This window comes from Nocardioides sp. NPDC051685 (genome assembly GCF_044453405.1).
Taxonomy (GTDB): Bacteria; Actinomycetota; Actinomycetes; order Propionibacteriales; family Nocardioidaceae; genus Nocardioides.
In genome coordinates this window covers 789378-842481 of record NZ_JBITCR010000002.1, presented here as the reverse complement: position 1 = coordinate 842481, position 53104 = coordinate 789378, and the positions used below count along the sequence as shown (strand labels likewise).

At 70.2% G+C, this 53104-nt stretch carries 64 protein-coding genes (2 of these 64 only partly in view); 37 read left to right on the top strand and 27 right to left on the bottom strand.

The annotated features are described in order from the left end of the window. On the top strand, positions 1-809 hold the 3' portion of the coding sequence (locus ACIA03_RS09135) for a universal stress protein (protein ID WP_396981408.1). The gene continues 76 nt to the left of window position 1, outside the view; the window shows 809 of its 885 coding nt (coding positions 77-885); its start codon lies off the left edge, out of view; its stop codon occupies positions 807-809. Here ACIA03_RS09135 and ACIA03_RS09130 read toward each other — a convergent pair. The 5 genes from ACIA03_RS09130 to ACIA03_RS09110 form a co-directional block, all read right to left on the bottom strand. After that, entirely contained in the window at positions 767-1966 is a 1200-nt protein-coding gene (locus tag ACIA03_RS09130; RefSeq protein ID WP_396981406.1) for an NAD(P)/FAD-dependent oxidoreductase, read from the bottom strand. The genes ACIA03_RS09135 and ACIA03_RS09130 overlap by 43 nt on opposite strands. A gap of 2 nt (positions 1967-1968) precedes the next feature. Then, entirely contained in the window at positions 1969-2163 is a 195-nt protein-coding gene (locus tag ACIA03_RS09125) for a ferredoxin (RefSeq protein ID WP_396981404.1), read from the bottom strand. Continuing rightward, positions 2160-3584, bottom strand: a complete 1425-nt coding sequence (locus ACIA03_RS09120; protein ID WP_396981402.1) for a fatty acid desaturase — start codon at positions 3582-3584, stop codon at positions 2160-2162. The genes ACIA03_RS09125 and ACIA03_RS09120 overlap by 4 nt, the downstream gene beginning before the upstream one ends. A gap of 86 nt (positions 3585-3670) precedes the next feature. Continuing rightward, positions 3671-4888 (bottom strand): PucR family transcriptional regulator, encoded by a 1218-nt coding sequence (locus tag ACIA03_RS09115; RefSeq protein WP_396981400.1) that lies wholly within the window; start codon positions 4886-4888, stop codon positions 3671-3673. A 75-nt stretch (positions 4889-4963) separates the two neighbouring features. Beyond that, on the bottom strand, positions 4964-5479 hold the full coding sequence (locus ACIA03_RS09110; RefSeq protein WP_396981397.1) for a GNAT family N-acetyltransferase: 516 nt from the start codon (positions 5477-5479) through the stop codon (positions 4964-4966). An 89-nt stretch (positions 5480-5568) separates the two neighbouring features. Between ACIA03_RS09110 and ACIA03_RS09105 the strand changes: the two genes are divergently transcribed. The 3 genes from ACIA03_RS09105 to ACIA03_RS09095 are packed head-to-tail and all read left to right on the top strand — an operon-like array spanning position 5569 to position 8792. Beyond that, positions 5569-5862, top strand: coding sequence for a type II toxin-antitoxin system RelE/ParE family toxin (locus ACIA03_RS09105; protein ID WP_396981395.1), 294 nt, complete (start codon positions 5569-5571; stop codon positions 5860-5862). Between the two features lie 23 nt (positions 5863-5885). After that, positions 5886-6962 (top strand): ImmA/IrrE family metallo-endopeptidase, encoded by a 1077-nt coding sequence (locus tag ACIA03_RS09100; protein ID WP_396981393.1) that lies wholly within the window; start codon positions 5886-5888, stop codon positions 6960-6962. An 18-nt stretch (positions 6963-6980) separates the two neighbouring features. Next, entirely contained in the window at positions 6981-8792 is a 1812-nt protein-coding gene (locus ACIA03_RS09095; protein WP_396981391.1) for an ATP-binding cassette domain-containing protein, read from the top strand. 4 nt (positions 8793-8796) lie between these two features. Here the strand turns inward: ACIA03_RS09095 and ACIA03_RS09090 are convergent, their stop codons facing one another. The 4 genes from ACIA03_RS09090 to ACIA03_RS09075 are packed head-to-tail and all read right to left on the bottom strand — an operon-like array spanning position 8797 to position 10993. Next, a complete protein-coding gene (locus tag ACIA03_RS09090; protein ID WP_396981389.1) occupies positions 8797-9234 on the bottom strand; it encodes a DoxX family protein in 438 nt (145 codons plus the stop codon). 30 nt (positions 9235-9264) lie between these two features. Next, positions 9265-9891: an alpha/beta hydrolase gene (locus tag ACIA03_RS09085; protein ID WP_396981387.1), complete on the bottom strand. Its 627-nt coding sequence runs from the start codon at positions 9889-9891 to the stop codon at positions 9265-9267. Further along, positions 9888-10397 carry a VOC family protein gene (locus ACIA03_RS09080; RefSeq protein ID WP_396981385.1) on the bottom strand — a complete coding sequence of 170 codons (510 nt, stop codon included), beginning with the start codon at positions 10395-10397 and terminating at the stop codon, positions 9888-9890. The genes ACIA03_RS09085 and ACIA03_RS09080 overlap by 4 nt, the downstream gene beginning before the upstream one ends. Positions 10398-10417: 20 nt before the next feature. Then, positions 10418-10993 carry an NADPH-dependent F420 reductase gene (locus ACIA03_RS09075; RefSeq protein ID WP_396981383.1) on the bottom strand — a complete coding sequence of 192 codons (576 nt, stop codon included), beginning with the start codon at positions 10991-10993 and terminating at the stop codon, positions 10418-10420. Positions 10994-11100: 107 nt separating this feature from the next. Here ACIA03_RS09075 and ACIA03_RS09070 point away from each other — a divergent pair, with 107 nt between their 5' ends. From ACIA03_RS09070 to ACIA03_RS09055, 4 genes are all read left to right on the top strand, one after another. Beyond that, on the top strand, positions 11101-11592 hold the full coding sequence (locus ACIA03_RS09070; RefSeq protein ID WP_396981381.1) for a MarR family winged helix-turn-helix transcriptional regulator: 492 nt from the start codon (positions 11101-11103) through the stop codon (positions 11590-11592). A gap of 83 nt (positions 11593-11675) precedes the next feature. Continuing rightward, positions 11676-12425: an ArsR/SmtB family transcription factor gene (locus ACIA03_RS09065; protein ID WP_396981379.1), complete on the top strand. Its 750-nt coding sequence runs from the start codon at positions 11676-11678 to the stop codon at positions 12423-12425. Between the two features lie 35 nt (positions 12426-12460). Next, the gene (locus tag ACIA03_RS09060; RefSeq protein ID WP_396981376.1) at positions 12461-12829 is read left to right on the top strand and encodes a VOC family protein; all 369 of its coding nucleotides are present in this window, start codon (positions 12461-12463) and stop codon (positions 12827-12829) included. Beyond that, positions 12826-13101 carry a DUF1905 domain-containing protein gene (locus tag ACIA03_RS09055; RefSeq protein WP_396981374.1) on the top strand — a complete coding sequence of 92 codons (276 nt, stop codon included), beginning with the start codon at positions 12826-12828 and terminating at the stop codon, positions 13099-13101. Before ACIA03_RS09060 ends, ACIA03_RS09055 begins: the two co-directional genes overlap by 4 nt. Here the strand turns inward: ACIA03_RS09055 and ACIA03_RS09050 are convergent. After that, positions 13085-13696, bottom strand: a complete 612-nt coding sequence (locus ACIA03_RS09050) for a TetR/AcrR family transcriptional regulator (RefSeq protein WP_396981372.1) — start codon at positions 13694-13696, stop codon at positions 13085-13087. The two genes, ACIA03_RS09055 and ACIA03_RS09050, sit on opposite strands and share 17 nt — an antisense overlap. A 62-nt stretch (positions 13697-13758) precedes the next feature. Here ACIA03_RS09050 and ACIA03_RS09045 point away from each other — a divergent pair, with 62 nt between their 5' ends. Beyond that, on the top strand, positions 13759-15039 hold the full coding sequence (locus tag ACIA03_RS09045; protein WP_396981370.1) for an oxygenase MpaB family protein: 1281 nt from the start codon (positions 13759-13761) through the stop codon (positions 15037-15039). Between the two features lie 5 nt (positions 15040-15044). On the opposite strand, the gene ACIA03_RS09040 is transcribed toward ACIA03_RS09045, so the two are convergent. The 3 genes from ACIA03_RS09040 to ACIA03_RS09030 all read right to left on the bottom strand — a co-directional run bounded on the left by ACIA03_RS09040 (position 15045) and on the right by ACIA03_RS09030 (position 17549). Beyond that, positions 15045-15626 carry a TetR/AcrR family transcriptional regulator gene (locus tag ACIA03_RS09040; RefSeq protein WP_396981368.1) on the bottom strand — a complete coding sequence of 194 codons (582 nt, stop codon included), beginning with the start codon at positions 15624-15626 and terminating at the stop codon, positions 15045-15047. Positions 15627-15693: 67 nt separating this feature from the next. Continuing rightward, positions 15694-16143: a hypothetical protein gene (locus ACIA03_RS09035; RefSeq protein ID WP_396981366.1), complete on the bottom strand. Its 450-nt coding sequence runs from the start codon at positions 16141-16143 to the stop codon at positions 15694-15696. Then, positions 16140-17549 carry an MFS transporter gene (locus ACIA03_RS09030; RefSeq protein WP_396981364.1) on the bottom strand — a complete coding sequence of 470 codons (1410 nt, stop codon included), beginning with the start codon at positions 17547-17549 and terminating at the stop codon, positions 16140-16142. The genes ACIA03_RS09035 and ACIA03_RS09030 overlap by 4 nt, the downstream gene beginning before the upstream one ends. A gap of 155 nt (positions 17550-17704) precedes the next feature. Between ACIA03_RS09030 and ACIA03_RS09025 the strand changes: the two genes are divergently transcribed. After that, positions 17705-17917 (top strand): dodecin, encoded by a 213-nt coding sequence (locus ACIA03_RS09025; RefSeq protein WP_396981362.1) that lies wholly within the window; start codon positions 17705-17707, stop codon positions 17915-17917. Positions 17918-17920: 3 nt separating this feature from the next. Here ACIA03_RS09025 and ACIA03_RS09020 read toward each other — a convergent pair whose 3' ends face one another. Then, positions 17921-18760, bottom strand: a complete 840-nt coding sequence (locus tag ACIA03_RS09020) for a helix-turn-helix domain-containing protein (RefSeq protein ID WP_396981360.1) — start codon at positions 18758-18760, stop codon at positions 17921-17923. 71 nt (positions 18761-18831) lie between these two features. Here ACIA03_RS09020 and ACIA03_RS09015 point away from each other — a divergent pair, with 71 nt between their 5' ends. Next, positions 18832-19638, top strand: a complete 807-nt coding sequence (locus ACIA03_RS09015; protein ID WP_396981358.1) for an alpha/beta fold hydrolase — start codon at positions 18832-18834, stop codon at positions 19636-19638. Between the two features lie 11 nt (positions 19639-19649). Here the strand turns inward: ACIA03_RS09015 and ACIA03_RS09010 are convergent, their stop codons facing one another. Next, positions 19650-20147: an Lrp/AsnC family transcriptional regulator gene (locus ACIA03_RS09010; RefSeq protein WP_396981356.1), complete on the bottom strand. Its 498-nt coding sequence runs from the start codon at positions 20145-20147 to the stop codon at positions 19650-19652. Between the two features lie 115 nt (positions 20148-20262). Here ACIA03_RS09010 and ACIA03_RS09005 point away from each other — a divergent pair, with 115 nt between their 5' ends. After that, complete coding sequence (locus ACIA03_RS09005) at positions 20263-21483, top strand: trans-sulfuration enzyme family protein (protein ID WP_396981354.1); 1221 nt, start codon at positions 20263-20265, stop codon at positions 21481-21483. Positions 21484-21853: 370 nt separating this feature from the next. Here ACIA03_RS09005 and ACIA03_RS09000 read toward each other — a convergent pair whose 3' ends face one another. From ACIA03_RS09000 to ACIA03_RS08990, 3 genes are all read right to left on the bottom strand, one after another. Further along, on the bottom strand, positions 21854-22417 hold the full coding sequence (locus tag ACIA03_RS09000; RefSeq protein WP_396981352.1) for a PGN_0703 family putative restriction endonuclease: 564 nt from the start codon (positions 22415-22417) through the stop codon (positions 21854-21856). A gap of 182 nt (positions 22418-22599) precedes the next feature. After that, on the bottom strand, positions 22600-23604 hold the full coding sequence (locus ACIA03_RS08995; RefSeq protein ID WP_396981350.1) for a 5'-3' exonuclease H3TH domain-containing protein: 1005 nt from the start codon (positions 23602-23604) through the stop codon (positions 22600-22602). 165 nt (positions 23605-23769) lie between these two features. Further along, positions 23770-24732 (bottom strand): ABC transporter substrate-binding protein, encoded by a 963-nt coding sequence (locus ACIA03_RS08990; RefSeq protein ID WP_396981348.1) that lies wholly within the window; start codon positions 24730-24732, stop codon positions 23770-23772. A gap of 106 nt (positions 24733-24838) precedes the next feature. Between ACIA03_RS08990 and ACIA03_RS08985 the strand changes: the two genes are divergently transcribed. Genes ACIA03_RS08985 through ACIA03_RS08975 form a run of 3 tightly spaced genes read left to right on the top strand, consistent with a single transcriptional unit; the run spans position 24839 to position 27707 of the window. Continuing rightward, positions 24839-25852 carry a FecCD family ABC transporter permease gene (locus tag ACIA03_RS08985; protein WP_396981346.1) on the top strand — a complete coding sequence of 338 codons (1014 nt, stop codon included), beginning with the start codon at positions 24839-24841 and terminating at the stop codon, positions 25850-25852. Further along, on the top strand, positions 25849-26943 hold the full coding sequence (locus ACIA03_RS08980; protein WP_396981344.1) for a FecCD family ABC transporter permease: 1095 nt from the start codon (positions 25849-25851) through the stop codon (positions 26941-26943). Before ACIA03_RS08985 ends, ACIA03_RS08980 begins: the two co-directional genes overlap by 4 nt. Beyond that, complete coding sequence (locus ACIA03_RS08975) at positions 26940-27707, top strand: ABC transporter ATP-binding protein (protein WP_396981342.1); 768 nt, start codon at positions 26940-26942, stop codon at positions 27705-27707. The genes ACIA03_RS08980 and ACIA03_RS08975 overlap by 4 nt, the downstream gene beginning before the upstream one ends. 24 nt (positions 27708-27731) lie before the next feature. Here the strand turns inward: ACIA03_RS08975 and zwf are convergent, their stop codons facing one another. Both zwf and ACIA03_RS08965 read right to left on the bottom strand, forming a co-directional pair. After that, positions 27732-29174 carry a glucose-6-phosphate dehydrogenase gene (zwf, locus tag ACIA03_RS08970; protein ID WP_396981340.1) on the bottom strand — a complete coding sequence of 481 codons (1443 nt, stop codon included), beginning with the start codon at positions 29172-29174 and terminating at the stop codon, positions 27732-27734. A 46-nt stretch (positions 29175-29220) separates the two neighbouring features. Beyond that, complete coding sequence (locus ACIA03_RS08965; RefSeq protein WP_396981338.1) at positions 29221-30045, bottom strand: HAD hydrolase family protein; 825 nt, start codon at positions 30043-30045, stop codon at positions 29221-29223. A 187-nt stretch (positions 30046-30232) separates the two neighbouring features. Here ACIA03_RS08965 and ACIA03_RS08960 point away from each other — a divergent pair, with 187 nt between their 5' ends. Beyond that, complete coding sequence (locus tag ACIA03_RS08960) at positions 30233-30748, top strand: hypothetical protein (RefSeq protein ID WP_396981336.1); 516 nt, start codon at positions 30233-30235, stop codon at positions 30746-30748. Here ACIA03_RS08960 and ACIA03_RS08955 read toward each other — a convergent pair. Next, on the bottom strand, positions 30745-30981 hold the full coding sequence (locus ACIA03_RS08955; RefSeq protein ID WP_396981334.1) for an HAD family hydrolase: 237 nt from the start codon (positions 30979-30981) through the stop codon (positions 30745-30747). The two genes, ACIA03_RS08960 and ACIA03_RS08955, sit on opposite strands and share 4 nt — an antisense overlap. Before the next feature lie 38 nt (positions 30982-31019). Then, on the bottom strand, positions 31020-31403 hold the full coding sequence (locus ACIA03_RS08950; RefSeq protein ID WP_396981332.1) for a hypothetical protein: 384 nt from the start codon (positions 31401-31403) through the stop codon (positions 31020-31022). A 131-nt stretch (positions 31404-31534) separates the two neighbouring features. On the opposite strand from ACIA03_RS08950, the gene ACIA03_RS08945 reads away from it, so the two are divergent. Beyond that, on the top strand, positions 31535-32464 hold the full coding sequence (locus ACIA03_RS08945) for a creatininase family protein (protein ID WP_396981330.1): 930 nt from the start codon (positions 31535-31537) through the stop codon (positions 32462-32464). Positions 32465-32556: 92 nt separating this feature from the next. Here the strand turns inward: ACIA03_RS08945 and ACIA03_RS08940 are convergent, their stop codons facing one another. Beyond that, positions 32557-32997: an SRPBCC family protein gene (locus ACIA03_RS08940; protein WP_396981328.1), complete on the bottom strand. Its 441-nt coding sequence runs from the start codon at positions 32995-32997 to the stop codon at positions 32557-32559. 90 nt (positions 32998-33087) lie between these two features. Here ACIA03_RS08940 and ACIA03_RS08935 point away from each other — a divergent pair, with 90 nt between their 5' ends. Then, positions 33088-33567: a MerR family transcriptional regulator gene (locus ACIA03_RS08935; protein ID WP_396981326.1), complete on the top strand. Its 480-nt coding sequence runs from the start codon at positions 33088-33090 to the stop codon at positions 33565-33567. Between the two features lie 160 nt (positions 33568-33727). On the opposite strand, the gene ACIA03_RS08930 is transcribed toward ACIA03_RS08935, so the two are convergent. Continuing rightward, complete coding sequence (locus ACIA03_RS08930) at positions 33728-34060, bottom strand: hypothetical protein (RefSeq protein WP_141793738.1); 333 nt, start codon at positions 34058-34060, stop codon at positions 33728-33730. Positions 34061-34247: 187 nt separating this feature from the next. Here ACIA03_RS08930 and ACIA03_RS08925 point away from each other — a divergent pair, with 187 nt between their 5' ends. The 6 genes from ACIA03_RS08925 to ACIA03_RS08900 all read left to right on the top strand — a co-directional run bounded on the left by ACIA03_RS08925 (position 34248) and on the right by ACIA03_RS08900 (position 39427). After that, the gene (locus ACIA03_RS08925; protein ID WP_396981324.1) at positions 34248-35321 is read left to right on the top strand and encodes a class I SAM-dependent methyltransferase; all 1074 of its coding nucleotides are present in this window, start codon (positions 34248-34250) and stop codon (positions 35319-35321) included. Between the two features lie 31 nt (positions 35322-35352). Continuing rightward, a complete protein-coding gene (locus tag ACIA03_RS08920; protein WP_396981322.1) occupies positions 35353-35877 on the top strand; it encodes a 2'-5' RNA ligase family protein in 525 nt (174 codons plus the stop codon). 323 nt (positions 35878-36200) lie between these two features. Further along, on the top strand, positions 36201-36572 hold the full coding sequence (locus ACIA03_RS08915; protein WP_396981320.1) for a hypothetical protein: 372 nt from the start codon (positions 36201-36203) through the stop codon (positions 36570-36572). Positions 36573-36868: 296 nt separating this feature from the next. Next, positions 36869-37504 (top strand): DUF1326 domain-containing protein, encoded by a 636-nt coding sequence (locus ACIA03_RS08910; protein ID WP_396981318.1) that lies wholly within the window; start codon positions 36869-36871, stop codon positions 37502-37504. Positions 37505-37522: 18 nt separating this feature from the next. Further along, positions 37523-38314 carry a DUF2182 domain-containing protein gene (locus tag ACIA03_RS08905; protein ID WP_396981316.1) on the top strand — a complete coding sequence of 264 codons (792 nt, stop codon included), beginning with the start codon at positions 37523-37525 and terminating at the stop codon, positions 38312-38314. A 393-nt stretch (positions 38315-38707) separates the two neighbouring features. Continuing rightward, positions 38708-39427 carry a sulfite exporter TauE/SafE family protein gene (locus ACIA03_RS08900; RefSeq protein WP_396981314.1) on the top strand — a complete coding sequence of 240 codons (720 nt, stop codon included), beginning with the start codon at positions 38708-38710 and terminating at the stop codon, positions 39425-39427. On the opposite strand, the gene ACIA03_RS08895 is transcribed toward ACIA03_RS08900, so the two are convergent. Both ACIA03_RS08895 and ACIA03_RS08890 read right to left on the bottom strand, forming a co-directional pair. Continuing rightward, complete coding sequence (locus ACIA03_RS08895) at positions 39387-40145, bottom strand: nucleotidyltransferase domain-containing protein (RefSeq protein ID WP_396981312.1); 759 nt, start codon at positions 40143-40145, stop codon at positions 39387-39389. The two genes, ACIA03_RS08900 and ACIA03_RS08895, sit on opposite strands and share 41 nt — an antisense overlap. 22 nt (positions 40146-40167) lie before the next feature. Next, a complete protein-coding gene (locus tag ACIA03_RS08890; RefSeq protein ID WP_396981310.1) occupies positions 40168-40371 on the bottom strand; it encodes a hypothetical protein in 204 nt (67 codons plus the stop codon). A gap of 165 nt (positions 40372-40536) precedes the next feature. Here ACIA03_RS08890 and ACIA03_RS08885 point away from each other — a divergent pair, with 165 nt between their 5' ends. From ACIA03_RS08885 to ACIA03_RS08875, 3 genes are read left to right on the top strand one after another with little or no spacing between them, the layout of a single operon-like run. After that, the gene (locus ACIA03_RS08885) at positions 40537-41190 is read left to right on the top strand and encodes a TetR/AcrR family transcriptional regulator (RefSeq protein WP_396981308.1); all 654 of its coding nucleotides are present in this window, start codon (positions 40537-40539) and stop codon (positions 41188-41190) included. Next, entirely contained in the window at positions 41187-42422 is a 1236-nt protein-coding gene (locus ACIA03_RS08880; protein WP_396981306.1) for an NADH:flavin oxidoreductase/NADH oxidase family protein, read from the top strand. The genes ACIA03_RS08885 and ACIA03_RS08880 overlap by 4 nt, the downstream gene beginning before the upstream one ends. An 18-nt stretch (positions 42423-42440) precedes the next feature. Then, on the top strand, positions 42441-43100 hold the full coding sequence (locus ACIA03_RS08875) for an enoyl-CoA hydratase-related protein (protein WP_396981304.1): 660 nt from the start codon (positions 42441-42443) through the stop codon (positions 43098-43100). Between the two features lie 17 nt (positions 43101-43117). Here the strand turns inward: ACIA03_RS08875 and ACIA03_RS08870 are convergent, their stop codons facing one another. Next, on the bottom strand, positions 43118-43762 hold the full coding sequence (locus ACIA03_RS08870; protein WP_396981302.1) for a TetR/AcrR family transcriptional regulator: 645 nt from the start codon (positions 43760-43762) through the stop codon (positions 43118-43120). A 37-nt stretch (positions 43763-43799) separates the two neighbouring features. On the opposite strand from ACIA03_RS08870, the gene ACIA03_RS08865 reads away from it, so the two are divergent. From ACIA03_RS08865 to ACIA03_RS08820, 10 genes are all read left to right on the top strand, one after another. After that, complete coding sequence (locus tag ACIA03_RS08865) at positions 43800-44600, top strand: alpha/beta fold hydrolase (protein ID WP_396981301.1); 801 nt, start codon at positions 43800-43802, stop codon at positions 44598-44600. 141 nt (positions 44601-44741) lie between these two features. Then, complete coding sequence (locus ACIA03_RS08860) at positions 44742-45566, top strand: amidohydrolase family protein (protein ID WP_396981299.1); 825 nt, start codon at positions 44742-44744, stop codon at positions 45564-45566. A gap of 91 nt (positions 45567-45657) precedes the next feature. Continuing rightward, complete coding sequence (locus tag ACIA03_RS08855; RefSeq protein ID WP_396981297.1) at positions 45658-46194, top strand: MSMEG_0572/Sll0783 family nitrogen starvation response protein; 537 nt, start codon at positions 45658-45660, stop codon at positions 46192-46194. Between the two features lie 10 nt (positions 46195-46204). Continuing rightward, a complete protein-coding gene (locus ACIA03_RS08850; protein ID WP_396981295.1) occupies positions 46205-47284 on the top strand; it encodes an MSMEG_0568 family radical SAM protein in 1080 nt (359 codons plus the stop codon). Continuing rightward, positions 47281-48699, top strand: a complete 1419-nt coding sequence (locus ACIA03_RS08845) for an MSMEG_0567/sll0787 family protein (RefSeq protein ID WP_396981293.1) — start codon at positions 47281-47283, stop codon at positions 48697-48699. Before ACIA03_RS08850 ends, ACIA03_RS08845 begins: the two co-directional genes overlap by 4 nt. Then, positions 48696-49610, top strand: a complete 915-nt coding sequence (locus ACIA03_RS08840) for a carbon-nitrogen hydrolase family protein (RefSeq protein WP_396981292.1) — start codon at positions 48696-48698, stop codon at positions 49608-49610. The genes ACIA03_RS08845 and ACIA03_RS08840 overlap by 4 nt, the downstream gene beginning before the upstream one ends. Beyond that, positions 49603-49920, top strand: a complete 318-nt coding sequence (locus ACIA03_RS08835; protein ID WP_396981290.1) for an MSMEG_0570 family nitrogen starvation response protein — start codon at positions 49603-49605, stop codon at positions 49918-49920. The genes ACIA03_RS08840 and ACIA03_RS08835 overlap by 8 nt, the downstream gene beginning before the upstream one ends. After that, positions 49917-51236, top strand: coding sequence for an MSMEG_0569 family flavin-dependent oxidoreductase (locus tag ACIA03_RS08830; RefSeq protein WP_396981288.1), 1320 nt, complete (start codon positions 49917-49919; stop codon positions 51234-51236). Before ACIA03_RS08835 ends, ACIA03_RS08830 begins: the two co-directional genes overlap by 4 nt. Before the next feature lie 19 nt (positions 51237-51255). Then, positions 51256-52110: a carbon-nitrogen hydrolase family protein gene (locus ACIA03_RS08825; RefSeq protein WP_396981286.1), complete on the top strand. Its 855-nt coding sequence runs from the start codon at positions 51256-51258 to the stop codon at positions 52108-52110. Continuing rightward, a protein-coding gene (locus ACIA03_RS08820) for an MSMEG_0565 family glycosyltransferase (protein ID WP_396981284.1) crosses the window boundary here: on the top strand, positions 52107-53104 show its 5' portion. 109 nt of this gene lie beyond the right edge of the window; 998 of the gene's 1107 nt are visible here — the first part of the coding sequence; the start codon lies at positions 52107-52109; its stop codon lies beyond the right edge, outside the window. Before ACIA03_RS08825 ends, ACIA03_RS08820 begins: the two co-directional genes overlap by 4 nt.

The following is a 53104-nucleotide window of genomic DNA, read 5'->3' as shown; positions in this document are numbered from 1 at the left end:
CGTGGGCGGTCGAGCAGGCGTTCCGGGACGGGCGCGACGTATGCCTGCTCCATGTGGTGCCCGCCACCACCCTGGACACGCCGCCCGGGTTCCGGGCGGGGGCGCCCTCGGAGCCCGACCAGGACTACGGGGCGGACGTGCTGGCGAGCGCGAGGCGCTACGCCGACCGTCGCCTCGACGAGCTCTCCAGAGCATCGGGGTTCCTCGGTCACCGGCGCCCGGAGGTGAGTGCCGAGCTGGAGGTGGGATCGGTGGCGCACGTGCTGGACGCGGCCTCCGGCCATGCATCGCTGCTGGTGCTCGGGTCCCGGGGGAGAGGGCCGATCCGCAGCCGGATCCTCGGCTCGGTCAGCAGGTCCACCGTCAAGGACGCGCGGTGTCCGGTCGTCGTGCTGCGCCCGGGCGGCGGAGGTGTCGGCCGCGGGGTGCTCGTCGGTATCGACGGGACCGCCGACTCCATCCCTGCCCTGGAGTTCGCCTTCGACCAGGCTGCCCAGCGCAACCTGCCCGTCAGCGTCCTGTACTGCTACCGGGCCGGTGGCCCGGAGAGGCCGGACGGCGACCGGGTGCTGGTCGCGGAGAGCGTGGCGGGACTCAAGGAGCGCTATCCCGATCTCCATCCGCACCTGCGGATCCAGGGCGGGGGCCTCGCGCACGCGCTCGCCGAGCAGGCCGAGACGATGCACCTGGTCGTGGTCGTGAACGGAGCGGTGGCCGACTACCTCCTGGATCACGCGCACAGTGTGGTCGCCGTCGTCCCGTCGACCTACTCGCGAGCCGGCACGACCCCTCCGGCCACGGCGGTGTGAGCGCGGACGTCACCTGGAGCCCGGGCGGCCAGGGACCGGCGTAGCCGGGCGATCGGGCCAGGCTGGTCGATGCCGACCGCGCCCACCTCGCTGCCGTCTCGCCGGTAGACGATGAGGCCGGCCTCGCTCTCCTCCTCGTCGGCCGCCGTGGTCTCGCCGACGACCTGGATCCGGTGACCGTGCCAGGTCGACCAGGCGAACGGTACGGACGCGAAGACCTCGGTGGCGCCGGCGGCGTTCGCGCCGGCGACCCGACCCTGCTCGCCCGCCGCGGTCCAGTGCTCGCCACGCTCGCCGTCGACGCACGCCACGTCGCCTGCGGCCCAGACCCCGGGCGCGCTGGTGGCGAGGCTGCGGTCGCAGAGAACCCCGCCCGAGCGCGGGTCCAGGGCGACGTTGCTGCCGGCGAGCCACGCCGTCGCCGGGTGGGCGCCGATGCCCAGGACCACGGCATCGGCCGCCAGGGTCTCACCGGTGCTCAGCTCGACCTCGTCGATGCCGCGTTCCGAGGCGCGTACGCCCGACACGGTCGTCCTGGTCAGCAGCCGGACACCGGCATCGGCGTGCAGCTGCATCAGCCGCCCGGCCGCGAGCGGACCGACCGCGCGCGCCAGCGGGCGGCTGCTCGCCTCGACGACGGTGACCTCGATGCCGCGGGCACGGGCGGCCGAGGCGATCTCGGAGCCGATGAACCCGGCACCGAGGATCACGACCCGGCGCGAGCGGGTCAGGGAGTCGCGTACGGCGAGCGCGTCGTCGTAGCGACGCAGCACGTGCACGCCGGGGAGCCCGGTCAGCCCCGGGAGGGTCGTCGCGGCGCTGCCGGTGGCGATCACGAGCGCGTCGTAGCCGAGCTCTCCGGCGCTGGTGGTCACCGTCCGGCGCTCGGTGTCGAGGCCGTGGACCCGGACCCCGGACAGGTGGCGCACCTGCAGCTGCTCGATCACCTCGCTCGACCGCAGCACCGGTACGCCGGGGTGCTCCTCGCTGGTGAGCGCCGCCTTCGACAGCGGCGGTCGGTCATAGGGCGGGTGCGGCTCGTCGCCGACGATCGTGATCGGACCGGACCAGCCGGCTCCGCGCGCACCTTCGACCGCGCGGAGCCCGGCCAGCCCGGCGCCGACGACCAGCAGATGACGGTCGTGGAGCGTGGACATGGTCACCCCTTGAGGCGGAGTGCGGAGACCGGGCAGGAGTCGATGGCGGCTCGGACGTACCCACGGTCGGACTCCGGCACCTCGGCGGTCAGGACGTCGACCAGTCCGTCGTCGCCGACCTGGAAGTAGTTGTCGGCCTGGGCCTCGCACATCCCGATGCCCTCGCAGACCGTCTTGTCCGCTTCGATGGCGCTCATCGCGCTGCCTCCTTCAGGTCGTGGTCCTTCAGCGCGATGAAGTCGACCTTCTCGCGTACGCCGCAGTCCGGGCAGCACCAGTCGTCGGGGATGTCTCGCCAGGCGGTGCCGGCCGCGAAGCCCTCCAGCTCGTTGCCGACCGCGACCTCGTAGACGTAGCCGCAGCCCGGGCAGCGGCCGGCGGCGACCTCGTCGTCGAAGGTCTGCCGGGTGACGTCACCGAGCTCCTCGATCGTCGCCTCGGTGGTCGGCGGCGGGAAGGTGGCGAGCAGCGTGTCGAGCCGGCCGGGACGTACGTTGGCCAGCCGGACGTCGCCGTCGAAGTGCGCGACCACGCGCTTGTCCATCACCCGGCGCCACAGCGGCGGGACCAGGGCCAGCACGATCATCCCGGCGTAGCCGGTCGGCAGGGCCGGGGACTCCCGGTAGTCACGCAGGGTCTGGTAGCGCCGGGTCGGGTTGGCGTGGTGGTCGCTGTGCCGCTGCAGGTGGTAGAGGAGCACGTTGGTGGCGATGTTGTTGGAGTTCCACGAGTGCATCGGCAGCACCCGCTCGTAGCGCCCCGACGTGGTCTTCTGCCGCAGCATCCCGTAGTGCTCCAGGTAGTTCACGACCTCCAGCAGGGAGAACCCGATGACGGCCTGGAGGACGAGGTAGGGCAGGATCCCGACGCCCAGCCAGAGCGTCATCGCGGTCCACAGCGCCACGCTCATCAGCCAGGCGTTGAGGACGTCGTTGCCGAGGTGGAACGGGTGGGTGCCCTTGCGCCGGTAGCGCTTGGCCTCCAGGCTCCACGCGCTCTTGAGCGACCCGGACACCGTGCGGAACCAGAAGCCGTAGAGGTTCTCGCCCATCCGCGAGGACGCCGGGTCCTCGGGTGTCGCGACCCGCACGTGATGGCCGCGGTTGTGCTCGATGTAGAAGTGTCCGTAGAAGCTCTGCGCGAGGGCGATCTTGGAGAGCCAGCGCTCGTGGCTCTCCTTCTTGTGGCCGAGCTCGTGGGCGGTGTTGATGCCGATCCCGCCGATGAACCCGATCGTGAGAGCGAGGCCGATCTTGTGCGCCAACGGCCAGTCCTGGGTCGCGATCAGGTACATCGCGAACGCGAACCCGGCGTACTGGATCGGGAGGAACGCGAAGGTGATGTAGCGGTAGTAGCGGTCCTCCTCGAGCTCCTCGATGACGTCGTCGGGCGGGTTGGAGCGGTCCAGGCCCGCCGCGAAGTCGATGGCCGGGACGATGCCCAGGACGACGATCGGTCCGGTCCACAGGAACACGCCCCACCCGGTCAGGGCGTAGCCGCCCACCGCGATGAAGGCGAAGGACGGGACTATCAGGCCGAGGAGCCACAGAGAGCGCTTCCTGTCGCGCCACCTCGCTGTGGAGCCCTGGTCGACGGTGCCGCTGGCGTCGAGTGACATCTGCTTCCTCCTGTGACTTCCGTTACGTCTCCTGTCAGAATGGACGTACGCAGCAGGGATGTCTCTGGCCGATCAGGCCGAATCGGTCACGGATAACTGTGCGTATTCACAGTCGGCTTCGTGAGGAAGGCGTCGTGGTAGTCGAGCGCCAGCAGCAGGTCGCCGGCCCGCTCGCGCAGCGGACGTCCGAGGAGCCGCTCGGCCTGGGCGACCCGGTAGCGGATGGTGTTCTTGTGGATGCCCAGCCGCTCGGCGAGCCGGTCCGCGGTATCGGCGGAGGTGAGCACCTCGCGCACGGTCTCGCGGAGACGGTCGTGCGGCGCGTCGGCCAGGCCGCGCAGCGTCTTCCGGGTGAACCGCTCGGCGGCCGCGGGGTCGTGCGCGATGAGGACGAGGGCGGCCACGTCGTCGTAGGCGGTCAGCGGCACCTGCCGTCCCGGGGCCAGTGCCACCCGCTGGGCCGCCTGGGCGTCAAGGTGCGCCGAGACGAACCCGTCCAGGCCGTTCCCGCCGAGGCCCATCGTCACGCGGACGGCGGCGGGATCGATGCCGGCGCTCGTCACGGGTTCGGGTGCTTCGGCGAGCGCGACCCACGCCCACATCTGCGTTCCGCCGGGGCGTACGAGCACCGACGGGGCGGGACCCATCCGGCGGGTGACGGCGGTGAGTGCCGGCTCCAGCTGCTCGATGGAGTCGGCGGCCAGCGCGTGCGCGACCAGGGCGATGTGGCCCGGGATGTTGACCGGATGGCCGCCGAGGGCGGCGGAGAGCTCGGTGGGGGAGACGCTCCGATCGCTCAGCGCCTCCGAGACCACCTCGAAGCGGCGAGCGTCACCGCGCTGACGGATCCGGGTCTCCTCGGCCTGGTGGATCAGCACCGACTGCTCGACCGATGAGCCGAACCACACCGTTGCCTTGGTCCAGAACCAGACCAGCAGGGCCTCGTGGTCGAGGTCGTCCGGCGCCTGCCGGACGACCTGCACCGCGAAGTCCCAGCTCGCCTCCTGAGCCCGCTGGTACACCTTGAGCAGCAGCGGGAGACCGAGATGGCGACGCGCGGCCTCGAGCGCCACGGCGCGTGCTGACGGAACCAGCTCGAACGGAGCCTCCGGCAGGGTGATGCGGTCGAGGAAGGCGTACCAGTGCTCCTCGACGGCCTTCAGGACCAGCGGTCTGAGATCGGCGACGTCGACCTCACCATCGGCGAGGATCGCGTCGGCGGTCGCCCCGGCCCAGCGGGCCACCTCCTCGGGGCGGCGTTGCTCATCTGCGAATGCCGCCAACCAGGCACTGATCTCGGTCATCGCCACCTCTCTCGCGGCCTCGGCTCCGGGCAGTTTACAAATGCCGGTCTCGGGGCCGTGGGGCGGAGACGACGCTCAGATCTCCATCCGGAGGATGGCGCCGGGCCAGGCCTTGGTCTGCCCGGTGTCGACCGTGAACCGTCGCTCGAGCGTGAACCCGAACCGCTCGTAGACGCCGATGAGCGCCTCGTCGTCGCCGGCGTAGCAGTCGAGCCTCATCTGCTTCACGCCCCGCTGTCGGGCGATCTCGACGGCATCGTCGACCAGCGTGCCGCCGATGCCGGAACCGCTCCGCTCCCGGTCGGTGACGAGCAGCTGCAGGTAGAGCTCGGGGATCGGCGCAGGATCGACGTACGGCAGTGGGGTGTCGGCCAGGACGCAGAGCCCGACGACCTCGCCGTCCTTCTCGGCGATGCGGGCGGTGCGCTCGGAGAGCATCGTCCGGATCTGCTCGACGCGGGCCTCGATCGTGGAGAACGGTTCCGCGCCCCACTGCCCGGTGCGGCCCCGCGAAGCGAGCCAGGCGACGGCGGCGTCGAGGAGGCTCATGGCGTCTGGAAGGTCGCTGACCGACCCGGTTCTGACATGCATGGACGGAAGATTGGCAGCGCCGCGTACGCCTGTCGAACACCTTGAGTCAGCGTTGGTGAGAGTGTTACGATCTTGGTAACATCTCAGGCGTGGAGCTGAGATACGCTGACAAAGGCCTCGAGCGAATCTGCACTGACGCCCGTCAGATGCAGAAGAAGCTTGGTGCTGACGTTGCGAAGAAGCTCAAGCTGCGAATCACGGAACTCATCCGGGTCGAGGAGATGAATGATCTCTTGGCCGGGACGGGAAAGTGGGAGCAACTCAAAGCGGATCGGGCGGGCCAGTGGTCGGCACGGTTGTCCGCCAACTGGCGACTGATCGTGCAGCCCGAAGAAGGCGAACGGGTCACGGTGCTGGTGGTCGAGGTCGTCGACTACCACTGAGGCGGGGAAGGGAGATCAGATCGATGACTATGACGCCGAATTACATCGTCGCGACCGGCGACTACATCGCCGAGTGGCTTGAGGACGAGGGGATCAACGCTGCTGAGCTGGCGCGACGACTCGGCACGTCCCGCAAGCACGTCAGTGAACTGCTCAGTGGCAAGGCGCCGCTCTCGCATGCTGTGGCTCTGGATCTGGAGCGCGTCACCGGAGTGCCGGCACGGATATGGAACCTCTACGAAGCTGGATACCGTGCGGAGTTGGCCAGGCGAGCCGAAGCAGGTGATTTGGAGGCGCAATATCAGCAGGCGCTGGCCTTCCCGCTGGCGTACCTTCGCAAGTTCGGCTTCATCAAGGCGCCAGCACGCGATCACGTCGACACGGTGAGGGAGTTGCTGGGCCTGCTCGGTGTCGCGAGCCTGTCGGCTTTCGAAAAGACTTGGTCCGAAGGCAGTGTCGCCTACCGGCGTTCGGCGGCAGGACGGAAGGACGCACCGCTGCTCGCGACATGGCTTGCGCTGGCCGAGCGCCACCATGACGGTCTGCACTCGCTGCCCGAGCTTGATCGCGATCGAGTGGCTGCGTCGGTGCCGGTCCTGCGCGGGCTCACCCTGGCGCCGGGAATGGATGGAGTCGAGGACGCTGTGCGGATCCTGAGGGAGGCCGGTGTCGTCCTTTGTTTCTTTCCCGAAGTCCCCGGGCTGAAGGTTCATGGGGCGACGCGGTGGCTGAACAAGCACCCCGTGATCCAACTGTCATTGCGTGGCAAGAGCGATGACCAGCTTTGGTTCACCCTGCTCCACGAGGTCGGCCATGTGCTCCTGCACGGTGACAAAGAGCTGTATCTCAATGGCGAGCAAACACAGGCGGAGGCTGAGGCGGATCGGTTCGCGGCAGAAACACTCATCCCCCCGGAGTTCGAGGACCGGATACCCCCTGGACGCAATATCGGTGCGATCAAGCGACTTGCCGATGAGTTGGGGATCGCACCTGGCATCGTGCTCGGCCGGGCGCAGCGGCTGAGCCAAGACTTCGGGTGGGGCCACGAACTGAAGCGGAAGTACGAGTTCGTGACGCATGAAGCGAATGCCGCGCGCTGATGTGACTGGCGGCCGCGAGTGAGTGTCACTGTAGAGCCATCCGAAGACACCGAGCCTGAGGCGACAGCGAACGCTGAGAAGAAGACGACCTGGCGGGAGACGCTGGTCGCGACGGCGGTCGCGTCGTGGAACGGCCTGCGGGACGCGGCGCACCACACGCCTCGCTGGCTCCTGGTGGCGGTCGGGTTCGGGGTGGTCGACGCGCTGCTCCCGGCCGCGCAGGTGTGGCTGCTCGCGCGGACCGTGCTCGCGCTGGGACGTGAAGGTGGGCTCGGTGGCGCGGCCGTCGCGCCGCTGACCGCTCTGATCCTGGTGCTCGCGGTCAGCCACCCGATCGGGCAGGTGGCCGGGACTGCCGCGATCCGGATCAAGTTCCAGCTCGAGTACCACTACGCGAAGGATCTTGCCCACGCCGCCGGCCGCCTGCGCCCGGCCCAGCTGGCCGAGTCCGCGACGGTCGTCGCACTGGAGGCGGCGCGGAAGGGAGTCAGCTTCCTGTCCTGGGTGCCGCGGGACGCGCTGGCGACGATCGGCACGGTGATCACCGCGGTCGGGCTCTGCGTCACGGTCTGCTCGATGAACCTGCTCGCCGGCCTGTTCGTGATCTCCGCGATGATCCCGACCATCGCGCTCAGCGCCTACGTCGCCCGTCACCAGGAGAAGCACTGGCCCGAGTACGCCAGGGCGACCCGCTACGCCAACTACGCCACCGAGCAGCTCATCCAGCAGCGGTCGGGCACCGAGCTGGCGGTGGCCGGCACGGGTGACAAGGTGGCCCGGATCGCCTCGGCGCACGCGCTCCGCGGGCTGCGGATCTTCGAGCGGATCCAGGACATCGAGCTCCGCTGGCAGATCGTCGGATCCGGGATCACCGGCCTGCTCGTCGCGGGCGCCGTCCTGTCGATGGTCGCGGCTGACCTGCCCGGCGGAGTGACCGCCGCGGCCGTCGCCGGTGTGCTCTCCGGGCTCGCGGCGGTGAGAGCGGCGAGCTTCTCGCTGGGCGGCCTGATCTCGGCGAGTCCGCACACGCGCTTCTACCGTGACGCCCTCGCCCTGGCCTCCGCCGAGGAGGCGGCGGACGTGGTCGCGTCCGTCGGCCGCCTGGACGTACGCGACCTCACCGTCACCTACCCCGGCGCGAAGCACCCGGCGGTCGTCGGTGCCGACCTGCATGCCGTACGCGGCGAGATCATCGCCCTCGTCGGGGTCAACGGGGCCGGGAAGACGACCACGATCAACGCGATCCTCGGTGCCCTGGCTCCGGACTCGGGCAAGGTGCTGATCGACGGCGTCGACGTGCTCACCATGACCGAGCGGCAGCGGCTGGCGCACTTCGGCCTGCTCACCCAGGAGTTCGGCCGCTACGAGTTCACCGTCCGTGAGACCGTCGGCCTCGGCGATCCGCGCCGCGACATCCCCGAACCCGACCTCGACCAGGCGCTGCGTACGGCCCTGGCGAGCGACCTGGTCAGCGACCTGCCGAGCCAGGCCGACAGCCAGCTCGGCGCGCAGTGGGAGGGCGTCGGGCTCTCCGGCGGCCAGTGGCAGCGCCTCGCGCTGGCGCGGGTGGCGCTGCGCCGCGCGGGGATCTGGATCCTCGACGAGCCGACCAGCGCCATCGACGCCGAGGCCGAGCGCGAGGTCTTCGCCCAGCTCCAGGCCACCCGCGAGGACCGGATCACCATCGTCGTCTCCCACCGTGCCTGGACGCTGCGCGGGATGGACCGCATCTACGTCTTCGACGACGGCCGCATCGTCCAGTGCGGGACGTACGACGAGCTGCTCACCGAGCCCGGCCGCTTCGCCGAGATCTTCGCCGATCAGGTCTAGGCGATCAGGCCTCGGCTCGGGCCCGTCCGCCGATGGCGTGGTCGATGCTGGCACGGCCCGGACCGGCCACGGCAAGGGCCAGGGCGATGGCGGAGACGACCGCGACCAGCTCCCAGCCGCCTTGGTCGACGAACACCCCGGCCCCGCGGTGGGCGAACCAGAACGCGCCGATCATGTCGACCACGACCAGGGCGGCGGCCACCGGGGTGAGGAGACCCAGCACGAGCAGCGCACCCCCGGCGAGCTCCACGACCGCGGCGAACGTCGCGGCCGCCTGGGCTGCCGGCACCCCCATCGCTTCGAAGGACTGCGCGGTCCCGTCGAGCGTGTAGGTGGCGAGCTTCTGCCACCCGTGGGCGATGAGGACGGTGCCGACGAGGAGGCGGGCGACGAGCAGGCCCAGGTCGGTGGCGGGAGCAGGGAGCGACTGTCCGAGTTTCATGATGTTCCTTCTCTCGTGTGCAGGGGATGTTCAGACGTGATGTACGCGGGCGGCGACCCACGACGCGAGCTCGCGGAGCGCGGCCGGCGTGATGCCATGGCCGCCGGGGTCGCGGTGTGCCACCGTCGGGGCTCCCGACTCCTCGAGCAGATAGCCCCAGGTACGTTCCAGCAGCTCGCGCGGGATGACCTGGTCGGCCTCGCCGTGGGCGACCATGACCGGCAGGCCGACCAGCCGGTCGGCCTCGACCGGGACGCCGGCGTCGAAGGGGAGGGTGCCGTACAGGATGGCGACACCGGCGAACCGTCCGGGCTCCTGGAGGGCCAGCCCGCCGGCGAAGGCGGCTCCGCCGCTGAACCCGACGAGGACGACCGGGCGACCCTCCGGTGCGACGCTGTCGAGCCACTCCCGGAACCAGCCCATGGTCTCCGCAAGGGAGGAAGCGACGGGGCGGCCGATCCCGCGGTTGGCGAACCAGGCGTACCCGCCGCCCTCGGTGATGGGTGCGCGCACGGCGACGTAGGCGGGGCCTTCGGGAAGGTGCTTGGCCAGCTCGATGATCTCGTGCTCGTGCGAGCCGCGGCCGTGCAGCAGGACCACCAGGGGAGCGTCGGGGTCGGTGCTGCCGTGGCTCGCGGTGTGCAACGGGGTGCTCACTGGTCCTCCGTCCGGTTGAGCTCGGCGGCCGTACGGACTCCGCTCCAGCGGGCGACGTCCTTGGCCAGGTCGAGCCGGTCGACGGGAGCGGTGTTCTCGAAGTCGCCCCAGTGCGCCCGCGGCAGCATCCACATCACCTCGAACTCGTTGCCGTCGGGGTCGGCGCCGTAGACGCTCTTGGTGGCGCCGTGGCTGGACTCCCCGGTGAAGGCGCCGAGCTCGGCCAGTGTCATCCGGGCCTGCTCGAGCTCGTCGATCGTGTCGACCTGCCAGGCGAGGTGGTAGAGACCGAGCGAGCCGCGCGGGCGCGGCGGCTGGGCACCGACCCCGAACAGGCCGAGGTCGTGGTGGTTGCCGGACTCACGCAGCCGCAGGAACGCCGCGTTGGCGCGGGGCTCGCGAGCCATGACCGTCATCCCGAAGGCAGACTCGTAGAACGCGATGCTGCGCTCGAGGTCGGAGACGAACAGGACGGCGTGGTTGAGACGTACCGGGTTGACGGTCATCGTGGACTCCTCGGAGGCGATCAGGCGACGACGCCGAAGCCGCCGGTCCAGGAGATCTGCTCGGCCGCGGCCAGGGAGATCTGCAGGAAGCCGAGCGCCTCGAGCTCGCGCGCCCGCTTGAGCGCGCCCGCGTCGACGGCCCGCAGGCCGGCGGAGGTGACGACCTCGGACAGCGTCGCCTTGGCGTCCGCGTCGTCGCCGGCGATCTGGACGGCCGTGGGCAGGTCACCGACCGTGCCCTGCGCCAGGGTCGAGGCGAAGGTGGTGTTGAACGCCTTCAGCACGCGAGAGTCGGGGAGCGCCGCCGCGATCTCGGCGGTGGCGGAGCTGTCGGCCGGGACGGTGAGCGAGTCGAAGGTCTCGAAGTTCACCGGGTTGGTGATGTCGACGACGATCTTGCCGGCCAGCTCGGTGCCGCGCTGGGGGAGGATCTCGCTGAGCGCGGGGTAGGGGACGGCGAGCACGACGACGTCGCCGGTTGCGGGGGTGGCGGCGTCCGCCTTGCCGAGCAGCTGGACCGAGTGTCCGCCGCGGCCGGCGACCGCCGCGATGGCCTGACCCATGGTGCCGGTGCCGATGATCGAGATGTCTGTCATGTCGAACTCCTCAGATGAAAGGTTGTTGCTACAACAAAACTCTCACGAAATAGTTGTAGCGTCAAGTTTTTGGTTGTAGCGACAATCTGGCGGGCTACCATGGTGCCGTGGACGATGTCTGGCTGAATGACGAGGAGATGGCCGCCTGGCTGCGCCTGATCGCGATCGTGGAGCTGCTTCCGGGGGTGCTCGACTCCCAGCTGCGCCGTGATGCCGGGCTGTCCCACTTCGAGTACTTCGTCCTGGCGATGCTGTCCGAGTCCGAGGGCCGTACGCTGCGGATGACCGCGCTGGCTCATCGCACCAACTCGACTCTGGCGCGGCTCTCCCATGTGGTGCGGCGGCTCGAGGAGCGGGGTCTCGTCGAGAGGTTCCCGTGCCCGGAGGACGCTCGCGCGACGAACGCCCGGCTGACCGCTGCCGGCTGGGACGCCGTCGTCGCGGCCGCGCCTGGCCATGTCGCGAACGTACGCGGCAACGTGCTCGACGGGCTGAGTGCCGAGCAGGTCCGGCAGCTGACCGAGGTCGGTGACGCGCTGCTCGCGCGTCTCGATCCGAAGGGCAAGATGACCGCCCTGTATCGGCCAGAGGAGCTCTAGGCGCTGTCGCCCGGGTCCGAGGGCGGCCTTTTATCCCTTGACATGAAACCATATGGTTTCCTATTGTGGCTCATGTGGAACAGGTGTTTCGAGCTCTTGGTGACCCGACTCGGCGGGCGCTGCTCGACGCACTGCTGCAGGAGGACGGGCAGACGCTCTCCTCGCTGGTGAGCCGCCACTCCATGACCCGACCGGCGGTGGCCAAGCACCTGGCGATCCTCGAGGACGCCGGCCTGGTGGTCGTCGCCCGCAGGGGACGCGAGAAGCACCACTTCCTCAACGTGGTGCCGATCCGCGAGATCCATGACCGCTGGGTGACGAAATACACCGAGACCTGGGCGAGCGGCCTCGCCGATCTGAAACGAGACCTGGAGCGCACGATGGAGAAAGTCTTCGAGATCTACATCCGGACCACGCCGGAGCGGCTGTGGGAGGCGATCACCGACCCACAGATCCGCGCGAAGTATCACTTCGGCGCCGGCGTCCACTCCGAATGGACCCCGGGATCGGCCTTCACGATGGAGCACCCGGGGTCGGACGGACCGCTCGCCGAGGGCGAGAACCTCGTCGTGGAGCCGCCGGCCCGGCTCGTGCAGTCGATGCGCACGCTCTGGTCCGAGGCCGCCGAGGAGCAGGGCACCACGCGGGTCACCTGGGAGATCGAGCCCGTCGGCGACTCCTGCCGCCTCACCGTGACCCACGACCAGCTGCGCGGCGACGCGCCCCCCGAGCTCTACGGAGGCTGGCCCATGATCCTGTCCGGCCTCAAGACGTGGCTGGAGACGGGGGAGACCCTGACCACCCCGGGATCACAGATGTACGGCCCCAGCTGACGCCGCATCGACGTCATCGACCGAGAGGAACCCCGATGAGCACCATCACCGATATCCGCACCGTCGGCATCACCATCGCCGACCAGGACGAGGCCATCGCCTTCTACCGCGACACCCTGGGCTTCGACGTACGACTCGACGTCGACGGCCCGACCCGCTGGGTCGAGGTCGCCCCGATCGGCGCCGATGTCTCCCTCGCCCTCGTCGCCGGCGACCGCCCGGCAGGGGAGATCACCGAGACCGGGATCCGGTTCAACGTGCCCGACGCAGCCGCCGAGCGCGACGCGCTCAGCTCCCGCGGCGTGAGCGTCGGCGAGCTGCTGATGTGGCCGGGCGTACCGCCCATGTTCGCCTTCGACGACCCCGACGGGAACCGTTTCGTGATCATCGAGCAGGCGTCATGAGCAGCCCGCTCGACAAGACCTTCACCGCGACCCTGACCCAGAGCGAGGCGAAGGGTGGCTGGACGTACGTCGTCACCGACTGGACTGCGGACTTCTTCGGCACCCGGGGTCTCGTCAAGGTCTCCGGACGGATCGACGACCTCCCCTTCGAGGCCTCCTTCATGGCCCTCGGCGACGGCACCCACAAGCTGCCGCTCAAGGCGGAGCTCCGCGAGGCGCTCGGCAAGTCCGCCGGCGACAGCGTCACCATCCACCTCACCGAACGTCGCTGAGATCGGTCTGGCTCAGGTAGCCCGCGGTGAGCGCGACCATCTCCTCGAGCACGGCCTCGCGCGGGTAGGGCGGTCGGTCGAGAACCCAGCGCAGCGCGATGTTCTCCATCGCCACCACCAGCACCCACGCGGTGAGCTGCGCGTCGGGGCGGGTCTTCGTGACCGCCCCGGCGTGCAGATAGGCGGCGGTGAGATCGCGTACGCGGGTGACGAGGGCCGTGTGGCGGTCCCGGTTGCGGGAGGCGGGGAGCTCTTCGATCAGGACGCGCAGGAGGGTCGGATCCTGCTCGAGGCCGGCGAGCAGTGCGTCGGCGACCGACCGGATCGCCGGTGTGCCGGTGGTGTTCGCCTGGAGTGCCAACGCCGAGGCGGTGCGTTCGGAGACGTCCTCCCAGTAGCGGCTGATCACGATGTCGAGGATCGAGGCCTTGTCGGAGAAGTACTGGTAGAGCGAGCCGGGGCTGATCCCGGCGGCGGCCGCGACGCGGTTGGTCGAGAACGCCTCGTAGCCGTCGTCGACGAGCACCTGGCGTCCGGCCGCCAGGATGCGCTCGACCGTCGCCTTCGAGCGGGCCTGGGTGGGTGTCTTGCGCACGGGCTCCAGACTAGGCAGAACGCGAATTGAAAGCGAGCATCTGCTCGCATCACGCTGGAGGTATGACCACACTCGCGCAGCAGGGCACCCAACCCACCGGATTCCCGACCCGTTTCCGCGAAGGCGAGGCGCGCGGGCGCCGTCTCGGCCGGCCGTTGCGCCTCCTGGGGCGTATCGACGAGGTCGACGAGGAGCTGATGGAGCGGATCGGGCGGGCGTTCGGCGAGCGGGACGAGGCCGGCGCGCGGCTGGCGGAGGCGATCCGGATGCGAGCCGGGACCGCGGGCAAGGTCACGATGGGCCAGCTGCGTACGGCTCTCGAGCACGGGGTCGCGGCGGTCGAGTCGCCGCCGCCGGCGCTCGCCGAGTTCTTCGCCCAGGTCGAGGCCACCCCGGACTGGGTCGACTGGGACCTCGTCGACGAGGGCGGCCGGGTGTTCGCGCGACTGGGTCAGAACGCCGCCGACGTGCTCCTGCAGCTCTCGCTCATCAGCGGCTACCGGTTCGGCGGCCCGCCGGACCTGCTCGTCGCCACCGGCGGCCTGACCGGCGGCACCACGCGGCGGCGCTTGGGCGAGACCCAGCACTGGGCGGCGAGCCTGCGCCGGCCGGGTGCGCTGCGGCCACCGGAGCCGGGCTCGGGGTCGAGCTCGGGTTCGAGCTCGGGGGAGGCGTGGCGGCTCACCGTCCACGTACGGGCCATGCATGCGCTGGTCAACGCCGGGTTCGAGCAGAGGTGGGACACCCGCAGGTGGGGGCTGCCGATCAACCAGGCCGACCAGGCGGCCACGCTTGGCCTGTTCGACGGCGTACTCATCATCGGGTGCCGGGCGCTGGGGGTGCCGATCTCCCGGCAGGACGCCCGGGCGTTGATGCATCTGTGGAAGTACGTCGGCTGGCTGATGGGCGTCGACGAGGACTTCCTGGTCGACGACGAGTGGGAGCGCCACCGGATCAACTACCACGTGCTGCTCTCCCAGGCAGAGATCTCCGAGGCCGGCCCACAGCTGGCGCAGGCGGCGGTCCGGGTCCAGCGGGAGCGCCGGTACCCGGGCTGGCCGGGCCCGTTGCAGCGGGTGCGTGGCTGGTACGAGACCGAGCGGCTGCTCTCGATGCTGACCGTCTTCCTCGGGCCCAGATCGATGCACGAGCTCGGTCTGCCGACGAGGCCGCCGTGGGCACACGCGTACGTGGTGCCGCTGAACCTGGTCAGGTATCGGGTCCTCGGCCGGACGGCGAAGGGCAGGGATCGTCTGGAGAGGCGGGGCAGGCGACAGGCCGACACGCTGCTGGCCGGCTACTTCGGTGGCGAGCACGCGTCGGTCGGCAACCTGCCGGAGTGAGCGGGTCAGGTCCGGGCGGCGACGGGCGGGGTGAGGGCAGACTGCACGGTGCCGTCGATCAGGCCGGCGGCGTCCGCGGCCCTGATCTCGCCGCGGTAGACCGCGCCGGAGGCGGCGTGCAGGACGCTCTGGAGCAGGGTGAGCTGCCATTGGAGCGGCTGGTCGTCGCGGAAGCTGCCGTCGTGGCGACCGCGCTCCATCAGCGGCTTCCAGCGGTCGATCAGCCCGCGGTGGACCGCCTGGAACTGCTCCTGGGGCATGCTCTGCTCGGCGGCGACGATCAGGGCGCCGTACTGCTGGGTCAGGCGCCACGACGCCTTGAGGAGGTTGCTGAGCGCGGTGCGGGGGTCGCAGTCGAGGTCGACCGCGCCGAGCGCCTCGTCAGACCGCTGGATGGCGCGCTCGACGACCTGGGTGACCAGGGTGGAGCGGGACTCGAAGTGGCCGTAGAGGGTGACCCGCCCGACGCCCGCCGCCTTGGCGATGTCGGCGACGCTGACGTCGGGATCACGGGCGAGGCAGGCCGTCGCCGCGTCCATGATCGACTCGATGTTCTTGCGCGCGTCGGCGCGTTTTACGGTCGTCACGGCCGGAACCTCCCACGAGATGTGACCACCAGGATATCGGTCTGGCCTCTCCGTCGATGTCGGCTGGTCAGGCCGGCTCCTGGTCGGCGGCCGTGTGGACGTGGTGAGCATGGCTCCCGGAATATTCGCCGGCGCGCGCGAGCATCGCGGCGAGCATGAGGAGCAGCATGAGTACGTGGCCGAGCAGCATCAGGCCGTCGGCGTCGACGGCCCCGAGCCACAGGAACGGGAACAGGACCACGAAGCCTGTGTACATCGCGGTCGACATCTCCGCGATCGGCCGCCAGCCGTGTCGGCGGAAGCGCATCCAGGCGGCCATCGGGATCACCATCGTGGTGGCCATGACCAGCGACTCGACGTCGGTGCGGTGCGCCCACGCGTCCGCGGGCAGGCCGGCGGTGGCGAGCATCCAGAGCGGGTAGAGCAGCATCATGCCGACAACCATCGCGATGATCATCTGCAGGTAATGGAGCGCGAACGTCCGCGCGCGGGATCTGGGTCGGTGGGTCGTGGTCATGACGCGGTCTCCTGGTGGGTGGTGGGGGATACGGGGCGGCCCGGGATGATCGCTCCGGCGAGGACGGCGGCGAGCGCGGCGATCACGGCAGCGACCAGATAGGCACGCTCGAAGCCGGCGGTGGTGCCGTCGACGAGGCTGGCGGCGGCGACGCCGGACATCACTGCGGCGCCGAGCGAGGCGCCGAGCTCGTGGAAGGTGCTCAGGATGCCGGAGGCGACGCCCGCGAGATGGGGTTCGACCTGGCTCAGTGCGGTCGCCGCGGCGACCACGAAAAGGACACCCAGGCCGGCCGAGCCGACGCTGACCGCGACGACGGTGGTCGGCGTGCTCATGCTGATCGCGGGTACGACCAGCCCGGCGCCGGCGACGAGCAGCCCGGCCACGCCGAGGGCGCGGGCGCCGAGGCGGCCGATGAGCCGGCCGGCGAGCTGCGCGCCGACCATGGTCGCGGCCGCGACGGGCAGGAACAGCAGGCCGGTCGTGAGCGGCCCATGCCCGGCCGCACCCTGCAGATAGAACGTCCCGAGGAAGAACACCGCCACCATCAGCCCGGTCCCCACGAACAGCACGAACGTGCCGGAGAGCACCGGTCGCCGGATGACCAGCGCAGGGTCGATCAGCGGGTGTCGCGTACGCCGCAACCACCCGGCCAGGACGGCATAGCCAAGGATCCCGGCGAGGAGCAGCGCGGCCGTTGCGGGCGAGGTCCAGCCGCCGTCGCCGGCCTCGATGAAGCCGAGGATCAGCAGCCCTGTGGAGGCGGTGACGATCAGCGCACCGACGAGGTCGAGGCGTACGTCGCCTCCCCAGGCCGGCAGCTGCGGGAGCAGCCGGACCAGGAGGATCGCCACGACCATGCCGACGGGCACGTTGATCAGGAACACCCACTCCCAGCCCGGCCCGGCGGTCAGGGCGCCGCCGAGGAGTACGCCGATCGCGGCCCCTCCGGCCCCGAGCGCCGACCAGATCCCGAGTGCGCGGTTGCGCTCCTCGTCGTCGAAGAGCCTGACCACGATCGACAGCGCGGCGGGGGAGAGCATCGCGGCCCCGACCCCCTGGGCGATCCGCCCGCCGATCGCCAGCTCGGCGCTGGTGGCGAGGCCGGTGGCCAAGGAGGCGACGGTGAAGGTCGTGAGTCCTGCGAGCACGACCGGCTTGGGGCCGAACAGGTCGGCGGACCGGCCGCCGAGCAGCATCAACCCGCCGAAGGCGAGCGTGTATGCGCTCACCACCCAGGTCAGCGCGTCCCGCCCGAGGCCGAGGTCGGCGCCCATGTGCGGCAGCGCGATCGCCACCACGGTGACGTCGAGGATGAGCATGAACTGCGCTAGCCCGAGGAGCCCGAGCAGCCGCCATCGGCGCGGGTCGGCGGACTGGGTGATGGCTTCGTCGGTGGTGGTCATGGGGCCCTCCTGGAGGCGCAAGCCGTACATCGGTGTACGAGATATTAACTTGAACACCGATGTACGACAACCGTGTTCCTGGCAGCGCGCCTCTTGCACGGTCTCGACCCCGGATCCATGGTGGGTGGAGCGACCATCGAGAGAAGGGGCAGGGCATGTCTTCACACACCTACCGCGTCACCGAGATCGTCGGCACCTCCGACGAGGGACTCGAGCAGGCGATCCGTAACGGTGTCGGCCGGGCGTCCAAGACGCTGCGGAACCTGGACTGGTTCGAGGTCACCCAGATCCGCGGACACGTCGACGACGACGGCATCCAGCACTTCCAGGTCGGGCTGAAGGTCGGCTTCCGGATGGAGGACGAGTAACCGCTACGGCTGATGTCTTCTCGGCATCAACGACGGCCAGGCGGCGTGGTCGATGCCGAGCCACGGCTCCGCGGCGACTCCGAGGGGCGTGGTGCCCACGATCGAACGCACCTCGCGGTTGAGATGCGGCTGATCGGAGTAGCCCGCGCGCGCCGCCGCCTCGGCCGGCGGGGTGCCGATGGCGAGGAGCCGGGCAGCGTGGTCGAAACGTACGAGTCGAGCGGCGTGCTTGGGGGAGAGGCCGACCTGGGCTCGGAATCGGGACCACAGCCGTTGCCGGGACCAGCCGGTCTCCGCTGCGAGCGTGCGGACGTCGGCCCGGCCGTGGCTGAGGTGGGTCTGCTGCCAGGCGTACGCGACCTCGCGGTCGACCCTCCGCCGGCTGTCGAGGCGACGGCCGAGGAACGTGGTGGTCAACGTGAAGCGCTCCTGCCATGACGAGGTGCTCCGCAGGCTGTCGCCGAGGCGTCTCGCGCCCGGTCCCAAGATGTCGTCGAGCCCGGCGAAGGTGCCGCTGAGACCGGCGGTGTCGAAGAGCTCGGCGGCGAGTACCGGCGAGAGGCGTACCTGCAGGCACGCGCCGGCGCCCGCTCCCCGCAGGGTCACGCTGCCGGGCAGCATGCCGATCGCGGCGGCACCCGGGATGCGTACGCCTTCGCCGTCATCGACCGCCAAGCCCTGGTCGCCGAGGTCGAAGAGCAGGGTGACGGCCGGGTGGGCGACCATCGCGATCGCCGCCGGATCGGTCCCGCGATAGCGGAACCCGGCCATCTGGACGCCGTCGATCCGCGCGGCGCCGAGCGAACCCTGGGGGATGGCGACGTCCACCTGGGACCAGTCCATGGCTTCAGGGTAGGCCGGGGCGCAAGGATGACATTCGTCCAAGACGACGCAGGTGGCGGCAGGTGATCGTGATGAGCATGACTGCATACGAATGGCCGACCGCCCAAGGTATCCACCTGCTTCAGGACGGCCCGGAGACGGCGCCGCCCGTGCTGCTCATCCATGGCTCCGGAGCTGCCGGGTCGACCTGGGAGCCGATGGTCGCTGCGCTCGCCGATCATTTCCGGGTGCTGCGGATCGATCTCCCGGGGTGCGGCAGGTCGAGCGAGCCGGCCACCTACGCCGTACCGGACCAGGCCGACCGGGTCGCTGCGGTGCTGGACGAGCTCGGGCTCCAGGACGTGGCCGTGGTCGGCCACTCGAGCGGCGGGTATGTCGCCACGGCGCTGGCCGAGCGACGTCCGGAGCTGGTCGGGCCGCTGGCCCTGATCAGCACCGGGCCGAGCATGGCGGCCCTGCTTCCGCAGCCCACACTGGTCAAGCTGCTGAGCGGGGCGGCGGTCGGGGCGCTGGTGTGGCCGCTGCGCACCGACGCGCTGCTCCGGAAAGGGGTCGCCGCCACCGCCGCGCGCCCGGTGACGATCAGCGACGAGGTGGTCGATGACCTGAGGCGGACGTCGTTCCGGGCGTTCCGGGCGATCATGCGGGCGAACCGTGACTACATCGTCGAGCAGAGCGTCCCGCAGCGGTTGGCGAGGCTGGGCCGGCAGCCGCTGGTGATCTTCGGAGCTGCCGATCCGCGGTGGGACCCGGAGTCGGCGCACGACTACGACGTGGTGCCGGGGTCACGGGTGGTGTACCTCGCCGGCGTCGGGCACGTCGCTATGCTGGAGGCGCCGGACGAGGCGACCCGGCTGCTGCTCGACTTCCTCGGCTGAGGCGCGCCGCTTCAGGGGCCGGCGGTGTCGCGGGGAAGTACGCCCGGCCCCTCGCGGAGCTCGAAGACGAGCTGCGTCTCGGTCTGCCGTACGACCCGATGGACGGTCACGTGCTGCAGGACGAAATCGCGCAGCGCCTCGGCATCCTCGACGGCGACGTGGAGGTGGAAGTCGTCGGCGCCGGCGACGTGGAAGGCCTGGATGACGCCATGGGTCGTGGCCAGGTCGTCGTAGAGCTTCTCGACGTGCTCCTTGCTGTGACTGCCGAGGCGGACCTTGATCACGGCCTGGAGCGGGTATCCGAGGGCGCGGACGTCGACGTCGAGGCGGCGGCCCACGATGACACCGCTGTCGCGCATGGCTCGCAACCGGTAGGCGCACGTCGACTCGGCGAGGCCGAGGCGCGCCGCGAGGGCCTTGTTGGTGAGCTCGGGGTTGGTGCCGAGCTCGCTCAGGATGCGGCGGTCGACGGAGTCGAGGACGGTGGTGGAAGGTTGTGCTTTCGGCAACGGGGCCTACCTGGGTCGCTGTTCTGCTTGCTCGAAGATTGCAATATCGGTGGTTCGTTGGGATCTTCGACAATCAATATGGCCTGATCTTGCGATTCCCGCCAGCATCTGGGCCATGCCGATCGCTAACCCTCACCTCGACTCGCTCGCCGTCCACGCCGGACGGGAGGACCTGGCGGACCTTGGCGTCCACGCCCTGCCGCTCGACCTCTCCTCGACCAACCCGCTGCCCGACATCGAGCGCGGCGGCGCGTCCTACGAGGCCATGGCGACCGGCGGCCACCCGACGTCGGACGGTGGGTTCGTCTACCAGCGGCTGTGGAACCCGACGGTCGCGCGGTTCGAGTCGGCGCTTGCGCAGCTCGAGCACGCCCAGACGTCGGTCGCGTACGCCTCAGGGATGGCGGCCATGACCGCGGCGATCATCGCGAGCACCTCCTTCAGCGGCAAGCGGCACGTCGTCGCGGTCCGGCCGGTGTACGGGGGCACCGACCACCTGCTCGCCTCCGGTCTCCTCGGCGTGGAGGTGACCTTCTGTGCCGAGCACGAGGTCGCCGCCTCCGTGCGCGCCGACACCGCGCTGGTGGTGCTGGAGACTCCGGCCAACCCGACGCTCGACCTCGTCGACATCGCCGGTGTCGTGGCGGCGGCCGGTGACGTACCGGTGCTCGTGGACAACACCTTCGCCACCCCGGTCCTGCAGAACCCGCTCGAGCTCGGGGCGGCGATGTCGCTGCACAGCGCCACCAAGTACATCGGCGGCCACGGTGACGTCGTCGGCGGCGTGATCGCCTGCGACGAGGAGACCGCCGCGCTTCTTCGCCAAGTCCGTGCGGTCACCGGCGGCCTCCTGCACCCCCTCGGGGCCTACCTCCTGCACCGCGGCCTCGCCACTCTGCCCACGCGCATGCGCGCCCAGCAGGCGGCCGGCGTCGAGATCGCCGCGTGGCTGGAATCGCACCGGGCGGTCGAGCAGGTCCACTTCCCGGGGCTGGATGACGATCGCGGTCTGGTCGGCAAGCAGATGACCGGACCCGGCGCCATGATCGCGATTGCTCTGCGCGGGGGCTACGAAGCCGCCACCCGCGTCACCTCCTCGGTCAAGCTCTTCACCCACGCCGTCTCCCTCGGCGGCGTCGACTCCCTCATCCAGCACCCCGCCGGCCTCACCCACCGCCCCGTCGCCGCCCACGCCAAGCCCGCCGCCAACCTCGTACGCCTCTCGATCGGTCTCGAGAGTCCCGAGGACCTGATGGCCGACCTCGACACCGCACTCTCGAGTAGCCCTGGTTCCTCGGCTCGGTCAGCAAGATCCGACGCCCTTCTGGTCCGCTGAGCGGTCCAAACGCCCGGGGCTTCGTGTGGTTGCTCTTCGCGGCGCCGACGTCGTGCGGGGCGGAGATCCGGACAGGGGAGAACTGCCGCAACAACTCGTACGGCCTCCTCGGCGGCTGCTCCAAACGCCAGCACAAGTGGCAGCGGGCCCGAGCCCTCACCCGATTGGACACTGCCAGTAACGCCTGTCGCGGCTGGTTCACCGGCCCGCAGCAGCAGGTCGCCACCTGTTCTGTGCTCATCGCGGATTTCGGAGCGGACTCATCTGTTCGTCCGCGGGTGAACGAACTTTCGTTCACCTCAAGGATGCGTTGCGTGGCGAGTCGAGAATCGCCACGTACTCGCGCGCTCGCGCGGACGCCTACTCCGTGTCAGCTCGGGACCGACTTTGCTTGAGCCAAACGCTCAGGGATCTTGTCATACGTCAGGTAGCGCTCGGTGAAGGCTTGACGCCAGGACTCGTTGCCGGTGACGGCGTCGACCACATCGTTGATCGATGAGAAGCGGAGAGTGGTCGGATCGTCGAGTTCCGCCTGAATCGATTCGACGACTTCACGAGCAGTGAGGTCGTCGTGGCAGGCGACAACGACTCCAATGCCTTCGGCGAAATGGTCGGCGCGTGCGACTCGCTGGGTGAGGAGTTGGTTGTACCAGAACTGGCGAAGCCTGGGCTGGTTCAGGCGCGTCTCTGCGCCCTCGTGCCACGGGCCGTTGGCCGTCTCCAGCCGGTAGACATTGCGCGCCGGCCGGGGTTGAGCCTTGGAGAGGTTCTCGGCGTACTTGCACTCGATCCCGAGGAATCCGCGTTCGCCGTCGTTGCGTGTGTAGGTGACGAAAGTGTCGAATGCGGAGCCACCGGTGTTCCCGGTGAGCGGAGCCCATTTCTCCCTCCACTCGGGGCTGATCCAGGAAAGCTGGGCATCGGTCACCGTCACGGACCCCGTTCTATCGACGAACCGGCGCGGCCTGCGTCGGTGGCGCCGACGGGCTCGCTCAAATCGGGTAGGAGCAGGGCCTCGCCGGGATCGAGAAGCGAGAGCCGTACGTTCTGGCCTATCTCGAGCCGAAAGGATCGTTCCGTCCCGACGAGCTCGACAAGGTGGTGGAACTCGACCGCCTAGGTCGCTGTCGAGGCCGGATTCGTGCTCAGGACCCGCTGTGCGACCGCCGTAGTGGCCTCGACACCGAGGAAGCCGACGACCCGGGTGACCCGGTCGATGTCGAGGGGGAGGAGGCCGGGGGTGCCGGGGATGTCGGGGGTGAGGCGGAGGTCGAGGTCGTCGTGGCAGGTCATCATTCGCAGGTTGAAGTCGTAGCGCTCCCGCGCGCCGGGGGCGGAGAGTGCGCGGACGACGCGCGAGCCGATGCGGCGTACGCCGGTTTCGGCCGCCCACGCGTCGAGGATCTCGGTCACCTTCCGGCCGTCGTTGTCGGAGACGTCGGACCAGACGCCGTCCATGGGGCCGACCTGATCGAGGAGCGCGGCGGCGGTCTTCTCGCCGATGCCGCTGACGCCGGGCAGGTTGTCGCTCGCATCGCCGCGGAGGGCCGCGAACTCCAGGTAGCGAGCGGCCGGCACGCCGTACATCGAGTACAGCCGGGCGGGGGTGAGCAGGGGAGAGCCGTTGATCCCGCCGTTGATCAGCCGCAGAACACGGGTGTGGGAGCTGATCAGGGCGAACGCGTCACGGTCGGAGGTGATCACGACGCAGTCCCAGCCGTTGCGGCCGGCCCACGCCGCGCCGGAGGCGTTGACGTCGTCGGCCTCGAGGCCCGGGGGAGTGAGGGTCGCGAGCCCGAGGGCGTCGAGCATCGCACCGGCCCGGCCGAGCTGCTCGACCAGCATCGGGTCCTTCTCGGCTCGCCCGGCCTTGTAGTCGGGATAGGCGTCCCTGCGTACGGAAGCGGTGCGGTCGTCGAGACCGAAGAGCACCGCGTCCGGAGCGAACGCGTCGATCGAGTCGAGGATCTGCCGCAGCATGCCGTGCAGGGCCCAGGCTGGCCGGCCGGCCCGGTCGACCATGCGGGTGTGCGCTCGCGCGTGATGATTGCGATGGAGCAGCGACGGCGCGTCGACGACGAGCAGGAGGCGGCGGGGGCTCGGCGAGCTGTTCATCGACATCGCGCCCATCGTAGGCGCGTATGACACCGTGGCGGGGGGGGGGGGCCCCCCGGGGCCCCCCCCCCCCCCCGGGGGGGGGGGGGGGGGGGGGGGGGCGGGGGGCGGGCGGCGGCGCGCCCCCCCCCCCCCCCCCCCCCGCCACGTGTCTCGCGCGGTGGTGCCGGGTCAGGCGACGTGCGGGACCTCGACGTCGACGCCGAACGTCTTCGCCAGGTCGGCGAGGATGTAGTAGGCGCCCTGGACGCTGACCGCGGTCATCCAGGTGGTGTCGGAGACCTCGGTGACCTTGGGAGCGATCGGCTTCCAGAGCGGGTTGCGCTCGAAGGCGGCCTTGGTCTTGACCGCGATGCCCTCCTCGTCCTCGTAGGTGGTGACGAAGACCTTGTCGGCGTCGGCGTCGGCGATCTTCTCCTCGGAGATGTCGAGTGCGAAGTCGTCTGTCTCCTGCGACTTCGGGCGGGCCAGGCCGGCGTCGGCGAGCACGACGCCGGAGTAGGTGCCCTTGGTGTAGAGGCGCGTCGGACCGTCGAGGAACCGGGTCACCGAGATGGTCGGGTTGCCGGCCTTCGCGTTGATGGCGTCGCCGACCTCCTGGGCAGCCTTCTCGTACGCCGCGATCTCCTCCTGCGCCTTCTGCTCCTGCCCCACGGCCTTGCCGAGCATGAGCAGGTTCTCCTTGAACAGGTGCGCGGAGGTCTCGGGCATGATCGTCGGGGCGATCTTGGAGAGCTGGTCGTAGAGCGCCTCGTGGCGGACCTTGATGCTGACGATCAGATCGGGCTTCAGCGCGGCGATCTTCTCCAGGCTCGGCGTGGTCTGGTCGCCGACGGAGACGACCTCGGCTGCGTGCTCACGGTCGTCGCCGAGGTAGTCGGGCAGGTCGGTCGAGTAGCCGCGGTAGGTCGTGATGCCGACCAGGTCCTTGTCGAGCAGGAGGGTCGCGTCGGCCAGGCTCGAGTCGAGCGCGACGATGCGCTGGGGCTCGCCCTTGACGGTCGTGCTGCCCATGGCGTGCTCGATGGTGACGCTGCGCTCCTCGGCGGCGTCCGCGTCCGTATCGCCGGCGCCACAGGCGCTCAGTCCCAGGGCCAGGGCCGCGGCCAGGGCGGGGATGATAGCGCGAATCAACGGTTCTCCTCTGTCCAGATGCGGCCCAGGTGGCCGCAGGTGGGATAAGGGTAGGCTAACCTTCTCTTCCGAGAACCCCCGCTCTCCAGATGAGATGGATCACCACATGCTCCACGCGCCCCAGAGCGGCCGCGCCGTCACGGCTTGGGGCAGCATCGCCGCTCTGGCGCTGTTGTTGCCGGTGGTCGCCATCGCCTCCCTCGCGCTCGGGGCGAACGCGCTCAGTCCTGGCGAGCTGGCGCACGCCGTTCTTCGTCCTGACGGCTCCGAAGGCGACGTGATCGTGCGGTCCCTCCGGTTCCCGCGCACCGTGCTCGGCCTGATCGTCGGTGCGGCGCTCGGTGCCGCCGGCGTGCTGATGCAGGGGCACACCCGCAACGCTCTGGCCGAGCCGGGCCTGCTCGGGGTGAGCGCCGGCGCCGCGTTCGCTGTCGTCCTCGGGCTGCGGCTCGAGCTGGTCCAGAGCCTGCCCGGCACGATCGCCGCCGCCGCGCTCGGCGCAGCGACCGCGGCCGTCGCCGTCCATACGCTCGCCCGGCGCAGCATCCGTCAGGGTGGCGCAGCGCTGGTCGTAGCGGGGGCAGCGATGACGGCCTTCCTGGGCGCGCTCACCTCTGCGGTCGTCCTCCTCGATGCCAAGACGCTCGACTCCTACCGGTTCTGGGCAGTGGGATCGCTGGCCGAGCGCGGCCAGGACACGCCGTTGACGGTCCTCCCGATCGTCGTCGCCGGGCTCCTGCTGGCGGCGGTGAACGCCCGCTCCCTCGACCTGCTCGCGCTGGGCGACGAGGTCGCCTCGGCGATGGGCCTACGGATCAGGCGCGCGCGGCTGGTCGGTCTCCTGGCCGTCACCCTGCTCACCGCGGCCTCGGTCGCCGCCTGCGGTCCCATCGCGTTCATCGGCCTGCTCGCCGGGACCCTCGCCAGGCTGATGGTCGGAGCCAGCTGGAGCCGGGGCGTTCTCGCCGGTGCGCTGGTCGGCGCCGTCCTGACCGTGACCTCGGATGTCGTCGGGCGTCTCGTCGCCGGGCCGGGTGAGCTCCAGGTCGGGGTGGTCTCCGGCATCCTCGGTGCGCCTCTGCTGATCGCGGTGATCCGCCGGCGGGAGCTGATCCTGTGAGCCTCGACGTACTCCTGCCCGTGGAGCGGGCGCGGACGGGCATCCGGTCGTCGAAGACGCCGGCGCGGCTCACCGTGCTGGCCGCCGCGCTGCTGCTGCTCGCTGGAGTGGCGACGTCGCTGGCGGTCGGCGAGAGCAGTCTCACCCTCGGCCAGGTCCTTCGTACGCTGGCCGGGCAGGGCGACCCCTTCAGCCGGCTCGTGGTGGTCGACTTCCGCGGCCCCAGGGTCGGTGCCGCGGTCCTCGTGGGTTGCAGCCTCGCCCTTGCCGGAGCCGTCCTCCAGTCCGTCGCCCGCAACCCGCTGGCCAGCCCGGACCTCCTGGGTCTCAACGCCGGCGCGTCGGTCGCCGCGGTCGCGGTGGTCATCCTGGCCGGCGGGAACGGGGGAGTGTCCGGCCTGGCCGCATCGGTCGGCCTGCCGGTCGCCGCGCTCGTCGGAAGCCTCACCTCCGGTCTCGTGCTCTACCTGCTCGCCATCCGTGGACGCCAGCTCGACCCCGTACGGATGGTGGTCGTCGGTGTCGGCCTGGCCGCCGCGGGAACGGCGCTGGTGAGCTGGCTGCTCACCCTGGGCGACGTCATGGTCGTCGGGCCGGCGCTCGCCTGGCTCTCCGGATCGCTGCACGCCGCCACCTGGCCCGGCCAGGCCGGCTTGCTCGTGGTCCTCGCCGCCGCAACCGGTCCGCTCGTCCTCCTCGCCCGCCGCCTCGACCTCCTCGTGCTGGGCGACGACACGGCCGGAGGGCTCGGGCTCGATGTGCACCGGACCCGCATCCTCTTCCTATTGCTCGCCACGGCTCTCACCGGAGCAGCGACGGCGGTCGCCGGCGCCGTCGTCTTCCTGGCCTTGTGCGCACCCCAGGTGGCCAGGGCACTCTCGCGTACGTCACGACCCCCGCTGCTCGCCAGCGCCCTGACCGGTGGGGCCCTGTTGGTCTGGGCCGACCTGACAGCCCGGATGGTGCTCTCCTGGACGGGGTTCGGGCCGGTCGAGCTTCCGGTCGGAGTGTTCACGGCGGTGCTGGGTGCGCCCTACCTGCTGTTCGTCGTGGCGCGGCAGCGCGCCGGTAGCGAAGGGATGACTTCATGAAGGTCACCGACCTGACCCTCGGATACGGCGAGCGCGGCATCATCCACAACGTCGACCTCGACATCCCGGCCGGTGCCCTCACCGTGATCGTCGGGCCCAACGGGTCCGGCAAGTCGACGCTGCTTCGCGGCATGGCCCGGTTGCTGCGGCCGACCACCGGTGCCGTACATCTGAACGGCACCGACATCGCCGACCTCAGCCACGGTGCGCTCGCCCGCCAGCTCGCGCTCCTTCCGCAGGCCCCGGTCACGCCCGCCGGCCTCTCGGTGGGCGACCTCGTCGCCCGCGGCCGCTTCCCGCACCGTTCCTGGTATCAGCGCTGGAGCGAGCGCGACGAGGAGGTCGTACGCCGCGCCCTGAGCCAGGTCGACCTGATCGACCGCGCCGACGAGCCGGTGACGGAGCTCTCCGGCGGCCAGCGACAGCGCGCCTGGATCGCGATGGTCCTCGCCCAGGACACCGAGCATCTCCTGCTCGACGAGCCGACGACGTTCCTCGACCTGGCCCATGCCGTCGACGTCATGACGCTGGCCCGCTCGGTCGCCTACGAGTCCGGCCGCACCGTCATCTGCGTCCTTCACGACCTGACCCTCGCGGCGCGCTTCGCCGACCATCTCGTGGTCGTCTCCCAGGGTCGCATCGCGGCCGCCGGGGCTCCGAGCGATGTCCTCACCCCGGAGGGGCTCGATGACGTCTTCGGGCTCTCTGCCCAGGTCATCGACGTCGACGGCGCACCGGCGGTCGTGCCGGTACGCCGCGCCTGAGCCCGCCTGCGTAGGGCCCGGGCTCTACGCAGGCCGGCTCCGTCCCAGCCGCCAGCCACCGATCGGCAGCTCGAGCGCCGACTCCGGCCCCCAGGATCCCTGCGGGTAGCTCTCCACGGCGGGCCGGTGCTCGAGGACCGGCTGGCAGATCTCCCACAGCCGCTCCACCTCGCGCGCACTGGTGAACAGGGTCCGGTCGCCGTTCATGACGTCGAGGAGCAGCCGCTCGTAGGCCTCCAGCGGCCCGGCGTCCGGGGCGTCGCAGGCGAGGTCGAGGCGGAAGACCCCCTCGGTCAGTGCCATGCCGGGGCCGGGTCGTTTGGCGCGTACGTCGATCTCGATCCGGGCCTCGTCGCTGAGCTCGATCACCAGCTCGTTGGGCTCCGAGGAGCCGGAGTCGGCCGGCTGCAGCCAGCGGTGCCGCGGGTCGATGAACCGGATCGTGATCGTCCGGCGCCCGGCGGCGAGCGCCTTGCCGGTGCGCAGGTAGAACGGCACCCCGCGCCAGCGGTCGTTGTCGATCCACGCCTCGATGGCGACGTACGTCTCCACGTCGGAGTCGGCGGCGACGTCGGGCTCCTCGCGATAGCCGTCGTACTGCCCGAAGACCACGCGCTCGGGGTCCAGCGGCCGGACGGCCGCGAAGGCGGCGGCCTTCGCGGCGCGGATCGCGCCCTCCCGGAAGGCGTGCGGGTCCTCCATCGCCACGAACCCGAGCAGCTGGCACAGGTGGGTGGTGATCATGTCGCGCAGGCAGCCGGTGCCCTCGTAGAAGTTGCCGCGCCCCTTGACGGTGAGCTTCTCCGGTACGTCGATCTGCACAGACTCGATGCTGTGCCGGTTCCAGGCGGGCTCGAAGAGGCCGTTGGCGAAGCGCAGCGCCAGCAGGTTCTGCACGGCCTCCTTCCCGATGAAGTGGTCGATCCGGAAGACCTGCTTCTCGTCGAACGCCTCGCTGAGCACGGCGTCGAGCTCGCGCGCCGAGGCGAGGTCGGTGCCGAAGGGCTTCTCCGCGACCAGCCGGCTGCGTTGATTGAGACCCTCACGGGCGAGCATCCCGACCATCGGCTCCACCGCCTGCGGCGGCACGGAGAGATAGAGAAGGCGCTGTACGTCGCCCACGGTCTGTCCGCTCTCCAGTGCGAGCCGGTCCTCGGCATCGTGCACCGCCTCGGCCAGCGCGGTCCCGTCCTCGGCTGAGGATGCGACGAACCGGATCCGCTCCAGCAGCGGCCCGGCGACTGACTCGTCGACCTCTTTGACGAACTCCTTCAGCGCCTGGCTCACCTGGTCGCGGAAGTCCTCGTCGGTCCCCGGCGAGCGCCGCCCGCTGCCGATGATCGCGAGCTGATCCGGAAGCCGCTTGGCGAGCGCGAGCCGATACAGCCCGGGGAACAGTTTCCGCGCGGCCAGGTCACCGGTCGCGCCGAAGAGGACGAGTACGTGCGGGGCTGGTTTCGTGGGCACGTACCCAGTCTCATCTACTCGTGGTCGAGGAACCAGGGGACTCGCGCTACCAGGCTGCTGAGAGGTGACGGAGGACACCGTCCTCGGTGTTCGTGCCGATGACTCCGGTCGCGGCGGCGAGGACCTCCGGGGCGGCGTTGGCGACGGCGTACGCCTCATCCGCTGCCCCGAACATGGGCAGGTCGTTGAGGTTGTCGCCGTAGGCGATGACCTGGTCGACGCTCAGGTAGTCCCGCAGCCAGGCGACCGCGTGGGCCTTGGTGGCGCGGGCTGCGCTGAGCTCGAGGTAGGTGTCCTGCGGGTCGTGCGTGTCGATCTGCGCTATGAGTGAGAGCCGGCCATCGGTGGCCGCCGCGATGTCGGCGATCAGGGCCGTGATCGCTGCTGCCTCCCCGATGATGGTGGCGTAGAAGATGCCGTCGCGGGGGAGTCGACCCCAGTCTGTGGCCGGCCGAAACCGCCGGTCCCCGACCCTGTCCGCGAGAAAGCGGCGCATCCCGTCGGACTCCTCGTCCTCCACCCACGTCGCGCGCTCGGCCGTCGGCGTGCCGTTGTAGACGATCGGTGGGACCCGGTGCTTCTCGCAGAGCCGGATCACGGCGTCCAGGTCGTCGTCCGCGATGCGCTCCTCATTCAGGATCGCACCGGTGTGTGGGTCGAGCTGGAACGCGCCACCGGAGACGGTCACCGGGACCCGCAGGTCGAGGCCGTCGGTCACCCGAGCTGCGGAGACGTACGAGCGGGCGGTCGCGTAGGTGAACAGCAGGCCGCCTGCGACGAGGTCGTTGATGCCGTCCCGGGTTGGCGTCGAGAGCGCCGCGCCGGGGCCGAGGAGGGTGCCGTCGAGGTCGCTGAGGATCAAGGTGTTCATATGTTCCGTTCTCGTTGGTCCCCGGTGGTGCCCCTCAGTTTGAAGGGCCGACAAGCCTCGGAAGAAGCTATTTGGCTCGCAAGCACATCAAGGCCCGGGGCGCACGCCCCCTGAATGGGGGATGTAACCGGAGTTGGGCCGACGGACTCTTAAGAAGGCGGAGCCATCCAAACCCAAGGAGACGATCGTGAATTCCAAGAGAAGCATCCACATCGGCCTGGCGGTCTCGACCGGGCTCACTTTCGTCGCTCTCGCTGCCCAGGGCGGCGCGGTAGCGGCACCGGAGGACCCCGAAGCCGGGATCCAGGCGGTCCGCGCCTGGACGGCGAAGTACCAGGACGAGTCGGCGGCAATCGCGGACGGCTTCGTCCGCACCGACGACTGCGTGCCCAACATGGGATATCACTACGTCAACTTCGGCCGCTTCGACGGTCGGTTCGAGCCCTCGCGTCCCGAGGCGTTGATCTACGAGGACGGGCCGAACGGCTCCCGAGTCCTGGTCGCCGCCGAGTGGCTCGTCGTGGACGCCGACCAGGACCTCGGCACCAATGACGACCGGCCCGCGCTCTTCGGCCACGAGTTCGACGGGCCGATGCCGGGTCACTTCGAGGGCATGCCGATCCACTACGACCTGCACGCCTACGCCTGGCACGCCAACCCGGACGGCAGCTTCGCGACCTTCAACCCCGACGTGACCTGCTAGGCGTCCCTACGCCGTGTGTCGAGCTGGAAGGCGCCGCCGGAGACGGTGACATGGACCCGCAGGTCGAGTCCATCGGTGACTCGGGCTGTGTAGAAGTACGAGCGGGCGGTTGCGTACGTGAACAGCAGGCCGTCGGCGACGAGGTCGTTGATGCCGTCGCGGGTCACTGTCGAGAGCACCGCGCCGGGGCCGAGGAGCGTGCCGTCGAGGTCGCTGAGGATCAAGGTGCGCATGAGGCCCCGTTCTGTTGGTCCTCAAGACTGTTGCGACGTTAAAGATAGGTGCCGATCAGACCGAGCGCTCTGTCTGCCGCGGTCCGGTCGAGATCCCCGCATAGGCGTAGGCCAGAGATCGCGATGCTGCGGATGACGCCGTTGTCGACGGGCCGTCCCGCCTGACGCATTGCGATGACCACCTCGGCCAGTTGGAGGAGAAGGGCGCCGATCGGGGTCGAGCCCCAGGCGTCTTCCGACGTCGAGCCCCCACGCGGAGCGGCGTTGGCTGCGAACCGCTCGTACGCATCGCTGAGGTCGGCGCGAGCACTCGCGAACTCGGCGAATGCGCTTGCGGACATCACGTCGGGCAGGTGTTGCAGCAGCCCGATGTTGTGCCGGCGTCGGCGAGAGTGCGTACGTCGATGAGGAGCAGAAGGCACAGCGCGACATCCCTGCCGTTGGACCTCGGACTGTTCTCGCACTTGCGAGGGAGCAGGCCAGATTCATGACGGGGTTCGTACGCGGAGCGACCGGGTCCGAACGGACAGATGTCTTGCGTGTCGCCACCCGGATGAGCGAGTTCACCGGCTGGCTCCACCAGGATGCGGGCGAACTCGACGAGGCCATGGCATGGACCAACCGGGCGATCCAGCTGGCGAACGAGGCAGGCGCCCCCGAGTTGGCGGCGTACGTCGCGGTGCGTCGTAGCAACATCGATTCCGACCGCCGCGACACTCGAGCGGCGCTCGACCACGCGAGCGCCGCCGGCATGGAAGGCCTGAGCATCCCCATGACCAACCCCGACGTGATCTCCACCGAGACCAGCCCTGACGTCGCCTCTCGTGGCAGCAAGATCGCGGTGCTCTCGATCGGCAGCTTCGAGCAGCACGGGGACATCCTGCCGCTGTCCACCGACACCATCGTCGCCACCCAGATCGCCTCGATGGTCGCCCGTGCCAACAACCTCTGGCTGCTGCCCCCGATCACCGTCTCGTGCTCCCAAGAACACACCGACTGGCCGGGAACCATCAGCATCCCCGCTGCCACGCTGATCCGACTGGTCGAGGGCATCGTTGCTTCCGCCCGTGCCCAAGGCGCCGAGCATGTCGTGCTCATCAACGGCCACGGCGGCAACTACGTCCTGCAGAACGTCGTCCAGGAAGCTAGCGATCTCTCCCTCTTTCCTGGTCGCAGCGATTGGACCGCGGCCCGTGAAGCCGCAGGCCTGAAGACGAACGCTCACGACGACATGCACGCCGGCGAGCTAGAAATCAGCATCCTTCTCCACTGTGCCCCCGACCTGGTGGGACCAGACTTCAAACACCAGGATCATCTGGCCGACAGCCGTCCACACCTGTTAACTCACGGCCTGCGCGCTTACACCGATACGGGCATCATCGGCAGTCCGTCGCTGGCAAGTGCGAAGAAGGGTGCGGCAATCCTGGAAGCGGTGGCGACGCTTTTCGTTGACCATGTCAGTGGCGTTCGCGCGTCCATGTAATGCTTGACAGTCCTGTGCACGGCAGCGCGTCACTTCGCCCAGTATGCAGCGGCATCAAACCCGCGGCGCTTCACTGGTTCTGTTTTGAACGCCTACACCCGCGTCTTCTCGAGCAGCGCCTTCAGGTTCTCGACCTCCCTCTGTCCGTCGCGCTTGACGCGCGCGCCCATCATCGGCGTCATGAGGCGGAACGGCCCGTGGAGGCGGCCCGACCCCGTCGACCGCAGCCTCGTACCTTCGGACACGGCTTCGACGGTGAACTCGCCGACGCAGTCCAGCGGACCGGAGTCGAGAGCGAAGGCCAGCACCTGGCCATCCTCGAACCGCGTGATGTGGCACTTGCCGTCGACCTTGGACGGGCCCATCTTGAGCGTCTTCGTGAACGTCGTCCCCACTTCGACCGGCCCGGCCGCGGTGACGTTGACGTTGAGGACGCCGATCTCCCAGTCGGGCGCCTTCTGTAGATCGGCGATCACTGCGAACACTTCGTCAACCGGTCGGTTGATCGTCACCTCGGCGTCGAACTCGATCATGATGTCTTCCTTTCAGTGAGGGGCTTCAATGTCGACGATTGGGCTTAAAGTTGACTTGAAGTCAAGAGCTTTCGCGGGAAAATTTTTCGAGTGGGTGCACCGATGGGAGAAACTGCCACATTGACGATCGGGGAGGTGGCGCGGCATGCCGGTATCGCGGCGTCGACGATCCGCTACTACGAGCAGATCGGCGTGCTTCCCGCTCCCGTGCGGATCGGAGGTCAGCGGCGGTACGCCGCGGACGTGCTCGGCAAGCTCGGCTTTGTCCGAGTCGCCCAGGAGGCGGGCTTCACCCTCGCCGAAATCCGTGCGCTGATCAGCGACATCGACGGCGGACCGGGACTCGGACCCGCATTCAGCGAGCTGTCCAAGGGCAAGATCGTGAGCATCGACCGATTGCTGGCCAGAACGCTCGCGATCAGGGGCTGGCTCCAGGTGGCCCAGACCTGCGGTTGTGCTAGCCCGGACGAGTGCGCCCTCTTCCCGGCACCCGATGCGACCGCCGTCGACCCAAGCCGCCAGCTCAACCTGCTCGAAGCCGAGGGCGCAGGCTGCCGACGACCCCAGTAGCCCGCAAACCTGGTGGACCGGTGTCTCAAATGCGAGCACCCGGAAAGCGGCGTCTTCTGCCGCAATGAGGGCGCTCGCCGACCCGCGTCGAACCGCCGCGAGCGCTCTACATCGCCGCGATGGTCACTCACCGAAGGGCGGGCTGTCGAGGTCTCCCTTCCTATGGCGTCGTCGTGGCGAGGAGGCGTCGCGCACGACGACCCAGATCGCTCAGATCCACCCGACCCTCCTCAGCCGCGGCCGCCAGACGCGCGGCGAGGTCCATTGCCTCGTCGAGCTCGGGTGCGGTGACCGCGGACTCCTGGCCCATATCGCGAAGGATTGTGATCTCGGTCCTGGATGCGATCAAGGGGTCGGTGACCCCGTCGATCCAGACTCGAGTGCGGCGGCCATCGCCGCGTTCCTCCCCGGTGATGCGCTCCAAGGCGAAGATACGGTCGGCGCGCGCGAACTTTCCGAAACCCAATGCCACCATCCGGGAGTCCGATGCCATGTAGTCATCTTGCCATTACGCATCGAACTTTGATCTGGCGTGCAAACCCGGCTGACAGAAAGGGTCCCGCGTCATTCCGGTGCAAGTGGGTTGCGGGGACGCGGGCGGGTCGAGGTGCCGTACCTCAATCCAAGTACGGCTGGACCCGGGCTGACTCGGCCAGCCTGCCCCGGACGATGGTGGAGCGATGAATGCATCACAGCAGACGGCGGACGAAGTTGCTGAGCGGCTCTTCGGGTCGCTCCTCGGCACGGTGGAGGTCGTCTCGATCTTCATCGGGGACCGGCTCGGATGGTATCGATCGCTGGCGGATGAGGGGCCGGCTAGTGCGGTCGAGCTGGCGGAGCGTACGGGAACACAGGTCAGGTACGCACGGGAGTGGCTCGAGCAGCAGGCCGTGTCCGGCCTGTTGGTGGTCGAGGCCGACGGCGAGCCTGACGAGCGGCGCTTCGCTATCCCGGAAAGCACCGCGGAGGTGATGACGGACACGAGCAGCCTGGCCTACCTGGCGCCGATCAGCCGGATGTTCGCGGCGGTCGGGCCGGCGCTTCCTCAGCTGCTCGAGGCGTACCGGAATGGTGGCGGGGTCAGCTGGGACCGACTCGGCGATGACGCGAGGCAGTCGCAGGCGGATGCGAATCGGCCGTGGTACGAGAAGCAGCTCGGGCCGGCGCTCGCCAGCGTGCCTGAAGTTCACGACGCCCTCTCCGCGAAGGGATGCAGGATTCTCGACGTGGGGTGCGGTGCGGGCTGGTCGAGCATCGCCATGGCTCGCGCCTACCCCGAGGCCACCGTGCTCGGGATCGACATCGACCAGCCCTCGGTCGACATGGCCGTGGCGAACGCCCGTGAGGCGGGGGTCGAGGACCGCGTGCGGTTCCTGTGCCAGGACGCGGCCACGCTCCCGGACGCGACGGTCGACGTGGCCTTCGCCTTCGAGTGCGTGCACGACATGCCCCGGCCGGTCGAGGTGCTCAGCGCGGTCCGGAAGGCGCTCGCCCCCGGCGGATCCATGGTGGTGATGGACGAGGCGGTGGCGGACAGCTTCGCGCCGGACGGTGACGAGCTGGAGCGGATCATGTACGGGTTCAGCCTCCTGGTGTGTCTGCCGGACGGGCTCTCCTCGCCCCCGAGCGTCGGGACCGGGACGGTGATGCGGCCGTCGACCCTGAAGGGCTACGGCGAGGCGGCGGGGTTCAGCGGGTTCGAGGTCCTCCCGATCGAGGGCTTCGGGTTCTGGCGCTTCTACCGACTCACCTGATCCGTCGTGGGGCTTGTGTCACGCTGATCCCATGGCGCTCGCAGTGTGCCAGCTCTTCGACGCTCGGTCCGACCGCCTGGTGCGTGAGCTCTGGGCGCGGTTGGAGGAGAACGGAGTCGGCACCATGGTGAGCCACACCCACGGCCGCCACCATCCGCACCTCTCGTTCGCGGTCCTGCGGACGTGGGAGCTCGGTCCGGTGCGGGACGTGCTCGACGGGCTTCCGGAGGGTGAGCCGTTCCGGTGCGCCAGTCATGGCGCCTTGATCTTTCCACGTGGTCGGGTGGCCCTAGCGCCCTCGTTCTCCGCCACGGTGGCGATGCGGCAGGACCGTGTCGCGAGAGCGCTGCTCGAGGCCGGGGCGGACCTGCACAAGCACTACTGGCCCGACCTGTGGTTGCCGCACGTGTCGGTAGCCACCCGTGCCTCGGCGGCCCAGCTTCCGGTGATCGTCAACGCCATCGCGGATGTCCTCCCCCTCGAGCTGCATGCGGTTCGCACTGCCTTGGTGGACAGCAGCAGCGGCCGGATCTGGCGGCTGCCCCGCATGCTCTGACGGGCTCTCCTGGCCGCATCGGCACGGCGTTCGCCGTGACGCACCCGGCTCGGGCTAACTCGTGTGGAGGGTCAGAGGATGCCCGAAATGAGACCCGTCGTCAGGGGTGCCCACCGGGGCTTTTGGTGCTACCTGCTGATGATCCTTTTGCTCGCGACCATGTTGGCACCCACCGCAGCTGCCCGCGCGGATGAGTCCGTGGCGTGCGCGCCGCAGGTCAAGGATCAGATCGCCGACGTGACCGAGCGCCTCCGGAACTTTGCGGACGCCGGCCTCGACGGCCATGTCTGGGCGCTGACCGACGTCGGCATCCGGATTCGAGTGTGGAAGGTCGCACCAACCACTTCTGCGTACGCCGAGATTTCCACGGCACCTTCGAGACCTTCGCCGGCGTCAGCCCTAATCTCACCGGCACGGTCGGCGCCGGAGTCACCGGTGCCGTCGATGGCTACGACTGGGCCGTCTTCACCGGTGAGTGGGCGCCACATGTGGCCGTGTCGGGGTTCGTCGGCGACTTCGACCTCGGGTGCAACCAAGCCGGAGAGTGCGCTATCCGCCGGGGTGTGGGCTACCTGTTCTTTGCGAATGGATTCCAGTCGGTCCAGGGCAGGGAGTTCTCCCTCGTCTACGACGGCGGAGAGCATGGGATCTGGCGTCAGTCCGACGAGGCAAGTGTCGGGGACATCACTGGTTGAGGTACCGGGCGCATCGGCGGCGGCCCGCGCGCGCCCGGGTGATCGAGGGTGATGGGCGAGGCCGTGGCGGACACCTTCGCTCCGGACCGCGACGAGCTGGAGCGGATCATGTACGAGTTCAGCCGAGGGGTTCGGATTCTGGCGGTTCTACCGCTTTCCTGATCGCTTCGGGGTTACCTCACCTTGGTGATTCCCGCACGTCAGGGCGCTCTTACGCTGGCGTGAAAGGTCAGTTGCCGGGGCGGATGCCCCTCGCGGACGAATCGCTTCCGACAGCTCGTTGGAAGGGGACTGTCATGGCGTGGCGGATCAAGGCGAAGTACTACGAGGCGTGCAACTGCGAGCTCGGCTGCAGCTGCAACCTGAGCGGCTTCCCGACGTACGGGAAGTGCGAAGGAGTGGTGGCGTTCTCCATCACGGAGGGCGAGAAGGACGGGGTCGACCTCGCGGGAGCGAAGGTGGTCGGCGGCGCCAAGTGGCCGGGTGCGATCCACGAGGGCAACGGCGCACTCGCGCTGTTCATCGACGGCACCGAGGAGCAGCAGCAGGCGCTGGTGCCGATCCTCACCGCCGAGGACCCGGGGCTGCCGTGGGAGATCCTCGCCTCGACGTTCACCGACATCCACGGCCCGTTCTTCGAGCCGATCGAGATCACCGAGACCGACGGCAACCCACGCGTACGCGTGGGGGAGAAGGTCGAGGTCGCCTGGCAGGCGTTCGCCAACCCGGTGACCGGCGAGCGGCACGAGCCGCACATGGTGCTCAAGGACGGCTTCATCTTCCAGGACGGTCTCATCGGCACCACCTCGACCCTTCGGGTCGACGCCGACGGAGTGACCATGGAGCACCCGAACAAGAACTCCTACCTGGCCGAGGTCGAGTGGTCCAGCGAGAACCGGCTCGCCCCTGCCGAGGGCGCCGGGCGGTTCTGACCGGGACGAGGGGCGAGCATGACTGATACGCCGCGCTCGGCCTACCAGGCGCTGGAGGTACGGGCGACGCTCGTGACGGTCGGCGTCCTGCTGACCCTGGCCGCGGTCGCCTGGTGGTCGATCGTGGGCCAGGCCGCCGACATGGCAGACATGGCGTCGGGCCTGGGCGCGATCGGCACGGCGATGATGCCGTTCGACATGAGCGCCGCGACCTTCATGGCGATGTGGGCGACGATGATGGTCGCGATGATGTTCCCGACCGTGGCGCCCATCGTCCTGCTGCACCGGATGGTGTCGCGGCGCCGCGGCGACAGTGTCGTGCCGACCGTCGCCTTCGGGGTCGGCTACCTGATCGTGTGGACCGCCGCCGGGGTGGTGCCGCTCGCCGTGCTCGTCGCATTCCGGAACGTCGCCCATGACACCGCCTGGGTCGCGCCGCTCGGCGGCGCCGTACTGGTCGTCTGCGGGGTCTACCAGTTCACCCGGTGGAAGCTGGCGTGCCAGCGCGCGTGCCGCAGCCCGATGTCGTTCCTCATGACCCACGACTTCGGCGGCGGCGTGGTCGGCGCGTTGCGCACCGGCGCGACCCACGGTGCCTACTGCCTCGGCTGCTGCTGGGCCCTGATGACCGTGCTGTTCGTCGTCGGGTTGATGAACCTGGTCTGGATGGCGGCCATCGCGGTCGTGTTCCTCGCCGAGAAGAACTGGCGGTACGGCGCCGCGCTCGCCAGGGTCGTCGGGACCCTGGTCATCGCCCTCGGTCTGGGCGTTCTGCTCCAGCCCGCCCTGCTCGCCTCGATCAGCATCTGACCACCAACGAGGTGTCGCCGCCGGATGGTGGACTGTGCTCTGTCCGTGAAGGGATGTCGGATTCTCGTCGTGGGCTGCGGTGGGGGATGGTCGAGCTCGCGCTGGCGCGCGCCTACCCCGAGGCCACCGTGCTCGGCATCGACATCGACCGGCTCTCAGTCGACATGGCGGTGACGAACGCCGGCGAAGCAGGTGTCGAAGGTCGGGTGCGGTCCTGTGCCAGGAGGCGGCTGTCCAGATCTCGTCTCGCTGCCTCACCTGGTCTATGGTGTGGGCCCGTTTCGGTACGCACGGTGGAGGTGACAGGGTGACCGAGCTGCTGCTCTGGCCTGCCGGTCGATTCGAGCCCGCCCCGCCGCGGCCCAGGCATACGTCGCTCGTGGGCTGAACCCGTTGCTCGACATCCTCATGCTCACCGGGGTCGCGCTGCTGGTGTTCGTCGTCGCCGCGCTCGTGCAGGCCGTGACCGGGTTCGGGTCCGTCATGGCGGCGGTGCCGGGCCTGCTTCTCGTGACCGATCCCGCTCGTGCGGTCGTGACGGCGACGGTCGTCAGTCTCGTCCTCACCGCTGGGATCGCGCTGCGCGAGCGTGCCTACGTCGATCGGCGCGACAGCCTGCTGCTGACCCTGACGGGGATCATCGGGATGCCGTTCGGACTGGTGTTGTTGGCGGTCGTTGACGAACGTCTGCTCTCGGCCGGCATCGCCGTGGTGATCCTGGTCCTGGTGCTGTTGATCGCGGCCAGGCCACAGATCGGCCGCCGTGGTCTGCCGGTCGCCGGCATCGTCAGCGGGGGACTGCTGACCTCCACCGGGATGAACGGCCCGCCACTGGTGCTCGCGCTCGTCGGCCGCGAGCCGCGGCGCTACCGGGCGACCTTGCAGGCGGTGTTCGCCGGTCAGGACCTCGTCGCGGTCATCGCCTTCCTCGTCCTCGGGCATCTCGACCCGCAGGTGCTGCTGCTCTCAGTCGGAGGCGTCGTCGGGCTGCCCGTCGGATGGCGGCTGGGCGACGCCGTCTTCCACCGCGTCTCGCCGGCTCGCCTGCGACCTCTCGTCATTGCGACCCTCGTCATCTCGGCCGTTGCGGTGCTGGTGAACGCCGTCCGCTGACCGGTGCCGCTTGGTGGAATCCTTCCCAGAGCCTGCCGCCGGCCAGGGTGAGGCAGTCTTCGGCGGTCGTCCGGAGCGGCACGGTGTCCCCGGCAAGGGCCGCGGCGAGGCCGGCGTCGAGGCGGGGTGCCCAGGTGGTCCCGGCCGCAGAGTCAAGCGTGATGAGCTCGCGCATCAACCACTTACCGCCGCCACGCCAGCGGCCGTTGACGTCGAGGAGCAGCTCGGCCGTACGCCGCCACGTCTCGACGGCGATCGCGGTGCCTTCCGGGCCCGGCTCGGCGGCCTGCAGGTCGTCGACGAGGTCGCTCAGCGCATAGCGAGCGCCGTCCAGCGTCTCGGCCGGCAGGGGAGCAGGACCGGCCTGAAGAACGTCCTCGCAGTAGCGACGTACGGCCGCTCCGCCGTCGCCGGACAGCAGAGGTACGCCTCGGGCGACGAGCCGCGCCATCGTCGGTTTGCGCTCGGCCAGGTTCTGGGTGACGAAGTGGCGGATGCTCGCCTCGGTGTGCACGAACAGCTCCACCGGCCAGCCCAGGTGCCGTAGAGACTCGCGGTTGACCGTCGCTGTCGCATCGAGCACGGTGATGTCGAGATCCGACATCGGCGTCGCTCCGCCCAGGACCACCGACCCGCCGAGCCACGCCTGCTGCGCCCCGGGGAATCGCTCGCGGACCAGGTCCTTCGCGGCAGCCACAGGATCTGATCGGTTCGTCATGGACATGCCCACGGTGCGGTGCTCAGGCTCGGCGCGGCTCCTGGCCCGCCTCCTTCGCGATGCGGTCGCCGACCTCGAGCTCCTTCCACAGGGCGCGGTGGACGCGGACCTTCTGGGTCTCCCCGGACTCGGTCCGGATGGTCACCCGCCGGTAGAGGTTCGAGCCGTCCAGCATGGCCCGTGACTTCTTGACGACCGTTCCATCCCAAGACTCGTCGTTGCTCACGGCTGTTCTCCTCGCTGCTCGTCGTCGACAGGAGTTCGAGTACATCAGCCGGAGGGAACGGCGATGCGCCGCCGCGCCGCTCCCACGGAACCGCTCTGCCGATGTGACGCCAGACACAGCTGATACCCGTTGATCTAGAGCATTCGCTCTATTTAGATTGTCCGCATGTCCCGGCAGCGACTCCACACGCTCGACGATCTCCTCGACGTTGCCGAGCAGATCGTGACCAGCGGTGACCCTTCGGGGCTGACGCTGCGGTCGCTGGCTGCTGCGGCGGGGGCGTCGAACGGGACGATCTACCACGCGTTCGGGTCGAAGGACGTGCTGCTCGCGCGGCTGTGGCTGCGGTCCTGGTGCCGACTGGGCGACCTGATGGCGGAGGCGATGGGGGAGAGGGCCGCGGACTCCACGGGCGAGGATGCTGTCGTGGCTGTCGCGCTGACCCCCGTCGAGTTCGTACGCCGCTTCCCGGCCAGCGCGCGGCTGTTCTTCGCCCAGCGTCGCGACCAGCTCTTCTCCGCCGACCTTCCGCCGGAGATCGAGACCGAGCTGAGCGCCGTCCAGGAGAAGTTCCTCGAGGTGCTGATCGCGCTGGCGCGCGGCGTCTGGGGCCGCGGCGACCGGATCGCGGTCGAGGCGATCGCGGTCTGCGTCGTGGACCTGCCCGGCGGGATCCTGCGCCGCTGCCTCGTCGAGGACCGCGAGGCCGACGCGGCGACCGCCGCCCGTCTGGAAGCCGCGGTCCGCGCCATCCTCGCCGTCCCGCTCGAGCCACGTCCGGCCAAGGCATCACCGAACACGCCGAGGAGCAACCCGTGACCCGAGACCAGTCGATCCTGGCGCAGCCGCTCGAGCTGCCGAACGGGTTCGTGATCCCGAACCGGCTCGCCAAGGCCGCCCTCAGCGAGGGCCTGGGGCGTCGCGACTTCACGCCCGGAAGCCGGATCAAGAACCTCTACCGGCGCTGGGCCGACAGCGGCGTCGGGCTCTCGATCACCGGCAACGTGATGGTCGACCGCACCGCGATCGGCGAGCCCGGCAACGTCGTGGTCGAGGACGACCGCAACGTCGAGGACCTGGCCGAGTGGGCGCGGATCGCGAAGTCCGGCGGCTCGAAGGTGTGGGTCCAGATCAACCACCCGGGCCGGCAGACGCCGCGTACGCTCACCGCCCATCCGGTGGCTCCCTCGGCGGTCGCGGTGCCCGGCACGGGCGGGCTCTTCGCCGAGCCCCGCGAGCTGACCTCGGGCGAGATCGAGGACCTGATCCGGCGCTTCGCCACGACCGCGAAGGTCGTGACCGGGGCGGGCTTCGACGGCGTACAGATCCATGGCGCGCACGGCTATCTGATCAGCCAGTTCCTCTCGCCGCTGTCCAACCAGCGCACCGACGCCTGGGGTGGCACCGCGGAGAAGCGGCGCCGTTTCGTGCTCGAGGTGCTTCGCGCCATCCGCGCCGAGGTCGGCGCAGAGATCCCGGTCGCGATCAAGCTCAACTCGGCCGACTTCCAGAAGGGCGGCTTCGGCGAGGAGGAGTCGCTCGAGGTCGTCCACGCGCTCGCCGCGGAAGGCCTGGACCTGCTCGAGATCTCCGGCGGCACCTACACCTCGGCCGCCATGCTGGGCGTGGACCCGGCGCTGAAGGCGAGCACCCGGCGGCGGGAGGCCTACTTCCTCGCGTACGCCGAACGCGTCCGCGCCGAGCTGCCGGCGTTGCCGCTGATGCTCACCGGCGGGTTCCGTACGGCCGCCGGGATGGTCGACGCCGTCGAGTCCGGGGCCGTCGACCTCGTCGGCCTGGGAAGGCCGCTCACCGTGCAGCCCGACTTCCCGGCCCAGCTGCTGGCCGGCCGCGCCGACGAGAGCGTCGTCAACCCGCGACGCAGCGGGATCCGGATGCTCGACAGCCTCACCGAGCTGACCTACTACAGCGTCCAGATGTGGCGGATGGCCAAGGGCAAGGAGCCGGCCCCCGACCGGCACGCCGCCCTCAACGTGACCCAGTACCTCCTCAACAACGGCCTCGAGAGCCTGCGCTCCCCGCGCGGCTGACCCTCGGAAGGAAAGATCATGACAGTGACCCTGACTCAGACAGACGGCGTGTACGTCCTCGACATCGGCAACACCGAGAACCGGTTCAGCCCCGACTGGATGACGGCGGTGAACGACGCCCTCGACAAGGTCATGGCAACGCCCGGGCCGCTGGTCCTGACCGCGACCGGCAAGTTCTACTCCAACGGCCTCGACCTGGACTGGCTCGGGCAGAACGCCGACCAGTTCGAGCCGTACGCCGCCCAGGTCCAGGGCCTCCTCGCTCGCCTCCTGGTTCTCCCGGTGCCGACGGCGACGGCGATCAACGGGCATGCCTTCGGTGCCGGCGCGATGCTCGCGATGACCCTCGACTGGCGGGTCATGCGCGAGGACCGCGGCTTCTTCTGCTTCCCCGAGGTCGACATCCAGATCCCGTTCACCCCCGGCATGGCCGCGCTGATCCAGGCCAAGCTCACCCCGCGGGCGGCGACCGACTCGATGACCACCGGCCGCCGGTTCCCCGGCCCCGACGCCCTCGCCGCCGGCATCGTCGACGGCACCGCCCCCGAGGCCGAGCTCCTCGAGCAGACCATCGCGCGCGTCGCCCCGCTCGCCGGCAAGCCGGCCGAGACGCTCGGCAAGATCAAGTCGACGATGTACGCCACCGCGGTCGCCGCGCTCCTGGGCGAGGGCGCCTGAGGTGCCGCCTCGGGGCGCTAACCCAGCGCCCCGAGGCGGGCATCGCGAACGCGGTCCTGGGTCATGTCGAGCAGCGTTCCGAGAGCTGCCTCGACGATCTCCAGGAGCGTGCCACGATCCAGACCCTGGTTGGACTGGGCCGACAGGCCGTGCCAGAGCGTCTGCGTCAGCGAGGCGAGGGTCGACGGCGCGATGCCGGTCCCGAGCTGCCCCTCGCCATGGGCACGTTCGATGCGCTCGCGGAGCGCCCGCTCGTTGGACGCGTGCAGCTCGCTCACATAGGTCCGGGTGTCGATGGCGTCCGGTGCGTCGGTCATCGCCGCACTGCTGATCAGGCATCCCGGATGCCGAGCACTGGGTTGGGTGAACTCCTCCACCGAACGACGAAGGAGCCGGCTGAGGACGTCGCTGAGATCGGCCTCCGCGCAGGCCTCGACGTAGATCGCCCGGTAGCGCTCGGCATAGGTGCGAACGGCTGCCTCGAAGAGACCGGCCTTGCTGCCGAACGCGGCGTAGATGCTCGAGGTCGACATTCCCAGGGCGGTGCTGAGCGCGCGTGTCGTCGTGCCGGAGTAGCCGCGGCTCCAGAAGAGGCGCGACGCCGCGAGCACGGCGTCGTCTCGATCGAACATCGGGGGACGTCCCACTGGCCGGGAGCTCATGCGTTGCATTATAGAGCGTTTGCTTCATAATTGAGTTATGGAGCAAACGTTTCAGAAATCTGTCTCGGTCGGTGCCGGCAGCTGGGTCACCGTTGATGTGTACGGGGACGGGGGCGACGGGCCCGGTCTGCTCATGGTGCCGGGCGTCATGAGCGACGCCAGAGGATGGCGACACGTGGCCCGGGCCACGACGGCCTGGCCCGCGGTCACGATCGTCAACCGGCGAGGCCGGACCCCGTCGGGCCCACTCGGTGACGACTACTCGGTTCGGACCGAGGTGGACGACCTGGCGGCCGTGCTCGAGCAGACCGGCGAACCCCGCGCCATCTTCGGCTGGAGCTACGGGGGACTCATCGCCCTCCTGCTCGCCTCCGAACGACCCGTCGAGCACGTCATCGGGTACGAGCCCGTCGCGCCGGGTTTCGGTGGCCATGCGCTGCCCGCGCTGCGGGAGGCCGACGACCTCGGCGACCGGGATCGCAGCGTCGAGATCGTGAACCGGGAGGTCTCGGGGTTCTCGGAAGAGCACGTCGAGGTCCTCCGATCTGACCCCGCCGCATGGATGACGCTGCGTCAGCTCAGCGAACCCCTCTATGCCGAGCTCCTGGCGCTCTCGCTGGCAGAGATCCCTGGCTCGTTGGGGTCGCAAGCCGGTCTGGTCGACCTGATCATCGGCGAGGACAACCTCGACATGGCTCCGTACGGCACGTCGTTCGAGCAGGTCAGGCGCCGGCTTCCGGATGCCGAGGTCCATCGTCTTCCTGGTCAGGGCCATCTCGCCCACGTGGACGCGCCCACGGCACTCGGACGGATGCTCAACTCCCTGGCCCGGTCCTGACGATCGGGGGATGACGCCCGGCAGTCGACTCACGACGTCGACGGTTCGCGATGGCCGGGTTACACCGAACTTACGAACCGACGCGCACTCCGTATTCCAGACGTAACCATCCCGAAATGCCTGGGCCGAAGGCTTGATGCCATGACCAAGCCCCTTCGCGATGCGCACCGCCACATCGGCCGGCTGCCGGCGTACCCCTTCTACGGGGGTCCGGCGATCAACGCCGACGTGACCGCGCGAGCCACCGTGAAGGAGCTGGTCGCCGACCTCGACGCCGACCGGATCGAGCGGGCGCTGGTGCTGCCGAACTACGGCGTGCCCGACCCGGACGCCGCCTTCGACCTCAACCACCTGGCCATCGAGGCCGCCCAGAGCGACGACCGGATCCGGTGCGGCCTGTGGGTCTCCCCGAAGCCGACCGACGCCGCCCGCAACGACGCGGCGCTCGCCCTCGCCGGCGAGGAGGGGGTGGCCGCCCTCAAGACCAGCTTCCTGCTCGGCGGCCATCCCACCGACCCGGACTGCCTCGAGCAGCTCGACAAGGTCTTCGCCGCCGCGCGCGAGCACGACCTGACCGTGCACGTGCACACCTCGCCCGGCGCCGCCTCCGACGTCGACCAGATCGGCACGCTCGTGGAGCGCTATGCCCGCGACGTACGCCTCCATCTCGTGCATCTCGGGGGCGGGATGAGCGGCCACATGAAGCTCATCGGCGGCCGGCTCTTCGACTGGATCGAGGCCGGGATGCAGGTCTACACCGACACCAGCTGGGCGATCGGCTTCGCGCCCGCGTGGCTGGTGCAGGAGATCGAGCGCCGCGGGGTCGGGCACGACCGCATCCTGTTCGCCACCGACGCCCCGTGGGGCGACTTCGCCGGCGAGCACGCTCGCCTGTCCGCCGCGGCCGGCGACGGCGAGCTCGCCGACGCCTTCTTCCACCACAACTTCTCAGCCCTCTACGGCTGAGACCGGCAGCTTCGCTGCCGGCCACTCGTCAAGGACGACGAGCTCGCTCCCACCACCCGCATCGCCCCTTCCACCTCTCATGGAGACCCTCGTGACCACTGACACCGCTGACATCGACGCCCAGATCGCCGAGAACATGGCCAAGTCGCTCGGCGAGATCCCGCACCCCTCGTCGCAGCCGGGCACCAACATCTACGGCTCGACGAAGATCTTCCCCGACTACCAGGCCGAGGACGGCGAGTCCTACTTCACCCTCATCCACGGCATCCCGCACGAGTCGTCGGTCAGCTTCGTCGCCGTCCTGCAGGCGACCCGCGCGCTGCGCAAGGGCTTCGACTCCGCCATCTACTTCTACGGGCCGGGCACGCTCGCCTGCATGGCCTCGCGTGGCTTCCCGACGATGGGCGATGCCGGGTTCCCCGGGGAGCTCAACACCAACGGCGCCATCGAGACCTTCATCAAGGAGGGCGGCACCGTCTTCTGCTGCCGCTTCGGGATGGGGCTCCACGGCCTGCGCGAGGAGGACCTGATCGAGGGCGTCGTGCCCTCGCACCCGCTCGACGTCCAGGACGCGCTGATCCACTACGCCCGCAAGGGCGCCATCATCAACTCGACCTACAACCTCTGAGGGACCGGCCATGACCTCGCCGATCTCGTCCAGCACCCGCGTCGACGTCGCCATCCAGGGGATCCGCCTGCTCGACGCCCCCGTCGCCCGCCGCTCGGGCGCGGGACCGAGCGACGACGGCCACGTCCTCCTGGACGGGGTCGGCGCGGCCATCCCGCTCAACCCCCGCAGCCCCTATTCCGTACGCGGCGGCAAGCTGCTCCTCGACGGAGCCGACACCGGTCTCGGGGTCGAGGCCGTCGCCCGGCCCCGCTTCTACGACCTGGTCACCGCCGACGGCGTCGGCTACGACAAGATCGCCCGGCTGCACTCGGCCAACGTGCTCGCCACGACCGTCGTGCAGACCTGTGCGCGCTACGACGTGGAGGAGCGGTGCCGGTTCTGTGCGATCGAGGAGTCGCTGCGCCAGGGCTCCACGATCGCGGTCAAGCAGCCCGCCCAGCTCGCCGAGGTCGCCAAGGCGGCGGTCGAGCTCGACGGGGTCACCCAGATGGTGATGACCACCGGGACCTCCCGGGGCCGTGACCGCGGCGCGACCCACCTGGCCCGCTGCGTACGCGCGGTGCGCGAGGCGGTGCCCGACCTGCCCATCCAGGTGCAGTGCGAGCCTCCTGGCGACCTCGCCTCGATCCAGGAGCTCTACGACGCCGGTGCCCGCTCGATCGGCATCCACGTCGAGTCCCTCGATGACGCGGCCCGGTTGCGCTGGATGCCGGGCAAGGGCTCGGTGCCTTTGAGCGAGTACAAGGCGGCCTGGGCCGAGGCGGTCCGCGTCTTCGGCTGGAACCAGGTCTCTACCTATCTCCTGGTCGGCCTCGGCGAGGACCCCGACGAGCTGGTCGCCGGCTGCGAGGACCTGATCGCGATGGGCGTCTATCCGTTCGTGGTGCCCTACCGCCCGCTGGACGGCACCCTCGCCAAGGACGTCGACGGAGTCCCCGCGCCCGCGCACGCCGACGTCTACCGGGTCACCTCCCGGGTCGCCGCGCTGCTGCGCCGGGCCGGGATGGCCGGCGCGGACCAGGCCGCCGGCTGCGCGTCGTGCGGCGCCTGCTCGGCCCTCGGCGCCTGTGGGGAGGAGTCGGCATGACCGAGCTGCTCGAGGACGTCATCCTGGCCGGAGGGGTGCGCCGGGCGCCGAGCCTGGAGGGCTACACCGTGGTCCGGGCCGAAACCGCCGCTGACCACGACGTCTACCTCCGGCTGCGCCGGGAGGTCTTCGTCACCGAGCAGGGCCTCTTCGCGGGCTCCGACCTCGACGACGTCGACGACGACCCGCGCCGGATCGTCCTGCTCGCTCGTGCGGACGACGGCGAGGTCCTGGGCGGCGTACGTCTTCATCCGGCGGAGCCGGGCGCGCCTGATGTGGGCTGGTGGCGGGGCAGCCGGCTCGCGGTCAAGGCCGACGCCCGGCAGCTCCTCGGTGTCGGCGCGGCGCTGGTCCGGGCGGCCTGCGCCGCGGCGGAGCAGGCCGGTGCGCTCCGCTTCGACGCCACCGTCCAGGCCCGCAACGAGGGACTCTTCCGGCGGCTCGGCTGGGTCCCGCGCGAACGGATCCACCTCCACGACATGACTCATGTGGTGATGGAGTGGCCGCTCGCACGCATCGCGCAGCTATCCGAGGTGACCAAGTCACCTCTCGGCGACCTGATCGGTGCTCTCGTCGGGCGCTCGACCCCCGGGTTCCGGGGTGACGACGGAGCCCCCGTCCCCGGCAGTGACCTGGTCGCGGCCTGTGACGCGATCCTGCCCTCGATGGTCGAGCGCGACCCCGAGTGGGCCGGCTGGTGCGCGGTCCTGGTCAATGTCAACGACCTCTCCGCGATGGGCGCGGAGCCGGTCGGCCTGCTCGACGCCGTCGCGGCCCGCGACGCCTCCTTCGCCCGCCGGATCGTGCGCGGGCTGGCCGAGGCCGCGCAGGCGTGGGGCGTACCCGTCCTCGGTGGGCACACCCAGCTCGGCGTCCCCGCCGCGCTCTCGGTCACCGCCCTCGGGCGCACCTCACGCCCGGTCCCCGGAGGTGGGGGAGCACCCGGGAACCTGCTCCGGATGAGCGCCGACCTGGGCGGCGGCTGGCGGCCCGGCTACCACGGCCGTCAGTGGGACTCCTCCTCGCACCGCACCTCGGCCGAGCTGCGGGCGCTGTCCGGGGTCGTGCCCGCGCTGGCGCCGACGGCGGCCAAGGACGTCAGCATGGCCGGCCTGGTCGGCACTGCCGGCATGCTGGCCGAGGCCAGCGGCTGCCGCGCGATCATCGACGTCGCCGCCGTCCCCACCCCTTCCGCGGCCTCCATCGCGGACTGGTTCACCTGCTTCCCGGGCTTCGCCATGCTCACCGCGGAGGATCCCGGCCGCGCCGCGACACCGACCGGCCTGCCCGGCTTCGTCACCTCCGCCGTCTGTGGCGAGCTCGTCGCCGGCACAGGCGTCGGCCTGCGCTGGCCGGACGGCACCGTCACCGACGCCATCGACCACACCGTCACCGGACTAGGACCTGCGACATGACCACCACCGACACCCACCGCGGCAGCGCCGTCGCCGCCGTCTGCGCCGGCTTCGGCCGCGACGTCGACGAGAACCTCGCCCAGATCGGCGCCCTCATCGACGACGCTCGACAGGCCGGGGTCGGCCTCCTCGCCCTCCCCGAGGCGTGTCTCGGCGGCTACCTCTCCGTGCTCGGCGCCGGACGCGACGGCAACCACGACGAGGCACCGGAGGACCTCCCGCCGGTCATGGACATCGACGGCCCGGAGCTCGCCCGGGTCGCCGCGCTGGCCGGTGACATGACCGTCGTCGTCGGCCTGTGCGAGTCCGACGGCGCGTCCCGCTACAACACGGCCGCCGTCGTCACCGGCGACGGCGTGCTGGGTGCCCACCGCAAGGTGCACCAGCCGCTCGGCGAGAACCTCTACTACGCGGCCGGGGACGGGTTCGGTTGCGTGGACACGCCGGCGGGCCGGATCGGCACCATGATCTGCTACGACAAGGCGTTCCCCGAGGGGGCGCGGGCGCTGGCCGTCGACGGCGCCGAGATCATCGCCTGCATCTCCGCCTGGCCGGCCTCCCGCACCGCCACCAGCGCGTCGATCGAGGATGACCGGTGGACGAAGCGGTTCAACCTGTTCGACGCCGCCAGGGCACTCGAGAACCAGGTGGTCTGGCTCGCCTCCAACCAGCACGGGACCTTCGGCAAGCTCCGCTTCGTCGCCAACGCGAAGGTGGTCGGTCCGGGCGGCGACGTCCTCGCGACCACCGGCGTCGACGCCGGCATGGCCGTGGCCGAGCTGGACGTGCCCAGCGCCCTGGCGACGGCGCGCCGGGCGATGTTCCACCTCCGTGACCGCCGCCCCGAGGCGTACCCCTCGGCGCTGGCGACCGCCGAGCCGTTCTCCCAGGTGGGTGAGGGTCATGCCTGAGATGACCTTCACGGTGCGCTGGCCCGACGGGCGGGTCGAGGACTGCTACTCACCCTCGCTGGTGATGCACGACCACCTGACCATCGGCCGGACGTACGCCGTCGACGACTTCCTCGACCGCAGCCTCACCGCGCTGGCCACCGCCTCCGAGCGGGTCCGGGCGAAGTTCGGCTTCGCCTGCACCAGCGCGATGGCGACCGCCGAGCAGCTGCGGGCCTCCGCCGCTGCGTACGAGTTCGGCCAGTACGTCACGGTCCTCGCCATGCACCCGCCCCTCCCTGACACGCTGACGCCGCAGGAGTCCCGATGACCACCCACCGCACCACCGTCGCGATCGTCGGCGGTGGCCAAGCAGGCCTGGCCGCCAGCTGGTTCCTCGTCCGCGACGGCGTGGACCACGTCGTCCTCGAAGCCGGCACCGCCGGCCACGAGTGGGCCGACACCCGCTGGGACAACTTCACCCTGGTCACGCCCAACTGGCACTGCCGGCTGCCCGGCTACGAGTACGCCGGCCCCGACCCGGACGGCTTCATGACCCGCGACGAGGTGGTGAGATGGCTCGCCGGCTACGCGCCGACCTTCGGTCCACCGCTGCGTGAGCACACCCGGGTGACCTCGCTGACCCAGCGTGTCGGCGGCGGGTTCCTGGTCGAGGCCGAGGGGCCGGACGGCGTCGAGGCCTGGGAGGTCGAGCACGTCGTGGTCGCCACCGGCGGCTATCACGTGCCGGTCGTCCCGGCCTGGGCGCCCGCGCTCGACCCCACCGTCGACCAGCTGCACTCGGCCGACTACAAGAGTGCCGCGCGGCTTCGTCCGGGCGGCGTGCTGGTGGTCGGCTCGGGCCAGTCCGGCGCCCAGATCGCCGAGGACCTGCACCTGGAGGGACGCCAGGTGCATCTCGCGATCGGCGACGCTCCCAGGGTCGCCCGGTTCCACCGCGGACGTGACTGCATGACCTGGCTGGCCGAGATGGGGCTCTACGACACCCCCGTCGCGAGCTACCCGGGCGGGCTGGCCGCCCGGGAGAAGACCAACCACTACGTCACCGGTCGCGACGGCGGGCGGGACATCGACCTGCGCCAGTTCGCCGCCGAAGGCATGCGGCTCTACGGGCGGCTCGAGTCCGGGGCCGGCACCGACCTCGTGATCGCGCCGACGCTGCGCGACGCCCTCGACTCCGCCGACGACGTCTACCGCTCGATCTGCCGCGACATCGACGTCCACATCGAGACGCAGGGTCTCGACGTCGCTCCCGCCGAGGCGTACCGCCCCGTCTGGGAGCCCGAGGCCGACCCGACCGGCCTCGACCTCGCCGAAGCGGGCATCACGACGATCATCTGGGCGATCGGCTACCGGCCCGACTACCGCTGGGTCCGTGCCGGCGTCTTCGACGGGACCGGGAGGCCGACCCACACCCGGGGCGTGACCGCCGTCGCCGGGCTCCACTTCCTCGGACTGCCCTGGCTGCACACCTGGGGCTCCGGCCGCTTCCTCGGCATCGCCGCGGACGCGGAGCATGTCACCGGCGTCATCACCGGCCGGGCCGACCGGGCCACCGAGCGTGCCGCCGACCTGGCCCGGCGCCGCTCGCCGAGTCCTCTGGACGCCTCGGCGGCGGTGGCCTGAGACGGATAGGTTGAGGACCATGTCGAACGTGCGTATCGGGGCCGTCGCGGCTCACTTCGGACGCGACCTGACCCGCGCGGTCGCCAAGCTCGAAGGGATCGTCGAGGACGCCCGCCGCAACGGGGTCGGCCTGCTGGTCCTCCCGGACGCGACCCTCGGCGGCTACCTCTCCGACCTGCGCCACCCCGACCCGCATGCGCTCCCGCCCGCGCTCACCGAGGACTCCTTCGAGCTGCGCCGGGTGGTCGCGGCGGCCGGCGAGATGGTGATCTGCCTCGGCTACGCCGAGGAGGTCGTCGCCGACGGCCAGGCACGCCTCTACAACTCCGCCGTCTGCCTCAGCGGCGACGGGGTCCTCGGGCGCCACCGCAAGGTCCACCAGCCCGCCGGCGAGTCGCTGGTGTACGCCGCGGGGACCCGGTTCGCGGCCTTCGACACCCCGGTCGGGCGGCTCGGGATGCTCATCGACTACGACAAGACCTTCCCCGAGGCGGCCCGCACCCTCGCCCTCGACGGGGCCTCGGTGATCGCCTGCCTCTCGGCCTGGCCGGCCTCGGTCACCGACCGCGCCTCGCGGCTCCCGCAGGACCGGCAGTCACGCCTCTTCGACCTCTACGACCAGGCCCGCGCGGCCGAGAACCAGGTCGTCTGGGTCTCCTCCAACCAGACCGGGGTGATGGGTGGGCTGCGGTTCCTGGGCCAGGCCAAGGTCGTCGGCCCCGGTGGCGAGATCCTCGCCCGCACCACCTCCAAGGGTGGCCTCGCCGTCGCGGAGATCGACGTCGAGGCGGAGATCGCCCGCTCCCGCCGGGTCCTGCATCACCTCAAGGAGCTGACCCCGACGGCCTACCAGCTCCCGGGGAGGGCCGAATGAGGATCGCGCTCCTGACCTACTCCACCCGGCCCCGCGGCGGCGTCGTGCACACGCTGGCGCTCGCCGAGGCACTGGCCGCGCTCGGCGAGGACGTCCATGTCTGGACCCTCGGCAGACACGGCGACACCGCGTTCTTCCGCCCGGTCGATCCTGCCGTCACCGTCCATGCGGTGCCGTTCGAGGCGGGGGAGGAGGAGTCGGTGGGGGAGCGGATCGTGCGCTCCATCGAGGTGCTGAGAGCCGTCTTCGAGCGCGAGCGGGACGGCTACGACATCGTGCACGCCCAGGACTGCATCAGCGCCAACGCCGCCCTTCCGTGCGTCCGCACGATCCACCACCTCGACCACTTCACCACCCCGCAGCTCGCCGCCTGCCACGAGAAGGCCGTCGTCGAGCCGTACGCCAGGATCTGCGTCTCCCGGTCGGTGGCCGACGAGGTCGCGGCCGGGTGGGGGCTCACCCCGGAGGTCATCCCCAACGGCGTCGACGCGGCCCGGTTCGCGGCCGGGGCCGCCGACCACGCCCGGCGCGCGGTGTGGCGTGACCGCCTCGGTCCCTACGTCCTCGCGCTCGGCGGGATCGAACCACGCAAGGGGTCGCTCGACCTGCTCGAGGCGTACGCCGCGCTGCGTGCCGCCGAGCCCCACCACGAGGACCTGACGCTGGTCTTCGGCGGTGGGGAGACGCTCTTCGACTACCGCGACTACCGGGCCGCCTTCGACGCCCGGGCCCGCGAGCTCGGTGTGCCGGTCGTCGTGACCGGGGTCGTCGCGGAGGACGAGCTCCCGGCCCTGGTGGCCGAGGCGCGCGCGCTCGCGATGGTCTCGACCAAGGAGGGCTTCGGGCTCGCGGCCCTGGAGGCGCTCGCGGCCGGCGTACCCGTCGTCGCGCGGGACCTGCCGGTGCTCCGCGAGGTCTTCGCCGAGACCGTCGCCTACGCCACCTCGCCGGAGGAGATCTCCGTCGCGCTCGGCAAGGTCCTGGACACGCCGCC

Excerpts from the sequence above, each read along its gene's own strand:
- ACIA03_RS09045 (WP_396981370.1), top strand. The coding sequence starts at position 13,759 with ATGACCACACTCGCGCAGCAGGGCACCCAACCCACCGGATTCCCGACC.
- ACIA03_RS08905 (WP_396981316.1), top strand. The coding sequence starts at position 37,523 with ATGACTGATACGCCGCGCTCGGCCTACCAGGCGCTGGAGGTACGGGCG.
- ACIA03_RS09090 (WP_396981389.1), bottom strand. The coding sequence starts at position 9,234 with ATGAAACTCGGACAGTCGCTCCCTGCTCCCGCCACCGACCTGGGCCTG.
- ACIA03_RS08845 (WP_396981293.1), top strand. The coding sequence starts at position 47,281 with ATGACCGAGCTGCTCGAGGACGTCATCCTGGCCGGAGGGGTGCGCCGG.
- ACIA03_RS08930 (WP_141793738.1), bottom strand. The coding sequence starts at position 34,060 with ATGGCATCGGACTCCCGGATGGTGGCATTGGGTTTCGGAAAGTTCGCG.
- ACIA03_RS08925 (WP_396981324.1), top strand. The coding sequence starts at position 34,248 with ATGAATGCATCACAGCAGACGGCGGACGAAGTTGCTGAGCGGCTCTTC.
- ACIA03_RS08885 (WP_396981308.1), top strand. The coding sequence starts at position 40,537 with ATGTCCCGGCAGCGACTCCACACGCTCGACGATCTCCTCGACGTTGCC.
- ACIA03_RS08865 (WP_396981301.1), top strand. The coding sequence starts at position 43,800 with ATGGAGCAAACGTTTCAGAAATCTGTCTCGGTCGGTGCCGGCAGCTGG.
- ACIA03_RS08985 (WP_396981346.1), top strand. The coding sequence starts at position 24,839 with ATGCTCCACGCGCCCCAGAGCGGCCGCGCCGTCACGGCTTGGGGCAGC.
- ACIA03_RS09025 (WP_396981362.1), top strand. The coding sequence starts at position 17,705 with ATGTCTTCACACACCTACCGCGTCACCGAGATCGTCGGCACCTCCGAC.
- ACIA03_RS08910 (WP_396981318.1), top strand. The coding sequence starts at position 36,869 with ATGGCGTGGCGGATCAAGGCGAAGTACTACGAGGCGTGCAACTGCGAG.
- ACIA03_RS08920 (WP_396981322.1), top strand. The coding sequence starts at position 35,353 with ATGGCGCTCGCAGTGTGCCAGCTCTTCGACGCTCGGTCCGACCGCCTG.
- ACIA03_RS09115 (WP_396981400.1), bottom strand. The coding sequence starts at position 4,888 with ATGACCGAGATCAGTGCCTGGTTGGCGGCATTCGCAGATGAGCAACGC.
- ACIA03_RS08875 (WP_396981304.1), top strand. The coding sequence starts at position 42,441 with ATGACAGTGACCCTGACTCAGACAGACGGCGTGTACGTCCTCGACATC.
- ACIA03_RS08995 (WP_396981350.1), bottom strand. The coding sequence starts at position 23,604 with ATGTCGATGAACAGCTCGCCGAGCCCCCGCCGCCTCCTGCTCGTCGTC.
- ACIA03_RS09060 (WP_396981376.1), top strand. The coding sequence starts at position 12,461 with ATGAGCACCATCACCGATATCCGCACCGTCGGCATCACCATCGCCGAC.
- ACIA03_RS09075 (WP_396981383.1), bottom strand. The coding sequence starts at position 10,993 with ATGACAGACATCTCGATCATCGGCACCGGCACCATGGGTCAGGCCATC.
- ACIA03_RS08825 (WP_396981286.1), top strand. The coding sequence starts at position 51,256 with ATGTCGAACGTGCGTATCGGGGCCGTCGCGGCTCACTTCGGACGCGAC.
- ACIA03_RS09015 (WP_396981358.1), top strand. The coding sequence starts at position 18,832 with ATGAGCATGACTGCATACGAATGGCCGACCGCCCAAGGTATCCACCTG.
- ACIA03_RS08965 (WP_396981338.1), bottom strand. The coding sequence starts at position 30,045 with ATGAACACCTTGATCCTCAGCGACCTCGACGGCACCCTCCTCGGCCCC.
- ACIA03_RS08940 (WP_396981328.1), bottom strand. The coding sequence starts at position 32,997 with ATGATCGAGTTCGACGCCGAGGTGACGATCAACCGACCGGTTGACGAA.
- ACIA03_RS09020 (WP_396981360.1), bottom strand. The coding sequence starts at position 18,760 with ATGGACTGGTCCCAGGTGGACGTCGCCATCCCCCAGGGTTCGCTCGGC.
- ACIA03_RS09125 (WP_396981404.1), bottom strand. The coding sequence starts at position 2,163 with ATGAGCGCCATCGAAGCGGACAAGACGGTCTGCGAGGGCATCGGGATG.
- ACIA03_RS09055 (WP_396981374.1), top strand. The coding sequence starts at position 12,826 with ATGAGCAGCCCGCTCGACAAGACCTTCACCGCGACCCTGACCCAGAGC.
- ACIA03_RS08975 (WP_396981342.1), top strand. The coding sequence starts at position 26,940 with ATGAAGGTCACCGACCTGACCCTCGGATACGGCGAGCGCGGCATCATC.
- ACIA03_RS08945 (WP_396981330.1), top strand. The coding sequence starts at position 31,535 with ATGAGCGAGTTCACCGGCTGGCTCCACCAGGATGCGGGCGAACTCGAC.
- ACIA03_RS08830 (WP_396981288.1), top strand. The coding sequence starts at position 49,917 with ATGACCACCCACCGCACCACCGTCGCGATCGTCGGCGGTGGCCAAGCA.
- ACIA03_RS09110 (WP_396981397.1), bottom strand. The coding sequence starts at position 5,479 with ATGCATGTCAGAACCGGGTCGGTCAGCGACCTTCCAGACGCCATGAGC.
- ACIA03_RS09035 (WP_396981366.1), bottom strand. The coding sequence starts at position 16,143 with ATGACCACGACCCACCGACCCAGATCCCGCGCGCGGACGTTCGCGCTC.
- ACIA03_RS08835 (WP_396981290.1), top strand. The coding sequence starts at position 49,603 with ATGCCTGAGATGACCTTCACGGTGCGCTGGCCCGACGGGCGGGTCGAG.
- ACIA03_RS09120 (WP_396981402.1), bottom strand. The coding sequence starts at position 3,584 with ATGTCACTCGACGCCAGCGGCACCGTCGACCAGGGCTCCACAGCGAGG.
- ACIA03_RS09005 (WP_396981354.1), top strand. The coding sequence starts at position 20,263 with ATGCCGATCGCTAACCCTCACCTCGACTCGCTCGCCGTCCACGCCGGA.
- ACIA03_RS09130 (WP_396981406.1), bottom strand. The coding sequence starts at position 1,966 with ATGTCCACGCTCCACGACCGTCATCTGCTGGTCGTCGGCGCCGGGCTG.
- ACIA03_RS08895 (WP_396981312.1), bottom strand. The coding sequence starts at position 40,145 with ATGACGAACCGATCAGATCCTGTGGCTGCCGCGAAGGACCTGGTCCGC.
- ACIA03_RS08840 (WP_396981292.1), top strand. The coding sequence starts at position 48,696 with ATGACCACCACCGACACCCACCGCGGCAGCGCCGTCGCCGCCGTCTGC.
- ACIA03_RS08850 (WP_396981295.1), top strand. The coding sequence starts at position 46,205 with ATGACCTCGCCGATCTCGTCCAGCACCCGCGTCGACGTCGCCATCCAG.
- ACIA03_RS08955 (WP_396981334.1), bottom strand. The coding sequence starts at position 30,981 with ATGCGCACCTTGATCCTCAGCGACCTCGACGGCACGCTCCTCGGCCCC.
- ACIA03_RS08870 (WP_396981302.1), bottom strand. The coding sequence starts at position 43,762 with ATGAGCTCCCGGCCAGTGGGACGTCCCCCGATGTTCGATCGAGACGAC.
- ACIA03_RS09030 (WP_396981364.1), bottom strand. The coding sequence starts at position 17,549 with ATGACCACCACCGACGAAGCCATCACCCAGTCCGCCGACCCGCGCCGA.
- ACIA03_RS09100 (WP_396981393.1), top strand. The coding sequence starts at position 5,886 with ATGACTATGACGCCGAATTACATCGTCGCGACCGGCGACTACATCGCC.
- ACIA03_RS09080 (WP_396981385.1), bottom strand. The coding sequence starts at position 10,397 with ATGACCGTCAACCCGGTACGTCTCAACCACGCCGTCCTGTTCGTCTCC.
- ACIA03_RS08860 (WP_396981299.1), top strand. The coding sequence starts at position 44,742 with ATGACCAAGCCCCTTCGCGATGCGCACCGCCACATCGGCCGGCTGCCG.